Source organism: Vibrio sp. 10N.222.54.A3, assembly GCF_041474095.1.
Lineage (GTDB): Bacteria > Pseudomonadota > Gammaproteobacteria > Enterobacterales > Vibrionaceae > Vibrio > Vibrio crassostreae_C.
The window spans coordinates 1,656-58,395 of the sequence record NZ_JBFRTN010000062.1 but is presented as its reverse complement, the minus strand read 5'-3'; the positions used below and the strand labels follow the sequence as shown (position 1 = coordinate 58,395).

At 45.3% G+C, this 56,740-nt stretch carries 60 protein-coding genes and 1 riboswitch (1 of these 61 running past the window's edge); of the genes, 37 read left to right on the top strand and 23 right to left on the bottom strand.

From position 1 onward, the window contains the following. The 4 genes from AB4507_RS14260 to AB4507_RS14245 form a co-directional block, all read left to right on the top strand. Positions 1-963, top strand: partial view of an ornithine carbamoyltransferase gene (locus AB4507_RS14260; protein WP_017066667.1) — the 3' portion only. 42 nt of this gene lie to the left of the window's left edge; only the last 963 of its 1,005 coding nucleotides appear in the window; the start codon falls outside the window, past its left edge; it ends in the stop codon at positions 961-963. Between the two features lie 287 nt (positions 964-1,250). After that, a complete protein-coding gene (pyrB, locus tag AB4507_RS14255; protein ID WP_012604860.1) occupies positions 1,251-2,180 on the top strand; it encodes an aspartate carbamoyltransferase in 930 nt (309 codons plus the stop codon). Between the two features lie 12 nt (positions 2,181-2,192). Beyond that, positions 2,193-2,654, top strand: coding sequence for an aspartate carbamoyltransferase regulatory subunit (gene pyrI, locus AB4507_RS14250; RefSeq protein WP_372182855.1), 462 nt, complete (start codon positions 2,193-2,195; stop codon positions 2,652-2,654). A gap of 135 nt (positions 2,655-2,789) precedes the next feature. Beyond that, the gene (locus tag AB4507_RS14245; RefSeq protein ID WP_004735319.1) at positions 2,790-3,179 is read left to right on the top strand and encodes a RidA family protein; all 390 of its coding nucleotides are present in this window, start codon (positions 2,790-2,792) and stop codon (positions 3,177-3,179) included. 125 nt (positions 3,180-3,304) lie between these two features. On the opposite strand, the gene AB4507_RS14240 is transcribed toward AB4507_RS14245, so the two are convergent. From AB4507_RS14240 to mlaF, 8 genes are all read right to left on the bottom strand, one after another. Continuing rightward, entirely contained in the window at positions 3,305-4,030 is a 726-nt protein-coding gene (locus tag AB4507_RS14240) for a 1-acylglycerol-3-phosphate O-acyltransferase (protein ID WP_136989336.1), read from the bottom strand. 152 nt (positions 4,031-4,182) lie between these two features. Beyond that, positions 4,183-5,448 (bottom strand): UDP-N-acetylglucosamine 1-carboxyvinyltransferase, encoded by a 1,266-nt coding sequence (murA, locus tag AB4507_RS14235; RefSeq protein WP_372174654.1) that lies wholly within the window; start codon positions 5,446-5,448, stop codon positions 4,183-4,185. 8 nt (positions 5,449-5,456) lie between these two features. Further along, positions 5,457-5,711 (bottom strand): BolA family iron metabolism protein IbaG, encoded by a 255-nt coding sequence (ibaG, locus tag AB4507_RS14230; protein WP_372182854.1) that lies wholly within the window; start codon positions 5,709-5,711, stop codon positions 5,457-5,459. Positions 5,712-5,724: 13 nt separating this feature from the next. Beyond that, a complete protein-coding gene (locus AB4507_RS14225; RefSeq protein ID WP_017058923.1) occupies positions 5,725-6,033 on the bottom strand; it encodes a lipid asymmetry maintenance protein MlaB in 309 nt (102 codons plus the stop codon). Then, positions 6,033-6,662: a phospholipid-binding protein MlaC gene (locus AB4507_RS14220; RefSeq protein ID WP_120459707.1), complete on the bottom strand. Its 630-nt coding sequence runs from the start codon at positions 6,660-6,662 to the stop codon at positions 6,033-6,035. Before AB4507_RS14220 ends, AB4507_RS14225 begins: the two co-directional genes overlap by 1 nt. Positions 6,663-6,714: 52 nt before the next feature. Beyond that, a complete protein-coding gene (mlaD, locus tag AB4507_RS14215; RefSeq protein ID WP_017058921.1) occupies positions 6,715-7,206 on the bottom strand; it encodes an outer membrane lipid asymmetry maintenance protein MlaD in 492 nt (163 codons plus the stop codon). A 2-nt stretch (positions 7,207-7,208) separates the two neighbouring features. Further along, positions 7,209-7,988 (bottom strand): lipid asymmetry maintenance ABC transporter permease subunit MlaE, encoded by a 780-nt coding sequence (gene mlaE / locus AB4507_RS14210; RefSeq protein ID WP_017058920.1) that lies wholly within the window; start codon positions 7,986-7,988, stop codon positions 7,209-7,211. A gap of 1 nt (position 7,989) precedes the next feature. Then, on the bottom strand, positions 7,990-8,784 hold the full coding sequence (gene mlaF, locus AB4507_RS14205; RefSeq protein ID WP_171733232.1) for a phospholipid ABC transporter ATP-binding protein MlaF: 795 nt from the start codon (positions 8,782-8,784) through the stop codon (positions 7,990-7,992). A 264-nt stretch (positions 8,785-9,048) separates the two neighbouring features. On the opposite strand from mlaF, the gene AB4507_RS14200 reads away from it, so the two are divergent. The 12 genes from AB4507_RS14200 (at position 9,049) to mgtE (ending at position 18,321) form a co-directional block, all read left to right on the top strand. After that, positions 9,049-10,014, top strand: coding sequence for a calcium/sodium antiporter (locus AB4507_RS14200; protein ID WP_017063737.1), 966 nt, complete (start codon positions 9,049-9,051; stop codon positions 10,012-10,014). Positions 10,015-10,048: 34 nt separating this feature from the next. Beyond that, the gene (gene kdsD, locus AB4507_RS14195; protein ID WP_017058917.1) at positions 10,049-11,020 is read left to right on the top strand and encodes an arabinose-5-phosphate isomerase KdsD; all 972 of its coding nucleotides are present in this window, start codon (positions 10,049-10,051) and stop codon (positions 11,018-11,020) included. Further along, positions 11,020-11,577: a 3-deoxy-manno-octulosonate-8-phosphatase KdsC gene (gene kdsC, locus AB4507_RS14190; RefSeq protein WP_372182853.1), complete on the top strand. Its 558-nt coding sequence runs from the start codon at positions 11,020-11,022 to the stop codon at positions 11,575-11,577. The genes kdsD and kdsC overlap by 1 nt, the downstream gene beginning before the upstream one ends. Then, positions 11,574-12,137 (top strand): LPS export ABC transporter periplasmic protein LptC, encoded by a 564-nt coding sequence (gene lptC, locus AB4507_RS14185; RefSeq protein WP_004735306.1) that lies wholly within the window; start codon positions 11,574-11,576, stop codon positions 12,135-12,137. The genes kdsC and lptC overlap by 4 nt, the downstream gene beginning before the upstream one ends. Further along, positions 12,118-12,612, top strand: a complete 495-nt coding sequence (lptA, locus tag AB4507_RS14180) for a lipopolysaccharide transport periplasmic protein LptA (RefSeq protein ID WP_017058914.1) — start codon at positions 12,118-12,120, stop codon at positions 12,610-12,612. Before lptC ends, lptA begins: the two co-directional genes overlap by 20 nt. A 2-nt stretch (positions 12,613-12,614) precedes the next feature. Then, the gene (lptB, locus tag AB4507_RS14175; RefSeq protein WP_004735304.1) at positions 12,615-13,340 is read left to right on the top strand and encodes an LPS export ABC transporter ATP-binding protein; all 726 of its coding nucleotides are present in this window, start codon (positions 12,615-12,617) and stop codon (positions 13,338-13,340) included. Between the two features lie 54 nt (positions 13,341-13,394). Then, the gene (locus tag AB4507_RS14170; protein ID WP_017058913.1) at positions 13,395-14,855 is read left to right on the top strand and encodes an RNA polymerase factor sigma-54; all 1,461 of its coding nucleotides are present in this window, start codon (positions 13,395-13,397) and stop codon (positions 14,853-14,855) included. Positions 14,856-14,917: 62 nt separating this feature from the next. Further along, a complete protein-coding gene (gene hpf / locus AB4507_RS14165; RefSeq protein ID WP_009847742.1) occupies positions 14,918-15,205 on the top strand; it encodes a ribosome hibernation promoting factor in 288 nt (95 codons plus the stop codon). A gap of 1 nt (position 15,206) precedes the next feature. Next, entirely contained in the window at positions 15,207-15,668 is a 462-nt protein-coding gene (gene ptsN / locus AB4507_RS14160) for a PTS IIA-like nitrogen regulatory protein PtsN (RefSeq protein WP_004738707.1), read from the top strand. Position 15,669: 1 nt separating this feature from the next. Further along, the gene (gene rapZ, locus AB4507_RS14155) at positions 15,670-16,539 is read left to right on the top strand and encodes an RNase adapter RapZ (protein ID WP_008220437.1); all 870 of its coding nucleotides are present in this window, start codon (positions 15,670-15,672) and stop codon (positions 16,537-16,539) included. A gap of 2 nt (positions 16,540-16,541) precedes the next feature. Beyond that, a complete protein-coding gene (locus AB4507_RS14150; protein WP_017066670.1) occupies positions 16,542-16,817 on the top strand; it encodes an HPr family phosphocarrier protein in 276 nt (91 codons plus the stop codon). A 148-nt stretch (positions 16,818-16,965) separates the two neighbouring features. Continuing rightward, entirely contained in the window at positions 16,966-18,321 is a 1,356-nt protein-coding gene (mgtE, locus tag AB4507_RS14145) for a magnesium transporter (protein WP_017058911.1), read from the top strand. A 96-nt stretch (positions 18,322-18,417) separates the two neighbouring features. Here mgtE and pmbA read toward each other — a convergent pair whose 3' ends face one another. After that, positions 18,418-19,761 (bottom strand): metalloprotease PmbA, encoded by a 1,344-nt coding sequence (pmbA, locus tag AB4507_RS14140; RefSeq protein ID WP_017058910.1) that lies wholly within the window; start codon positions 19,759-19,761, stop codon positions 18,418-18,420. Positions 19,762-19,879: 118 nt separating this feature from the next. On the opposite strand from pmbA, the gene yjgA reads away from it, so the two are divergent. Further along, complete coding sequence (gene yjgA, locus AB4507_RS14135) at positions 19,880-20,404, top strand: ribosome biogenesis factor YjgA (RefSeq protein ID WP_017069408.1); 525 nt, start codon at positions 19,880-19,882, stop codon at positions 20,402-20,404. Positions 20,405-20,527: 123 nt separating this feature from the next. Here the strand turns inward: yjgA and thiQ are convergent, their stop codons facing one another. The 5 genes from thiQ to mpl form a co-directional block, all read right to left on the bottom strand. After that, positions 20,528-21,232 (bottom strand): thiamine ABC transporter ATP-binding protein, encoded by a 705-nt coding sequence (thiQ, locus tag AB4507_RS14130; protein WP_017071293.1) that lies wholly within the window; start codon positions 21,230-21,232, stop codon positions 20,528-20,530. Further along, positions 21,232-22,845: a thiamine/thiamine pyrophosphate ABC transporter permease ThiP gene (gene thiP, locus AB4507_RS14125; protein WP_017058907.1), complete on the bottom strand. Its 1,614-nt coding sequence runs from the start codon at positions 22,843-22,845 to the stop codon at positions 21,232-21,234. The genes thiQ and thiP overlap by 1 nt, the downstream gene beginning before the upstream one ends. 92 nt (positions 22,846-22,937) lie before the next feature. Then, positions 22,938-23,930 (bottom strand): thiamine ABC transporter substrate binding subunit, encoded by a 993-nt coding sequence (gene thiB, locus AB4507_RS14120; RefSeq protein WP_372182852.1) that lies wholly within the window; start codon positions 23,928-23,930, stop codon positions 22,938-22,940. A gap of 53 nt (positions 23,931-23,983) precedes the next feature. Further along, positions 23,984-24,103, bottom strand: a riboswitch (TPP riboswitch). A gap of 43 nt (positions 24,104-24,146) precedes the next feature. Next, complete coding sequence (locus AB4507_RS14115) at positions 24,147-24,770, bottom strand: flavin prenyltransferase UbiX (protein WP_099165086.1); 624 nt, start codon at positions 24,768-24,770, stop codon at positions 24,147-24,149. Positions 24,771-24,808: 38 nt separating this feature from the next. Continuing rightward, on the bottom strand, positions 24,809-26,167 hold the full coding sequence (gene mpl / locus AB4507_RS14110) for a UDP-N-acetylmuramate:L-alanyl-gamma-D-glutamyl-meso-diaminopimelate ligase (RefSeq protein WP_065584318.1): 1,359 nt from the start codon (positions 26,165-26,167) through the stop codon (positions 24,809-24,811). A gap of 270 nt (positions 26,168-26,437) precedes the next feature. Here mpl and fbp point away from each other — a divergent pair, with 270 nt between their 5' ends. Then, positions 26,438-27,448 (top strand): class 1 fructose-bisphosphatase, encoded by a 1,011-nt coding sequence (gene fbp, locus AB4507_RS14105; RefSeq protein WP_008220458.1) that lies wholly within the window; start codon positions 26,438-26,440, stop codon positions 27,446-27,448. A gap of 87 nt (positions 27,449-27,535) precedes the next feature. Here fbp and AB4507_RS14100 read toward each other — a convergent pair whose 3' ends face one another. Genes AB4507_RS14100 through AB4507_RS14090 form a run of 3 tightly spaced genes read right to left on the bottom strand, consistent with a single transcriptional unit; the run spans position 27,536 to position 33,378 of the window. Then, positions 27,536-27,892 (bottom strand): gamma-glutamylcyclotransferase, encoded by a 357-nt coding sequence (locus AB4507_RS14100; protein WP_017069403.1) that lies wholly within the window; start codon positions 27,890-27,892, stop codon positions 27,536-27,538. Positions 27,893-27,910: 18 nt separating this feature from the next. Next, a complete protein-coding gene (locus tag AB4507_RS14095; RefSeq protein ID WP_372182851.1) occupies positions 27,911-31,669 on the bottom strand; it encodes a translocation/assembly module TamB domain-containing protein in 3,759 nt (1,252 codons plus the stop codon). Beyond that, positions 31,666-33,378, bottom strand: coding sequence for an autotransporter assembly complex family protein (locus AB4507_RS14090; protein ID WP_017058900.1), 1,713 nt, complete (start codon positions 33,376-33,378; stop codon positions 31,666-31,668). Before AB4507_RS14090 ends, AB4507_RS14095 begins: the two co-directional genes overlap by 4 nt. A 195-nt stretch (positions 33,379-33,573) precedes the next feature. Here AB4507_RS14090 and msrA point away from each other — a divergent pair, with 195 nt between their 5' ends. Further along, entirely contained in the window at positions 33,574-34,203 is a 630-nt protein-coding gene (gene msrA, locus AB4507_RS14085) for a peptide-methionine (S)-S-oxide reductase MsrA (RefSeq protein WP_017058899.1), read from the top strand. Positions 34,204-34,313: 110 nt separating this feature from the next. Here msrA and AB4507_RS14080 read toward each other — a convergent pair whose 3' ends face one another. Beyond that, the gene (locus AB4507_RS14080; RefSeq protein ID WP_017058898.1) at positions 34,314-34,514 is read right to left on the bottom strand and encodes a DUF1107 family protein; all 201 of its coding nucleotides are present in this window, start codon (positions 34,512-34,514) and stop codon (positions 34,314-34,316) included. A gap of 253 nt (positions 34,515-34,767) precedes the next feature. On the opposite strand from AB4507_RS14080, the gene AB4507_RS14075 reads away from it, so the two are divergent. From AB4507_RS14075 to AB4507_RS14045, 7 genes are all read left to right on the top strand, one after another. Next, positions 34,768-35,319, top strand: coding sequence for a YtfJ family protein (locus AB4507_RS14075; protein ID WP_017063723.1), 552 nt, complete (start codon positions 34,768-34,770; stop codon positions 35,317-35,319). A 91-nt stretch (positions 35,320-35,410) separates the two neighbouring features. Beyond that, complete coding sequence (locus AB4507_RS14070; protein ID WP_017063722.1) at positions 35,411-35,701, top strand: DUF2607 family protein; 291 nt, start codon at positions 35,411-35,413, stop codon at positions 35,699-35,701. A 40-nt stretch (positions 35,702-35,741) separates the two neighbouring features. Next, complete coding sequence (locus tag AB4507_RS14065; protein WP_372182850.1) at positions 35,742-36,482, top strand: DUF2796 domain-containing protein; 741 nt, start codon at positions 35,742-35,744, stop codon at positions 36,480-36,482. Between the two features lie 141 nt (positions 36,483-36,623). Continuing rightward, entirely contained in the window at positions 36,624-37,340 is a 717-nt protein-coding gene (locus AB4507_RS14060; protein ID WP_017058894.1) for an ABC transporter ATP-binding protein, read from the top strand. Further along, positions 37,337-38,596 carry an ABC transporter permease gene (locus AB4507_RS14055; RefSeq protein ID WP_017058893.1) on the top strand — a complete coding sequence of 420 codons (1,260 nt, stop codon included), beginning with the start codon at positions 37,337-37,339 and terminating at the stop codon, positions 38,594-38,596. Before AB4507_RS14060 ends, AB4507_RS14055 begins: the two co-directional genes overlap by 4 nt. A gap of 14 nt (positions 38,597-38,610) precedes the next feature. Continuing rightward, positions 38,611-39,126: a DUF3299 domain-containing protein gene (locus tag AB4507_RS14050; protein ID WP_017058892.1), complete on the top strand. Its 516-nt coding sequence runs from the start codon at positions 38,611-38,613 to the stop codon at positions 39,124-39,126. 514 nt (positions 39,127-39,640) lie between these two features. After that, positions 39,641-40,549, top strand: coding sequence for a TIGR03899 family protein (locus tag AB4507_RS14045; RefSeq protein WP_017058890.1), 909 nt, complete (start codon positions 39,641-39,643; stop codon positions 40,547-40,549). A gap of 163 nt (positions 40,550-40,712) precedes the next feature. On the opposite strand, the gene cysC is transcribed toward AB4507_RS14045, so the two are convergent. From cysC to cysD, 4 genes are all read right to left on the bottom strand, one after another. Continuing rightward, on the bottom strand, positions 40,713-41,333 hold the full coding sequence (gene cysC, locus AB4507_RS14040; RefSeq protein ID WP_372182849.1) for an adenylyl-sulfate kinase: 621 nt from the start codon (positions 41,331-41,333) through the stop codon (positions 40,713-40,715). A gap of 24 nt (positions 41,334-41,357) precedes the next feature. Beyond that, positions 41,358-43,082, bottom strand: a complete 1,725-nt coding sequence (locus tag AB4507_RS14035) for an SLC13 family permease (protein WP_372182848.1) — start codon at positions 43,080-43,082, stop codon at positions 41,358-41,360. Positions 43,083-43,147: 65 nt separating this feature from the next. Continuing rightward, positions 43,148-44,578 carry a sulfate adenylyltransferase subunit CysN gene (gene cysN, locus AB4507_RS14030; RefSeq protein WP_017058887.1) on the bottom strand — a complete coding sequence of 477 codons (1,431 nt, stop codon included), beginning with the start codon at positions 44,576-44,578 and terminating at the stop codon, positions 43,148-43,150. Between the two features lie 18 nt (positions 44,579-44,596). Then, complete coding sequence (gene cysD / locus AB4507_RS14025; RefSeq protein WP_226088532.1) at positions 44,597-45,541, bottom strand: sulfate adenylyltransferase subunit CysD; 945 nt, start codon at positions 45,539-45,541, stop codon at positions 44,597-44,599. Between the two features lie 414 nt (positions 45,542-45,955). Between cysD and AB4507_RS14020 the strand changes: the two genes are divergently transcribed. From AB4507_RS14020 to AB4507_RS13975, 10 genes are all read left to right on the top strand, one after another. Then, positions 45,956-47,932, top strand: coding sequence for a bifunctional 2',3'-cyclic-nucleotide 2'-phosphodiesterase/3'-nucleotidase (locus AB4507_RS14020; protein WP_372182847.1), 1,977 nt, complete (start codon positions 45,956-45,958; stop codon positions 47,930-47,932). A gap of 284 nt (positions 47,933-48,216) precedes the next feature. Then, complete coding sequence (locus tag AB4507_RS14015; RefSeq protein WP_371714641.1) at positions 48,217-48,804, top strand: DedA family protein; 588 nt, start codon at positions 48,217-48,219, stop codon at positions 48,802-48,804. Next, positions 48,801-49,934, top strand: coding sequence for a D-alanine--D-alanine ligase (locus AB4507_RS14010; protein ID WP_372182846.1), 1,134 nt, complete (start codon positions 48,801-48,803; stop codon positions 49,932-49,934). Before AB4507_RS14015 ends, AB4507_RS14010 begins: the two co-directional genes overlap by 4 nt. Positions 49,935-49,953: 19 nt before the next feature. After that, a complete protein-coding gene (locus AB4507_RS14005; protein ID WP_372182845.1) occupies positions 49,954-50,496 on the top strand; it encodes a hypothetical protein in 543 nt (180 codons plus the stop codon). A gap of 2 nt (positions 50,497-50,498) precedes the next feature. Next, positions 50,499-51,248, top strand: coding sequence for an NRDE family protein (locus AB4507_RS14000; RefSeq protein ID WP_102394291.1), 750 nt, complete (start codon positions 50,499-50,501; stop codon positions 51,246-51,248). Positions 51,249-51,260: 12 nt separating this feature from the next. Beyond that, complete coding sequence (locus tag AB4507_RS13995) at positions 51,261-51,698, top strand: YHS domain-containing (seleno)protein (protein WP_372182844.1); 438 nt, start codon at positions 51,261-51,263, stop codon at positions 51,696-51,698. A gap of 12 nt (positions 51,699-51,710) precedes the next feature. Continuing rightward, positions 51,711-53,465 (top strand): lysophospholipid acyltransferase family protein, encoded by a 1,755-nt coding sequence (locus AB4507_RS13990; protein ID WP_372132850.1) that lies wholly within the window; start codon positions 51,711-51,713, stop codon positions 53,463-53,465. A 71-nt stretch (positions 53,466-53,536) separates the two neighbouring features. Then, positions 53,537-54,103: a Crp/Fnr family transcriptional regulator gene (locus AB4507_RS13985; RefSeq protein ID WP_065207476.1), complete on the top strand. Its 567-nt coding sequence runs from the start codon at positions 53,537-53,539 to the stop codon at positions 54,101-54,103. Positions 54,104-54,160: 57 nt separating this feature from the next. Further along, a complete protein-coding gene (locus AB4507_RS13980) occupies positions 54,161-54,613 on the top strand; it encodes a GNAT family N-acetyltransferase (protein ID WP_017058878.1) in 453 nt (150 codons plus the stop codon). Beyond that, entirely contained in the window at positions 54,613-55,461 is an 849-nt protein-coding gene (locus AB4507_RS13975; RefSeq protein ID WP_017058877.1) for a DMT family transporter, read from the top strand. The genes AB4507_RS13980 and AB4507_RS13975 overlap by 1 nt, the downstream gene beginning before the upstream one ends. A 59-nt stretch (positions 55,462-55,520) precedes the next feature. Here the strand turns inward: AB4507_RS13975 and AB4507_RS13970 are convergent, their stop codons facing one another. Continuing rightward, a complete protein-coding gene (locus AB4507_RS13970) occupies positions 55,521-56,105 on the bottom strand; it encodes a LysM-like peptidoglycan-binding domain-containing protein (RefSeq protein WP_017068022.1) in 585 nt (194 codons plus the stop codon). Between the two features lie 213 nt (positions 56,106-56,318). On the opposite strand from AB4507_RS13970, the gene AB4507_RS13965 reads away from it, so the two are divergent. Beyond that, positions 56,319-56,740, top strand: a 422-nt coding sequence (locus tag AB4507_RS13965; RefSeq protein WP_372182843.1) for an FKBP-type peptidyl-prolyl cis-trans isomerase N-terminal domain-containing protein, incomplete at its 3' end; no start/stop codon positions are given.

Below are 56,740 nucleotides of genomic sequence, written 5' to 3'. Positions count from 1 at the left end.
GACTTTACTCCTAAAGAGATTCAGTTTTTACTCGACCTGTCTGCTGACCTAAAAAAAGCTAAGTATGCAGGCACTGAGCAGAAGAAACTCAACGGCAAAAACATTGCTTTGATCTTCGAGAAAGCATCAACTCGAACACGATGTGCGTTTGAAGTGGCCGCCTTTGATCAAGGTGCTCAAGTCTCTTACCTTGGCCCTTCTGGTTCTCAGATTGGTCAAAAAGAATCAATGAAAGATACGGCGCGTGTATTGGGACGCATGTACGATGGCATTGAATATCGTGGCTTTGGCCAAAGTATCGTTGAAGACTTAGGCGCTTATGCGGGCGTGCCGGTTTGGAATGGTTTAACCGATGAGTTCCACCCTACTCAGATTTTGGCTGATTTCCTCACTATGCTTGAGCATGGTCGCGGAAAACATCTGCACCAAATCAGCTTTGCTTACCTAGGCGATGCACGCAATAACATGGGTAACTCTCTGTTAGTCGGAGCCGCGAAGATGGGCATGGATATTCGCCTTGTCGCGCCTAAAGCATTCTGGCCAGAAGAGCAGCTTGTTGAAGAGTGCCAAGCTATCGCGCAAAGCACAGGTGCCAACATCACGCTGACAGAAGACGTTGCTGAAGGTGTTCAAGGCTGTGATTTCCTTTATACCGATGTTTGGGTTTCAATGGGCGAGGCCCCTGAAGCTTGGGACGAACGTGTAGCGGTAATGAAACCATACCAAGTGAATATGGATGTCATTAAGCTCACTGGCAATCCTCAAGTGAAATTCATGCACTGCCTACCCGCTTTCCATAACAATGAAACCGTGATCGGCCAGCAAGTCGCAGATAAGTATGGAATGAACGGTTTAGAAGTTACTGATGAAGTCTTTGAATCGGATTACTCAATTGTGTTTGATGAAGCTGAGAATCGCATGCATACCATCAAAGCGGTGATGGTTGCGACACTGGGTCAATAGCGAATACTGAAAGTAAACAAAAGCTTGATGTAATCGCTTGCGCTCACAAATTGAAAGCGTATAATTCTCGGCAATTTGTCTGAGAGTAGTGAAAATGACGCCAACCAATATTGTGATAAAACATAATGATATTGTGAAAACACATAGTAATATTGTGAAAACACCAAATATTGCTCGTAAGCTAAGATGCTTACCAGGCCGTCTATTCTGCTTTTCAGCACTTTTTTAAAGCCTCCCATTATGGGGGGCTTTTTTATGGCCAATACATTATTGTGGGGAAGAAGATCATGGCGAACTCGCTCTATCAAAAGCACATCATCTCAATTCCAGAGCTTTCTCGTGAAGAGCTAGAATTAATTGTTCAAACGGCAGGTCAGCTAAAGGCTGAACCAAACCCAGAACTCATCAAGAACAAAGTTGTTGCCAGCTGCTTCTTCGAACCTTCTACGCGAACTCGTCTCTCTTTTGAAACTGCGATTCAACGCATCGGTGGTGATGTGATTGGTTTCGACAGTGGTGGTAACACTTCACTGGCGAAGAAAGGCGAAACGCTAGCGGACTCGGTACAGGTTATCTCTTCATACGTTGACGCTTACGTGATGCGTCACCCTCAAGAAGGCGCAGCGCGTCTGGCTTCAGAGTTCTCAAACGGTGTACCTGTTATTAACGCAGGTGACGGCGCAAACCAACACCCAACACAAACGTTATTAGACCTATTCTCTATCGCTGAGACACAAGGCCGCCTAGACAACTTAAACGTTGCATTCGTTGGTGACCTTAAGTACGGCCGCACGGTTCACTCGTTGACTCAAGCACTAGCGAAGTTCGACAACATCTGTTTCTACTTCGTTGCTCCAGAAGCTCTAGCGATGCCAGACTACATTTGCGAAGAGCTTGATGAAGCGGGCATCAAGTACCAACTATTGACGGACATGGAAGATGTCATTCCTGAGCTAGATGTCTTGTACATGACTCGAGTTCAAAAAGAGCGCTTCGATGAGTCAGAATACGCGCACATCAAATCCGCATACATCCTGACCGCTTCGATGCTGGAAAATGCACGCGATAACTTGAAGGTTCTGCACCCTCTTCCTCGCGTTGATGAAATTACTGTCGATGTCGATAAAACACCTTACGCTTACTACTTCCAGCAAGCAGAGAATGGTGTTTACGCTCGTGAAGCATTGCTAGCCCTTGTTCTTAACGAAACGCTGTAGAGGAGAGATATCATGTCTAAAGAGACTCAATTAAAAGTTGAAGCAATCAGAAACGGTACTGTTATCGACCATATCCCAGCCAACATCGGGATCAAGGTACTCAAACTGTTCGACATGCATAACTCAAATCAGCGAGTAACGATTGGCCTAAACCTTCCATCTTCTGCTCTAGGCGGCAAAGACTTACTCAAGATTGAGAATGTTTTTATCACTGAAGAACAGGCGAGCAAGTTAGCACTTTACGCACCTCACGCAACGGTAAACCAAATCGAAGATTACGAAGTGGTTAAGAAGCTACCGCTAGAACTTCCTGAGCAAATCAACGATGTGTTTGAGTGTCCAAACACCAACTGTATTACTCACAATGAGCCCGTAGAAAGCAGCTTTAAGATCTTTGAAAAGAAAGAAGATATTCGATTGAAGTGTAAGTACTGCGAAAAAGTCTTCTCTCGTGAGATCGTGACAGAAAGATAACGTCATACGGCAACGCCGATCGAACGCAAAAACTATTCAATACCTCGCCTGTGCGGGGTATTTTGCTCTTTACCTATCCTGAGTTTGAAGGCACACTAAAAATTGCTTTTTATCCAATAACTGACGGAATAACCAATGACTAAAGTACTTCACACAGAATCTGCTCCAGCTGCAATCGGCCCATACGTACAAGGTGTTGACCTTGGCAATATGGTTCTGACTTCTGGTCAAATCCCAGTAAACCCAGCAACTGGTGAAGTATCTGCTGATATCGCAGAGCAAGCTCGCCAATCTCTAGACAACGTTCAAGCGGTTGTTGAAGCTTCTGGCCTGACTGTAAAAGACATCGTAAAACTAACGGTATTCGTTAAAGACCTAAACGACTTCGGCACAGTAAACGAAGTTTACGGTAAATTCTTTGATGAGCACGGCGTTGCAAACTACCCTGCACGTTCATGTGTTGAAGTAGCTCGTCTGCCAAAAGATGTAGGTATCGAGATCGAAGCTATTGCGGTTCGCAAATAGGTTTTAATCTTTAGATTAAACACCTTCTAATAAACGACTTAGCGTAATACTGAGTGTTTATTAGATACAAAAAAAGGTTGCCCAGTTGGCAACCTTTTTTATTGTTCATCGTTTCGCTTAGATAATTACTTTTTATTAAGCTCAACCACTTCTTTGTCTAACTCTTCAAGCTTAGCAGCCATCTGCTCACGGGCCAGGTTAGCCAGTTCACGAATATTAGACTTGTCGTAGCCTTCAGTGCTGATTGGTGGCAGCATTTCAACAATCACGTGACCATTGTTCCAACGGTTTAGCTTCACGCCACCTGTTGAGCTACACACGATAGGGATGATAGGCAAGCCAGCACCAATCGCAGCATGGAATGCACCTGTTTTGAATGGCAGCAGACCACGGCCACGAGAACGAGTGCCTTCAGGGAACATCCAAACTGAAACATCGCTCTCTTTTAGACTCGTCACGACCTGATCAATCGTACCTACCGCTTTGCTACGGTTAGCACGGTCAATTAGGATGTTACCCGTCAACCAGTAAAGCTGACCAAATAGAGGCATCCACACTAGGCTTTTCTTACCAACAGTTACCACTTTTGGCGTTACCGCTGATGAAATCGTGAATAGATCCCAGCTGTTTTGGTGGTTCGCCACATAAACATGTTGGCCGCGAGAGTAGGCATCTTCTGGGATGCGAAGCTCTAACTTCATGCCGAAGATCTTCGACATGCGACCGAAATAACGGCCAAAGGTAAATACGTGTTTCGGGTTGCGTGGACTTAATAGGCAGTAACCACAACCAAATACAAACATAAGAATCGCAAATATCGCCACTGCGAAAATACGTAATATTGCTATCATTTTGTTCCTCACCGACCGCCAAGTTGATTCATCTATTCGCGCAAAAATGAGCAATAGATTTACTCGCGGTAAATACAACTATAAAAAAGCCGAAACCAAGGTTCCGACTTTTATGTTTTCATCTTACTGATTCATGAATCCACTAACCTAAGTTAGTTCGACTCACTAAATCGTATAATGTTTGCGCCTAAGGCTGACAATTTATCTTCAATCTTATCGTAGCCACGATCGATGTGATAAATACGGTCAACGATGGTTTCACCTTGAGCAATACAGCCAGCAATAACAAGGCTCGCAGATGCGCGAAGGTCCGTTGCCATTACTTGAGCGCCGCTCAGTTTTTCCGTTTCACCACAGATAGCCGTGTTACCTTCGATTTCCGCTTTTGCACCCATTCGCTGTAACTCAGGAATGTGCATAAAACGGTTTTCAAAGATAGTCTCAGTGATAACACCACTGCCCTTCGCCATCATGTTAAGCAGAGTAAACTGTGCTTGCATGTCGGTTGGGAAACCAGGGTGAGGTGCCGTTACGATTTTCACCGCTTTCAGTTCACGACCCGTCATATCAAGACTGATCCAGTCTTCGCCCGTTTCAACCTTCGCACCCGCTTCTTCAAGCTTCGCTAAGGCAGCTTCAAGAAGATGAGCGTTGGTGTTGCGACAAACCACTTTACCGCCAGAAACAGCAGCAGCAACCAGGAAAGTACCTGTTTCAATACGGTCAGCAACCACAGAGTGTTGGCCACCACCAAGACGTTCAACGCCTTCGATAGTAATCGTATCTGTACCTGCGCCAGAAATTTTAGCACCCAGTTTGTTTAGGAAGTCAGCCGTATCAACAATCTCAGGCTCACGCGCTGAGTTATCGAGTACTGTTGTTCCTTCCGCTAGCGTTGCTGCACACATGATAGTAATGGTGGCACCCACACTTACTTTATCCATCACGATGTGCGCGCCTTTCAGACGGCCATCAACACTTGCTTTCACATAACCATCTTCCAACTTAATGGTCGCACCTAGTTGCTCTAGACCGTGGATATGCAGATCAACAGGTCGAGCACCAATTGCACAACCGCCTGGAAGTGACACTTGGCCTTCACCAAAACGAGCGACTAGAGGACCTAAAGCCCAGATAGAAGCACGCATTGTTTTCACTAAATCGTAAGGCGCACAAAATTCATTAATTTCGCTGCCATCAACATGAACACTACCATTACGCGATACTTTTGCGCCTAAACGCTTAAGCAGTTCCATCGTAGTATCGATGTCACGTAGGTGAGGAACGTTACTTACTTCCACTGGCTCTTCAGCAAGAATTGAAGCAAATAAGATAGGTAGCGCTGCATTTTTTGCGCCTGAGATCGTCACTTCACCGCTTAGCGGCTTATCCGATCCAATAACTCGAAACTTTTCCATCATAAACCTTAAAGTGACATCAGTTTCTTATCACATTCCCACTCTTCCGGCGTGAAAGCCTTAATAGAAAGAGCATGGATGTCATTGCGTTGAATGTATTCCATTAGTGGGCCGTAGATTAGTTGCTGCTTCTTAACTCGATTCATGCCGTCAAAACATGGATCAACCGCAACAACTTCGTAATGACTGCCTTCCCCTTTCACGAAAATTTCCTGAAGGTTCAGTGCTTCTGCTAATAATTCTTGTACTTTTGTGCTGTCCACAAATAGCTCCTGCCTAATTTTTTATGTGTTCTGCCATCATTGGCTGGATATTGCTCAATTGGAACAACGTTCGTAATTGTTCTGGCACGAAACTGAGCATTATATGACAGTTTTGATTTTTTGCATGCTCTAATAAGTGAATTAGCATCACCATTCCTGCTGAATCGACTCGATTTATATGGCTAAGGTCAATTTCAACGCTCGATTCCGTCGTTTGCCACTTTTCCAATATACGCCAGATTGCAGGGACACTGTCTCGGTCTAAATCACCGAACAGTTGATACTCTTTAGAGCTTAGTGCTTGCCATTGAGAATGGCTCATTATTTGTTACTCTCAAAACGAATCGGTTGTGCGGCTAATTTCTCTAGTTCGTCTGCAACTTGTAAGATGCCTTCTTGACGAATCTTAGTATTCCACTCCGATTGCTTGCTCGACAACAAGCTAATACCTTCGGCAACCATATCAAATGCTTTCCACTCGCCAGATTTCTTGTCTTTGCGAAGCTTAAATTCAAGCTTAATGTTTGGTCGCGGCGTATCGATGATGTCGACCTTGATACTGGTAATGCGGCTATCCGCTTTGATTTTTGGTTCTGGACCAAATTCAATCGTCTGATCTGTGTATTGAGTCAGCACTTGGGCATAAGAAGAAACAAGGTATTTACGGAATGAATCGATAAACACGCCCACGTCTTTTCTATCCGCGCCTTTCAAGTTTGGTCCAAGTAACTTAAGAGCTGCATATTGTGCATTCACATAAGGCATCAACTCTTCTTCCACGATGACCTTCAATAACTCTGGATCTTGGTGGATGTTGTCTTGTTCACTCTTCAAACGCTCAAATGCCACTTCGGCAACTTGAGTCATCATCTGGTAAGGCTGAGTACGGTCAATCGATTCTGCAGCAAAGGCTTGGGTAGAAATAAGCAACGCCATTGCCGCCATAAACATTGATTTCAAGTAACCAATAGCTTTTAAATAACTAATAGTTTTCAACATTATCTTATTCCTTAGCTTCGCTGTCATTAGAACCACCAACGCTATACAGCACTTGGCCAATCAAATCTTCTAGTACCAATGCTGACTTAGTGTCTTCAATTGAATCACCATCGACCAACATCTCTTCATCATCAAAAATGAAGCCTGGAACCAGACTAATGTACTGCTCACCAATTAAGCCAGATGTTAAAATTTGAGCACTAGAGGTATCTGGAAATTGTGAGTACTTCCCGTCAATAGACAGTTCAACGACAGGAAGGTAGCTCTCGGTATCAAGCTCAATGCTTTTAACTCGTCCAACAACGACGCCACCCACTTTCACTGGAGAACGAACTTTTAGGCTGCCAATGTTGTCAAAGGTCGCTTTTAGATTGTAAGTATGGTTCGAACCTATGCCTTTTACGTCAGCGACTTGAAAGATCATGATTAAGATTGCGCAAATTCCGGCAATAACAAAGGTGCCGACCCATAATTCTAATTTTCGAGTTTGTTGCATGATTAATTCCCAAACATCAATGCGGTAAGAACAAAATCTAGCCCTAGTACCGCTAGAGAAGAGTGCACTACAGTGCGTGTGGTTGCCTGACTGATACCTTCTGAAGTCGGTACTGCGTCATAACCATTGAAAAGTGCGATCCAAGTTACGGTGATAGCGAAGACCATACATTTGATCATGCTGTTACCAATATCTCGGCCAAGTTCTACTGAAGACTGCATCGCAGACCAGAAACTGCCGTGATCAATGCCTTTCCAATCAACACCAACCAGTTGACCGCCCCAAATACCTACCGCCATAAAAATCATAGCAAGCAGTGGCATTGAGATAAGCCCGGCCCAAAGACGTGGTGCAATAATGCGTTTAAGAGGGTCAACGGCCATCATCTCAAGGCTTGAGATCTGCTCTGTTGCCTTCATTAACCCAATCTCTGCCGTGAGTGCTGAACCGGCTCGACCTGCAAATAATAACGCAGTCACCACAGGCCCCAACTCACGCAACAGTGAAAGCGCGACCATTTGACCAAGGTTTCCCTCAGCGCCGTAGTCAATTAACACGACATAGCCCTGCAGGCTGAGCACCATGCCGATAAACAGACCCGAAACTAAAATAATAGCCAATGACTGAACGCCAACGCTATAAAGTTGTTTTACTAATAAGGGGAAGTTTTTTAGTCGCGGGATGCCAAACAAAGCCCCAAATAACATCAGGCTTGCTCGACCAAATGACTCACAGCTCGCAAGTGTACGCTTACCGACACCCGCAATAGTTTTAACAATCATATTAAAACAAATCCTTTTCTAAGCTCTTCGCAGGGAATCTAAATGGTACTGGACCATCGGCTTCGCCTTGCAAAAATTGCTGCACTCTCGGATCGCTATTGTTGTACAACTCATCAGGTGTTCCAGCGGCAATAATCTTGCTATCTGCCATGAGGTAAACCCAATCAGCAATACTCATCACCTCTGGCACATCGTGAGAAACAACAATCGAGGTTAAGCCCAAGGCTTGATTGAGATTTCGTATCAATTCAACCAATACGCCCATGGTGATGGGATCTTGGCCAACAAACGGCTCATCGTACATGATAAGTTCTGGATCCAGTGCGATTGCGCGCGCCAGTGCGGCACGCCTAGCCATTCCGCCAGACAACTCACTCGGCATCAATTGCGCAGCACCACGTAATCCTACCGCTTCAAGCTTAAGTAATACGATGGTACGAATGAATTTTTCATTAAGTTCAGTGTGCTCTCGCAGCGGAAACGCCACATTATCAAAGACATTGAGATCCGTAAAAAGCGCACCCGATTGAAATAGCATGCTCATTTTCTTACGTGCTTGATACAGCTTTCGACGTGATAATGCAGGGACATTGTCGCCATCAAACCAAATTTCGCCTTCATCTGGCGGCAGTTGCCCACCAATCAAACGCAGTAAAGTCGTTTTGCCAATCCCAGACGGCCCCATGATTGCGGTTATCTTGCCTTGAGGCACCTCTAAACTGATGTCATCAAAGATAACGCGCTCACCACGTGAGAAGCTGAGGTTCTTAACTTTCACAAGCTCAGTGTTCAACATATTTTTGTTGTTTCCTTGCTTTAAAAAACGCCAATTATGGCTGCAATAATAATGAGTCTACTTTAGAATTAAAAGCACTGTTCAATTAATTCATATTAAACAGGAATCTATGCAGGGATTTGAAAGCATTAGGAAATTATCTATTGATCTCTCTTTCTTGCCTGCTAACTGGTAATTAATTTGCCGAGTGACTTCCCTTTTATCTAGCAACAGGTCAAAATTAGCGGTTAATTCTCCGTTTTTATTAATTTTTTAGGAATCATCATGCTTGAAGCGATTGCGTTTCTTATTATCGGTCTAGGTTTTTTGGTGTGGAGTGCAGATAAGCTGGTTTACGGTGCCGCTGCTCTTGCTCGCAACTTCGGTATTTCACCACTAGTTATCGGTATGACGATCTTAGCAATGGGGTCTTCGGCTCCTGAAATGATGGTTTCTGCGACAGCAGCCCTTGATGGCAAAACAGATACAGCTGTAGGCAACGTACTGGGCTCTAACATCGCCAACATCGCGCTGATTTTAGGTATTACAGCCCTTATCAAGCCGTTATCGATTAGCTCAGGCGTGATTCGTCGTGAACTACCATTAATGATCGGTGTCACTCTGCTAGCGGGCGCCCTATTGTGGGATAACCATTTAGGCTTCTATGAAGGCGTGTTGTTGTTTGTTCTTTTTGCCGCGTTTTTGTTTGCTATGTTGCAAATCAGCCGCAGCGAGAAAAAGAACGGCGATGCTTTCCTTGATGAGCAAGAATCAGAGATCCCTGAAGGCGTAAGTAACCCTAAGGCTGCAATGTGGGTCGTGATTGGTCTAATCGTCCTACCTTTAGCTGCTGATATGCTGGTAGATAACGCTGTGATCATCGCGAAGTTCTTCGGCATGAGCGACCTTGTCATTGGTTTAACCATCATTGCTGTTGGTACTAGCCTTCCTGAACTTGCAGCATCACTAGCCGGCGTTATGAAGGGTGAAGATGATATGGCTGTAGGTAATATCATTGGTTCAAACGTATTCAACATCCTTGCTGTTATGGGTATCCCGGGCATCCTAAACCCTTCGATCTTGAGCGAGTTCGCTATGGGTCGTGACTTCTGGGTAATGCTAGGCGTATCGCTACTACTTGTTGTGATGGCACTAGGAAAATCTCGTAGTGTGAATCGTATTGAAGGCGGCGTGTTAATTGTGACGTTCGTGGCCTACCAAAGTTACCTATTAATGAACATGTCGGCTTAATTGTTGATTTAACTTCCCGTACTTGGAGTATTTGATGTCTCAGCCATTTGATTACCGCAGCGTTGCAAAACAAGTTTTGGAAACCGAAGTTGCAGGTCTCACTCAATTAGACCAATATTTTAATGATGATTTTTGTAAAGCTTGCGACCTTATCCTGAACAACAAAGGCAAAGTCGTTGTGATGGGCATGGGTAAATCAGGCCACATTGGCAACAAAATCGCAGCAACATTGGCAAGTACCGGGACATCGGCTTTCTTTGTTCACCCAGGCGAAGCGGCGCATGGCGACTTAGGCATGATCGAACCTGGTGATATTGTGATTGCAATATCCAACTCCGGCGAATCGGGAGAAATCCTCAGCCTATTTCCTGTGTTAAAGCGTCTGAGCATCAAGATCATCAGCATGACAGGCAAGCCAGCATCAAACATGGCAACCCTGTCTGATATCCATTTACAAATTTCAGTACCGGAAGAAGCTTGTCCGCTGGGCTTAGCACCAACAACAAGCACCACGGCGACTTTGGTCATGGGTGATGCATTAGCCGTTGCACTTTTGCAGGCTCGAGGCTTCACCGCTCAAGACTTTGCCCTGTCTCATCCTGGTGGCGCTTTAGGTCGTCAGCTGCTGTTGAAGCTCGACGACATCATGCACACAGGCGATTCACTTCCTGTTGTAGCACCCGACGCACTAGTAAGAGACGCTCTACTAGAGATATCTCAGAAAGGCTTAGGCATGACAGCAATCGTTGGTGAAGATGGCCAAATGGCCGGTATTTTTACCGATGGTGATTTACGCCGTATCTTAGACAAACGCGTTGATATCCATAACACGCAGATCGGTGATGTGATGACGCTAAACCCGACGGTAGCCGAGCCAAACATGCTCGCGGTTGAGGGCTTAAACTTGATGCAAGCGAAGAGCATCAATGGCCTGATGTTATGCCAAGAAGGTAAATTAGTCGGAGCGTTAAACATGCATGACTTACTGAAAGCAGGAGTAATGTAATGACACAGACAGTCGAAACTCTATACGGCACTGTTAATTCAGATGTATTTGCGATTGCAAAAGAGATCAAACTGCTGATTTGCGATGTCGATGGTGTCTTCTCTGATGGTCGCATCTACATGGGCAACAACGGTGAAGAGCTGAAAACCTTCCACACTCGTGACGGTTACGGTATCAAATCACTGATGAACGCAGGCATTGAAATCGCGATCATCACGGGTCGCAAATCTCAAATTGTTGAGAATCGTATGACCGCTCTAGGCATTAAGCTGATTTATCAAGGTCAAGACGATAAAGTTAAGGCATACCAAGATATTTGCGATAAGCTTTCTGTAAACCCTGAAAATACAGGTTACATCGGAGACGATCTGATTGACTGGCCTGTAATGGAAAAAGTTGGCTTGAAGGTCTGTGTGGCAGATGGGCACCCGCTACTTGCAAAGCGTACAAACTACGTGACAACCATTAACGGTGGTCATGGCGCGGTACGTGAAGTCTGTGACCTTATTTTACAAGCAAGAAATGAACTCGACGTGCATAAAGGTTTAAGCATATGAGTTTTACTCGTATTATCTATTTAATACTCATATTTATTGCCTCTTGGTCGACCTATTACTTGTACGACAAAGAGCAAACATCAACGATACAAGTGGCTCCAAATTTGGAGCTGCCCGCGTTTAGTGGCAAAAGCCTGAACAACATTAGCTACGACGAAAGCGGTATTCGCAGCTATCAGGTTGAATCGACGTATTTAGAACACTACTCAGTAGTTGGCGATACGCACTTTCAAAACCCAGTTCTTTCGGTATTCCGTGAAGGGCACACGATTGAATGGCAAGTCACCGCTGATCGCGCGATTATGGATGAGAATCAAGTTGTCACGTTTTATGACAACGTCGTAGCAAAGAACCTGTTGCCAGAAGCCAGCTTCGATACAATGACCACAGATAAAATGGTTGTTGAGCTGCCTAGCCGAGATTTTTATTCAGAGACTCCGGTCCATATGATCGGTACATTTTTTGAAACTGAGGGACAAGCAATGAAAGGTAACTTCGGTACCAACAATGCAACCCTCTTTAATTCTGTTCAAGGTAGATATGAAACTCTTACACCTTAGTTTATTCGCTTTGACCCTTGCGGCACCTAATGTCTATGCTCTGTCTTCGGATAGTGAGCAACCTGTCTACATTGACTCAGACAGCCAGCAATTGGATATGAAAAGTAACCAAGTGACTTTCCTTGGTGATGTGAACCTTAAACAAGGCAGCATCAATATCAATGCCGATAAGGTTATTGTTACTCGTAACGCCGTAAACGGTGAGATTGAAGAAATTCAAGGCTTCGGTAAGCCAGCAACCTTCTCTCAGCTTACTGACGACGGTAAGACACTCTACGGTGAAGCTGACGACCTGCACTACCAGCTTGTTGCCGACCGACTGATCATGACTAAGAATGCGATGTTATCTCAAGATGGCAGCATCATTCGCGGTTCTAAGATCACTTACCAGATCGGTTCTCAGAAATTAGTCGCTGACAGTGGTGAAAACAAACGAGTGTCAACGGTTTTACAACCAACGGAAGTGAATAAGTAACGATGGCTGTTCTTAAAGCAAAAAACCTAGCGAAAACCTACAGTAAACGTAAGGTTGTTACCGATGTAAGCTTACAGGTAGAGTCAGGCCAGATCGTCGGTCTGCTTGGGCCTAACGGTGCAGGTAAAACCACATCTTTCTATATGATTGTTGGTTTGGTGGCGCGTGATGAAGGTACCATCAGCATTGATGACCGAGACATCAGTATCTTACCAATGCACAGCCGCTCTCGTCTTGGTATCGGTTACCTGCCTCAAGAAGCATCGATTTTCCGTAAGTTGTCCGTAGAGAACAACATCATGGCGGTTTTACAAACCCGTGATGAAATGACCAACGAACAACGCCAAGATAAGCTGGAAGACCTGCTAGAAGAGTTCCACATCCAACATATCCGCACCAGCAATGGTATGGCTCTGTCGGGTGGTGAGCGTCGTCGTGTAGAGATTGCTCGTGCACTAGCAGCAAACCCGCAGTTCATTCTATTGGATGAACCATTCGCCGGTGTTGACCCGATCTCAGTAATCGATATCAAAAAAATCATTGTTCACCTGCGTGATCGCGGCTTGGGCGTTTTGATTACCGACCACAACGTTCGTGAAACATTAGACGTGTGTGAAAAAGCTTACATCGTAAGCCAAGGACACCTGATCGCTGAGGGTACTCCTGAAGATGTTCTCAATAACGAACAAGTTAAACAAGTTTATCTAGGCGAACAATTCCGTCTATGATTATATAGAGAGTATCGAGAGTTCTAAGAATAATAACTAGGTAAGTCACACTGAATGAAACCCTCATTACAACTTAAGCTAGGCCAACAGTTAGCAATGACTCCTCAATTGCAGCAAGCGATTCGTTTGTTGCAATTGTCTACTTTAGATTTGCAGCAAGAGATTCAAGAAGCACTTGAATCTAACCCACTACTCGATGTCGAAGAAGGCAATGAAGATACGCCAACATCGGAAGAAAAACCTAGCAGTGACGAAAAAGAAACTGTTGAAGCCACAGAGCAAGACTTACCTGATAGCTCAGACTTAATCGAAAAATCAGAGATTGGCAACGAACTAGAAATCGACACAACTTGGGAAGACGTCTACAGCGCGAACACCGGTAACACGGGTATTGCGATTGATGACGACATGCCGGTTTATCAAGGCGAAACCACTCAAAGCCTGCACGATTACCTGCTTTGGCAACTCGACTTAACGCCATTCACTGACACCGACCGAAGCATCGCTTTTGCATTAATCGATGCCATCGACGACTACGGCTACCTCACTGTAACTTGTGAAGACATCCTTGAAAACTTCGACAATGAAGAGATCGAGCTTGATGAAATTGAAGCGGTACGTAAACGAATTCAGCAGTTTGATCCGCTAGGTGTCGGTTCAGTCAACCTGCAAGATTGCTTGTTACTGCAACTGGCAACCTTTCCCCAAGATACGCCTTGGCTTAACGAAGCTAAGTTAGTACTTACTAGCCATATCGACCAACTCGGCAATCGCGATTACAAACTGGTTATCAAAGAGACCAAGTTGAAAGAAGCAGAACTACGTGAAGTTTTGCAACTGATTCAACAGCTGGACCCTCGTCCTGGCAGTAAGATTACTCCGGATGAAACTGAGTATGTGGTTCCAGATGTATCTGTCTTCAAAGACCTTGGCAAATGGTTAGTGACCATTAACCCTGATAGCGTGCCTAAGTTGAAAGTGAATCAGCAGTACGCTGATCTGGGCAGTAAAGGCAACAGCGCCGACAATCAATACATCCGCTCAAATTTGCAAGAAGCAAAGTGGTTAATTAAAAGCCTAGAGAGCCGAAATGAGACGCTACTCAAAGTTGCGCGATGCATTGTTGAACATCAGCGTGATTTCTTCGAACATGGCGAAGAAGCGATGAAGCCAATGGTTCTTAATGATGTTGCGTTAGCTGTTGATATGCACGAATCCACGATCTCTCGTGTGACGACTCAAAAATTCATGCATACGCCACGTGGCATCTTCGAGCTCAAATACTTTTTCTCAAGCCATGTCAGCACTGACAATGGCGGTGAATGTTCATCTACAGCAATTCGCGCACTCATCAAGAAGCTTGTCGCAGCGGAAAATACCGCGAAGCCTCTAAGTGATAGTAAGATTGCTGCTTTACTGGCTGACCAAGGAATTCAGGTAGCTAGACGTACCATAGCGAAATACCGTGAGTCTCTGGGCATTGCCCCATCGAGTCAGCGTAAACGCCTGCTATAAGCTCATTTAGTCGCTAGTTACTTAGCAACTATGATCAGGCAACCAACTGAAAAGGAAAGTCTATGCAAATCAATATTCAAGGCCATCACGTTGATCTTACCGATTCAATGCAAGACTATGTTCACACCAAATTCGACAAACTTGAGCGCTTCTTTGATCATATCAATAGCGTTCAGGTTGTTTTAAAAGTTGAGAAAATCAATCAAATCGCAGAAGCTACCCTGCATATAAATCAGGGGGAAATCCATGCGACAGCAACAGATGAAAGCATGTATGCCGCGATTGATTCATTGGTTGATAAACTCGTCCGCCAACTCAACAAGCACAAAGAAAAGCTAAGTAGTCACTAACATGCAATTAAGCGAAGTACTTTCATTGGACTGCACCAAAAGTGCAGTCCAATGCACAAGCAAAAAAAGAGCCCTTGAGCTCATCAGCCAGATAGCAGCTGAGAGCTGCGGTCAAGATTCAACAGAGCTATTTGAGTGTATGTTGAGCCGTGAGAAGATGGGCAGTACCGGTATTGGTAATGGTATCGCGATTCCCCATGCTCGTATGAATGTCAGTGATAAAGCGATAGCTGTATTACTGCAATGCCAAGATCCTATCGAATTTGATGCGATTGATAATCGTCCTGTCGACCTACTATTTGCCCTGCTTGTTCCTAGCGAACAATGCAAAGAGCATCTAAAAACCCTTTCTTGTATGGCAGAACGACTAAACGACAAGCAGACTCTTAAACAGCTGCGTAATGCTCAGAGCGATCAAGAGCTTTACGACATCATGATTCAAGTGCCAACTTGCGAGCAATAACATGCGATTAATCGTGGTTAGTGGCCAATCAGGGGCCGGTAAAAGTGTTGCGTTACGAGTCCTAGAAGACTTGGGGTATTACTGTGTCGATAATCTACCAGTAAACCTGCTCAACAACTTTGTCGAATCGGTACGCGAAAGCAACCAAAACGTTGCGGTAAGTATTGATATACGTAACCTACCGAAAGAGCCTCAGTTAGTCACCGACACGCTCGAGCAACTCGAGTCAGCTACAAACATCGATGTTGATGTATTGTTCCTCGATGCCAGCAAGCAGACACTCCTTAAGCGCTACAGCGAAACCCGCAGAATCCACCCTTTATCAATTGGCCAAGAGAAACTTTCTCTAGAGCAGGCTATTGATTTAGAAAAGACACTTCTCAGTCCTCTAGCAGAGCAAGCCAGCATTGTGATCGACAGCAGTGACTGCAACCTCTACGAGTTGAGTGAAAAAGTGCGCTTTAAAGTCGAAGGCAAAGAGAAGCAAGAACTAATCATTGTCTTTCAATCTTTCGGCTTTAAATTTGGTCTGCCAAGCGATGCCGACTACGTGTTTGATGTTCGCTTCTTACCAAACCCTCACTGGGAACCTGACTTACGACCAATGACAGGCCTTGATGCTCCGATTCACTCCTTCCTAGAGCAGCATCAAGAAGTGATTGAACTCAAACAACAGATTCAAGGCTTTGTTGAGCAGTGGCTACCAATGTTAGAGAAAAACAATCGCAGTTACCTAACGGTAGCCATTGGTTGTACTGGTGGTAAGCACCGCTCGGTCTATCTAACCCAGAAGATTGGTGAGTACTTCGAACAACTTGGTCATCAAGTTCAAATCAGACATGCCTCCCTAGAGAAGCACCAACAGGGCTAACCATGGAATTAACTCGAACTGTACTGATCCAAAATCGCTTGGGTCTTCACGCTAGAGCAGCCGTAAAGTTGGTTGAGCTTGCACAAAGCTTTGATGCAACCATCACTATCCATAGCGAAGAAGATAAAACAGCAACAGCAGACAGCGTAATGGGGTTACTTATGCTGGAATCAGCGCAAGGGCAACATATTACGATTCAAGCTGCAGGTACCGATTCACAGCAAGCACTGGATGCCGTCTGTCATCTCATTGAAGACAAGTTTGATGAGGGTGAGTAGCGAAAACGCTTCACTCACAACGCCTAAGACTCAAACAACGAACCAACCAATATTAAATCTTAGTTCTATCTAAGTTTATGATTTAAATAAGCCCCAGAATTAAGTTACTATTCCAACCATTGTTAGAATAATGAGATAGGAGGAAAATATGGCAGAGCAATTAGAATTCGACCAAGCTCACCAAACCCTCCAAGAAGTCAGCGAAGCCCTAGAAAACGGCCGATTTGTTCACGTACGCCGACAACTTCAGGACATGGAGCCTGAAGATATTGCACACCTTTTAGAAGCCTCCCCTCGCAAAAGTCGTGACGTACTCTGGCAACTCACCGATCCTGAAGACTACGGTGAAATTCTTGATGAACTAAACGAAGACGTCAAAGATGCTCTTGTGTCGAAAATGGCACCTGAGACCTTGGCAGAAGCAACCGAAGGCATGGAAACCGATGACGTCGCGTACGTACTTCGAAGCCTACCCGACGATGTTTCTCGCGAAGTCCTTTCTCAAATGGACTCCGTCGATCGTGCATTAGTTGAAACTGCCCTGTCGTACCCTGAAGATTCAGCGGGTGCGATCATGAATACCGACGTAATCACGATTCGTGGTGATGTCGATGTCGACGTTGTATTGCGCTACATGCGTATGCGTGGCGAACTGCCTGATGCAACTGATGCTCTGTATGTTATTGATGAAGAAGAACGTCTTATCGGTAACCTATCACTTACCACGCTAGTAACGACTCAACCTGATGTCCCTGTTTCAGAAGTGATGGATGATGCCGACGAAGCGATCGCGGTAGAAACCAGTGCGTCAGATATCGCGAGCCTGTTTGAACGTCGTAACTGGGTTTCTGCGCCTGTCATCGATAGTAACCAGCACCTTGTTGGTCGTATCACCATCGATGACGTGGTTGATGTTATCCGTGAAGATGCCGAACACTCAATGATGAGTATGGCGGGTATGGACGATGACGAAGATACCTTCGCACCGGTCGTAAAATCTGCTCGTCGTCGTAGTGTGTGGCTTGGTGCTAACGTACTCGCAGCACTGGCGGCAGCATCTGTATCAAACATGTTTGAAGCAACGCTCGATCAAATGGCAGCGATTGCGGTTCTGATGACTATCGTGCCTTCGATGGGGGGTGTTGCGGGTAACCAAACCGTTGCTCTGGTGATTCGTGGTTTGGCACTCGGTCATATCGGTGACAGTAACAAACGCGAACTGCTACTCAAAGAGGCAGCCATCGGCTTCCTAAACGGCGTTCTATGGGCCGTTATCATTGGTGGTATCGTGGTGGCTTGGAAAGGTAACTGGATACTGGGAGGCATCATCTCAGCGGCGATGATGACCAACTTGATTGTCGCAGGTATTGCTGGTGTAACTATCCCAGTGATGTTGAAGAAGATGAATATCGATCCAGCCCTTGCTGGCGGTATGGCACTGACCACAGTAACCGATGTTATTGGCCTATCGGTGTTCCTAGGCTTAGCGACCATACTGATCTAGTTAGCATAAGCAGTTAGCCAATTTTTGGCGAAATACAGAAAACAAAAAGGGAGTCACGGCTCCCTTTTTTAATTCATCAGATTCGCTTTAATTGAATTACTCACCCGCGACTTTCATCGACTCAAGCAGGATAGAACCCGTTTGAATTTGCGAACGTGTTTCTACGTCGTTACCCACAGCAACAATCTGAGTAAACATGTCTTTTAGGTTACCTGCGATTGTTACTTCTGATACTGGGTATTGGATCTCTCCGTTTTCAACCCAGAAACCTGCAGCGCCACGTGAATAATCACCCGTTACGGTGTTTACGCCTTGGCCCATCACTTCAGTGACTAGGAAGCCAGTACCCAACTCTTTTAGCATCTGCTCAAAGTTTTGACCGGTCGATTTAACGAACCAGTTATGAATACCACCAGCATGACCGGTTGGCGTCATATCCATCTTACGTGCGGCATAGCTCGTTAGTAGGTAAGTTGCTAGCACACCGTCAGTGATGATTTCACGATCTTGAGTGAACACACCTTCGCTATCGAATGGGCTTGAAGCCAAACCACGCAAGATATGTGGTCGCTCAGAAATGTTAAACCAGTCAGGTAGGATTTTCTGACCGAGATGATCCAATAGGAATGACGACTTGCGGTAAAGGTTACCGCCACTGATCGCCATAACAAGGTGACCAATCAAGCCAGTTGCCACATCATTAGCGAACATAATTGGGTACTGGCCTGTTGGTAGCTTTTTCGCATCCAAACGGCTAATGGTCTTTTCTGCAGCTTCTTGACCTACACGCTCAGGCGTCCACAGCTCGTCACGGTGACGTGCAACGGTGTAGCTGTAGTCACGCTCCATCTCACCGTTAGCGCCTTGTCCAATTACACAGCAGCTCGTGCTATGACGACTAGAAGCATAGCTTGCTAGTAAGCCATGGCTGTTACCATAAACCTTAACGCCATAGTGGCTGTCGTAGCTTGCGCCATCACTTTGCTTGATCTTGTCGCTATAAGCTAGCGCTTGCTTCTCAGCAGCAATTGCAATCTCAGCGGCATAGTCAGGGTTTGGTTCATCAGGGTGAAAAAGATCCAAATCTGGAATTTCTTTTACCATGTATTCTTTTGCGGCAGGACCTGCAAATGGGTCTTCAGAAGTGTACTGAGCGATATCAAGCGCAGCCGCTACTGTTTGAGCAATTGCCTTTTCACTCAGATCAGATGTAGATGCGCTGCCTTTTTTCTGGCCGCGGTAAACAGTAATACCTAGAGCACCATCACTATTAAATTCAACGTTTTCCACTTCACACATACGTGTTGAAACACTTAAACCCGTTGACTTAGTAATAGCAACTTCAGCGGCGTCGGCACTCACAGAGGCCATGTCCAACGCTTTTGCTACTGCGGCTTCTAGCTCAACTCTTTGCTGGGCGACTTGCTGTTTTACATCCATATCTATTCTAATTTTGTAGGTCAATATTACGTAGGATAACAAGAATTTCGCTTTCTCCCCAAGATTCTTGCTAAAATAGGCAATATATTCGTTTGAGATAGTGACATAGGCAGAAAAGATGGCTCGCAAAAACCAAAAAGCCCCATGGGAACCAGAAGAAGAAATCATCTGGGTAAGTAAGACAGAAATGAAAACCGACATGGAAGCGCTACAAAAACTGGGGGAAGAACTTGTTTCCCTGAAGCCTTCTGTATTAGACAAGTTTCCTCTGTCTGAAGATTTGGCACAAGCGATTAAAGATGCACAACGCTTTAAAAATGAAGCGAAGCGCCGTCAACTTCAATACATTGGTAAAGTAATGCGCAATGTCGATCCTGAGCCAATTCAAGCGGCTTTGGATAAAGTACGTAACAAGCACTCGCAAGCAACCGCTGAACTGCACAAGCTTGAGCAACTGCGTGATCGCGTTGTTGCTGAAGGCGATGCTGCCATTTCAGAAGTCATGGACATGTACCCTGAAGCAGACCGTCAGCGTCTTCGTCAGCTAGCTCGCCAAGCTAACAAAGAGAAATCAGCGAACAAGCCAGCAAAGGCTTCTCGTGAAATCTTCCAAATCTTAAAAGAGCTAAAGCTAGAAGACTAATCTTTGTCGCTTTATTCTGTAAGACAATAAAAGACCTAGCGCATGCTAGGTCTTTTTGTTTTTGACGCACTCGATATCAAGAAGCACTCAATATCAATAAATACTCACAGGAGTGATGAGTCGTCACTCACCCGCTTTAACAAATGAGCTTAATTCTGTCTGTGGATGATCCGCCGTCAGTGCCTCTATCGAGTCTTCAACCAACACCTTACCTAGCGCCACAAACACAAACTTATTCGCGATACTGCGTGCGTCACCTAAATGGTGAGTCACCATCAAGACCGTAATATTTCGCTCTGCCGCTAATCGCTTCACTAAGCTAAGCATCTCTTCACGCAGCAAAGGGTCAAGCGCAGAGAAAGGTTCATCAAGCAGCCAAATATCATGAGGTTGGACAAAACAACGCGCTAACGCGACACGCTGGCGTTGACCACCGGATAAGTGCTCAGGCAATCTATCCAAATACTCAGCGACGCCAACTTGCGCTGCGGCTTGCTCCACAGCTTGCTTTTGGGTTGCAGTAAGCTTTAAACCTGGATGCAGACCTAAACCAATATTTTCTCGCACCGTAAGGTGAGCAAACAGGTTGTGCTCTTGAAACAACATCGCCAACGGACGCTGATGTGCTTCTTTACCAATAAGCGACTGCCCAGCCACTGATATCTCACCCGATGTAGGCTCGATGAAACCAGCAACTAGCGCCAACAGTGTAGACTTACCCGCACCACTCGGCCCCATAAGCGCAACAATATCGCCCTGCTCAGCTTGAAAATCAAAGCTAAACAACTCTCTGTGATAATGGTAATCCACATCTTTCATCACTAACATCATCGGTTCCTTAATTCTTTAGCATCGAGCTTAGATCTTCGAGTAAATAAGAATTCTATTAAGCTAAAACTGCCGACACTCAGTAACAGTAAGCTCACAGAAACTACCGCCGCCGCTTCCATTTGATAGCTGCCTAACAATTGGAATAGGTACAAAGGCAGAGTTCTAAAATCTTGGCTACCAAACAAAGCAATCGCGCTTAAGTCACCCATCGCCAACATAAAGCTAATCGAGAAGGCTTGCGCCATCGGCTTACGCAATGCTCGCCACTCCACTAACCTAAAACGCGTGAAACCTGTCATACCCAAGCTTGCACACACATACTGGTACTGCTGAGACAAATGCAGCATAGGTTGAGCTAGGGTTTTAATTACGTAAGGCAGCGCCATTAAGCTGTTGACGGCAATCACGATAAAGAAAGCTAAACTGAATACATCGGTGAATGAACGCAGTAATAAGAAGATACCCGTACTGATCACCAGCCCCGGAGTCACCAAGATAATAGTGCCAATCAGCTCGATTTTATCGGCTCGAAAATTCTTGTTCTGTAAACGCCATGCTCGGCTAGTCAGTAGTATGGCGATACCAATACCAACTGCGATAACACTTGCTAATGACGCGACTTTAACCGAGGTCATTAACGCCGCCCAAAACGGCTCGCTGCTGAGTACGGTTAATGCCTGCGAGTTAATTCCACTGACGATAACCATAGCTAATGGCGGCAATACCAGCATTGAGACTATGATGATCCAAAAGCTATCCCAAGCTTTTGACCACCAGCTGTCCTTAACCAAATATTTCTCTTCCGACAGCTGACTGGCCGTCACTGAAATAGGCTTCGATAGGCGTTGAATGCTCACCGCTAGCACACCACACAGCAGCATTTGCCATATCGCGAGCAAGGCACCAGCTTGAAGGTCAAAGTCGAATTTAATCGCCTGATAAATAGCGAGCTCGATAGTGGTTGATTTAGGTCCACCGCCTAGCGCCATCACGGTAGCAAAGCTGGTAAAACACAACATGAAGACTAAGCCACACACATGTGGTAATTGCTGTCTTAAGCGAGGCCATTCAACCCATCTGAATTTGTTCCAATGACTCATACCCAAGTGAGCACAAAGCTTGTGTTGCTCGGCAGGCACGGTATCTAACGCTTGCAGAAGTAAGCGACTGGCATAAGGCAAGTTGAAGAAAACGTGCGCCAGCAAAATACCATTCAATCCGTATATGGAAAATGGCAATTCAATATCGAAGTTCGCCAAAAACTTAGCTAACCAACCACTATTGCCATAGATCGCAAGTAAGCCAAATACACCCACTAACACTGGCAGGACTAAGGTCGACGCGAACAGCCTTAACAACAAAGCGCGTCCAAAAAATTGTCTACGACACAGCGCATGAGCAATAGGTATAGCAAAGCCAACACTCAGCACCGTTGAGAGTGTCGCCTGATAAAAACTGAATTTCGTTACATGCCAATAGTAGGGATCGGACCATACTTGGCTGATATCAAGAGAAGGGGCATTGCTAAGCAATGCCCCAACTGCTGAAACCACGAAGGCGGTAATGAGTATCGCTACCCAAATCCCAACCTTAGGTGTTTTCTTTATCATAGATTGATTTTTTACCGTAAATGGTTCGCTCAGTTAACATCGAACAAACCTTTAAATACAGAAAGTTAGAAAGCTAATTTTTTAAAAGCAAATTAAAAAGTAAGTGCACTCTGCCATTCACGAATCCATGGCTTACGCTTAGCTGCAATTTCTTCGGGCGTAAAGCTTAGCGCTTTCTGAGGAACCGTAAGTTGCTCGAACCCTTTTGGAAGCTCAATATCGGTCACTGGGTACATCCAGTTGCCTGTTGGCATCGCCGATTGGAATTCATCACTTAGGATAAACGCCATAAACTCATCAGCAAGCTTTTTGTTCTTGCTGCCTTTAACCTTAGCGGCCACTTCCACTTGAGTGTAATGCCCTTCTTCGAAGCTTGCTGCTGCATACTTAGAATCGCTTTCAGCAATAATGTGGTAAGCCGGAGACGTTGTATAAGACAACACTAAATCCGACTCGCCTTCTAGGAACATAGAGTAAGCTTCAGACCAGCCTTTGGTTACAGTCACTGTTTTCTGAGCAAGCTTCTTCCATGCTGCTGTCGCTTCATCACCGTATACTGATTTCATCCAAAGCATCATGCCTTGGCCTGGTGTTGATGTACGTGGATCTTGGTAGATGACCTTAAGATCATCACGCTGCTCAACCAGTTCTTTCAAGCTCTTCGGCGGGTTTTCCAGTTTCTCTTTATTGTAAACAAAAGCAAAGTAGCCAAAGTCATAGGGTACAAAAGTGCTGTCGTTCCAACCATTAGGAAGCGTTACCGATGACGTATCAACATTATGCTCAGCCAATAAGCCCGTCGCTTTCGCTTCAGCCATCAGGTTGTTGTCGAGACCTAGCAAGATATCGGCTTTGCTGTTGCCGCCCTCAAGACGTAAACGGTTCAGAATAGACACGCCATCTTCTAGAGCGACAAAATTCACATCACAACCACACTTCTCTTCGAATGCTTTTTCAACGGCAGGACGAGGGCCCCAATCCGCAGCAAAAGAGTCATAGGTGTATACAGTCAAAGTGTTGTCTGCAGCAAAGGCAGAAAAAGAAATAGCTGTAGTAACAGCAAGGGTAGTTAATGTGAATTTCACTGGACGCTCTCCATGGTCTGAGCGGCACAGGTTTGAGGGAGGAGAACGGTAGAGGTTGTTCCTAACTCAATTCCTACGCCAGCATTATCTGGTTCAGGTTTACGGGTCCCAAGCACCTGCTTGATCTCAGCTCGCATTCATTATTTGAATGGTTCGCTCCCCGATGAGTGTTCAGAATTGTAATTTGATTTTTAACAATAAGCTATCAAGTTTGGATCAATTACGTTGATCGTAACCCCAACGTGGCACTAAACCTTGTTCGATACCAAGGTGATCTAGAATACGCGCCACCATAAAGTCGACCAGATCTTCAATTGACTTGGGTTGATGATAAAAACCCGGAGCTGCAGGCATGATCGTTACGCCCATGGTCGAAAGTTTGTGCATGTTCTCGAGATGAAGCGTCGAAAATGGCGTCTCGCGAACCACCAACAACAATTGGCCTCGCTCTTTCATGACTACGTCTGCTGCTCGCTCAATCAGGTTATCTGATAGACCATGAGCAATCGAAGCCAAGCTTCCCGCTGAACATGGGCAAACGACCATCTGCTTCGGTGCAGCTGAACCAGAGGCAACCGGCGAGAACCAATCATCTTTGCCACACACCACCAGCTTTTCAGGGGCGCAGCCAAGATGTTTAACCAAAGCTTGTTTCGCCGCATCTGGCCCAGCAGGTAACTTAAGTTCATGCTCGGTCGCCAATACCACTCGCGCTGCCGATGAAATCAGCAAGTAGACCTGATAGTCGGCTGCCAAAAGGCATTCAAGTAAACGCAGGCCATAAGGCGCACCAGATGCGCCAGTGAAAGCAAGGGTTATCGCTTTATCGTGTTTTGTCATGTTCTCAATTACTTCAAATTATAAGGTCGTGGATGCCGTTAGCCTTTGAGTGCCAATCCATCCAACAGTTTTTGATGAATGCCACCAAAGCCACCATTACTCATTACCAAAATTTGGTCGCCAGCTTGTGCCTCTGAGACAATTTTAGCAACGAATGCATCCATGTCATCACTCACGTGTGCCGGTTGGTGACAAGCGTCTGCAACATCTTGAACTGACCAATCAATGTTATCCGGTTGGAATAAGTAGGTAGAATCCGCCTGCTTCAACGAATCAGCCAGTATTTCTTTGTGCACACCACGTTTCATGGTGGCAGAACGAGGCTCTAAAACGGCAATGATTTTCTTAGTGTCGACCTTATTACGTAATCCCCCGAGCGTAAGTTCAATCGCCGTTGGATGATGAGCAAAATCGTCATAAACAGACACACCTGCCACCTCGCCTTTAAACTCCAAACGGCGCTTAGTATTAATAAAGGTAGCTAGTGATTCACAAGCAAGGTCAGGTGTCACGCCCACATGACGTGCAGCTGCAATCGCCATCAAAGCATTATTTACGTTGTGGTCGCCCACTAAATCCCAATTTACGGTTCCAACACATTCATTTTGGAAGTAAACCTCAAATTGAGAGCCATCTTTGACCAGTTTCTTGGCATCCCAGTCGCCTTGCTCGCCACTCGATTCAGTTTCACTCCAGCAACCGCGAGCTAGAACATCTTCAATAGCGCTGTCTTGCTTAGGTGAGAAAATGCGACCATTGCTTGGCACAGTACGCACCAAATGATGAAATTGTCGCTTAATCGCTTCAAGATCGTCAAAGATGTCCGCATGATCGAACTCTAGGTTATTCATCACTAAGGTTCTTGGGTGGTAATGAACGAACTTAGATCGTTTATCGAAAAAAGCACTGTCGTATTCGTCGGCTTCTACCACGAAGAACATGCTTTCACCAAGGCGAGCAGAGATACCAAAGTTACCCAACACTCCGCCAACTAAGAAGCCCGGTGCATAGCCACAGTCTTCCAAGATCCAAGCCAACATACTGGAAGTTGTGGTTTTACCGTGAGTACCGGACACCGCAAGAACCCAGCGGTCATGCAATAAGAACTCTTGCAGCCATTGTGGACCAGAGGTGTATCTAAGGTTGTTATCCAAGACATACTCAACACATGGGTTACCACGGCTCATCGCATTACCGATAACCACCAGGTCAGGCCTAGGCTCTAGTTGGCTTGGGTCGAACCCTTCAATAATTTCAATCCCTTGCGACTCCAACAAGGTGCTCATTGGTGGGTAAACATTCGCGTCACTACCCGTAACCTTGTGACCTAATTGACGAGCCAATACCGCAGCACCACCCATGAAGGTGCCACAAATTCCTAAGATATGAATATGCATAAATTGCTTCCAAACGCTTGGCTAAATAAACAATGCCTAATTAAAACGGCTTGCACTCATTATCATTAAATGGCGATTAAAAGCGAGCGGCAATGCAAAACAAATTGAGTCGACATAGTAAGTGAGATCTGTGTCGCTTAGTTCATTACCATTAAAAAGATCTAACCTTTAGAATTTAGGTAAGCGTCTAGATGAATAAAGCCCACTCAAGAGGCCGAATCTACAGTGCTCAAATCCCCCCTAATATTGAGAGAAGTTTAAGGAAATAACATGTCTGAGATGCGCACCCTTGGTGAGTTCATTGTTGAGAAACAGAGTGACTTCCCCCATGCAAGCGGTGATCTATCATCCCTTTTGTCGTCTATTCGACTTGCTGCAAAAATTGTTAACCGTGAGATCAACAAGGCTGGCCTAGTCGACATCACTGGCGCTGTTGGTACAGACAACGTTCAAGGTGAAGAGCAGCAGAAGCTAGACCTTTATGCGAACGACAAATTTAAAGCGGCTCTAGAAGCTCGTGACCAAGTTTGTGGTGTTGCAAGTGAAGAAGAAGACGAAGCGGTTGCCTTCAATAAAGAGCTCAACAAAAACGCAAAATACGTCGTGTTGATGGACCCACTTGATGGTTCATCAAATATCGATGTAAATGTATCGGTTGGTACGATTTTCTCTATCTACCGCCGTGTCTCTCCAATCGGAACACCACCGACTCAAGAAGACTTCCTGCAACCAGGTCACAAACAGGTAGCTGCCGGCTACGTAATTTACGGTTCTTCAACCATGCTGGTTTACACAACTGGTGCTGGCGTAAATGGTTTCACCTACGATCCATCTCTGGGTACTTTCTGTCTATCTCATGAAAACATGATGATTCCAGACGAAGGCAAGATCTACTCGATCAACGAAGGTAACTACATCCGCTTCCCAACCGGTGTTAAGAAGTACATCAAATACTGTCAGGAAAGCGAGCCAAGCGATAACCGCCCTTACACGTCACGTTACATTGGTTCTCTTGTGTCTGATTTCCACCGTAACTTGCTAAAAGGCGGCATCTACTTATACCCAAGTACAGAGAGCCACCCTCAAGGTAAATTGCGTTTGCTTTATGAATGCAACCCTATTGCTTTCCTTATGGAGCAAGCTGGCGGTATTGCATCAGACGGTGCACAGCGTATCATGGATATCAAACCAACTGAGCTACACCAACGTGTGCCTTTCTTCGTTGGTTCAACAAAAATGGTACGTAAAGTAGAAGAGTTTCTTGAGCTGAACCCTGAGTAACCCTCTCATTTCATTCTCAAACTAACGCTATTAAAAAGCCAGCACCTCAGTGCTGGCTTTTTGTTGTCTCGTAAGGTGATTAACTAGTTAGGAATCATTGTTCCGCTGACACCAGTTACCCGAAAGTATTTCTTTATTAGCTGTTAGATCAAGCTGATACAAATATACCCATGCTAATCCAAATATAGTCTCTATTTGCTCGCGACGATACTCAACAGGAACATCTTCTAGCCGATCGAGCGACTCTAAAATTTCGTCGTTAATGATATAGACCTCACCAGCGACACTTTTCTTTCCCAAAATCATCGCCGGATAGGCACCTAAATCAAAAAGTGCGTATTCCTTAGGTGTATCAAACTGCCCTAATAAATCGCAGCCCTGCAAATAATGGTGATTGGACTGACCTTGCCTCAAGGTTCCATAGACAAAAACAAGATGCTGCATATGCCCTCCCATACGGCTCTACTCGAACTCAAATTGATAGAGAAGATCCACAGCACTGTCTAGGCCAGAAACAGCTTCAACATAGAGATCCTGCATCAATCTATAACGAACGGTAAACTCACCTAACGAGTTAAAGATACCCACACCATACTTCACCTGTAAGCCAGGCAGGATGTAACCACTTACCGTCACTTGAGAGTCATCGCCAGAGCCTGCAGTATCCAGTTGCAAGTCCTTTACACCAAAGGCTTCACCGATTTCACCAACAACCTTACCACTCTTCGCTAAACTCAAACCGATTAAAGTCGTTGTCATCGAACCGCTCGACTCACCGTCGATATCTTGGCCACGCAAAATATAAGACAGTGCGTTCGCTTGTGGCATCGCTGGGTCAGAATAAATCTCGATGGTAGGCTCTGTCGCAGGGCCAGTCACTCGAATACCAGCGGTCACGTCATCCTGAGTATTATCAGGATTACGAATCGCGTTGATGGCTACGTATGGCTGATCCGGTGGTCCATTCATTAGGATCTTACCCTCTTCGATCAAGAGGTCTTGCCCGAATGATTGATAAGTACCATCGACGATGTTCACTTCACCTGTAATAAATGGACCTTGGTCTTTTTGAGCCACGTTGAGCTTACCGACCAAATCACCTTCAAGACCGAAGGCAGACAGTTTAAAGTCATCACCAATGGAGATATTAATATTCGTCATCACATTGAATGGAATCGTATCTTCGTTTTCTGGCTCTAGATCTTTATTCAAAATAACCTGATCAGAAGAGACGCCAACCGCTGACGGTGGTAAATCTTCAACAACAATTCGTCCCCATGGTAATGCAATATCACCGGTGATTTTCGCCAGATCTGGTGTGACATCAATAGTCATATCAGGTACGACCTTCACCTTAACCATCGGTGGGATATCAACCATCAACTCATCAGCGAAAACTCTAACGTTCGAATGCCATGCTTTAAGATCTTGCCAATCTCCGGTTCCCTCAATATCAAGGTGACCATCAGGTGTTTCGACATTCGCATCCAGTTTTGCACTATAACCATCAAAGTCGAGGTCGATGCGGCCATCTTTCACATCAACAGGCGTAACATCGCCTTTGACTTGAATACCATCAACAGAGAATTGACCAAAGACTTGAGGGTGCATCAGAGAGCCTTTAACTTGAAGATCACTCTCAAGGTCGGCTTTCAATAAGCTGTATTCACCTAGAATTGGTTGTAAGAAATCAAGATGGAACGTGGTCAGCTTAATTGCCGCATCGACCATTTTGTCTTCGGCAAGAATATCCGGTAACGACACCGTGCCAGACAGGTCACCATTGTCGGAAACATCCAACTTAAAATCGGCATCCAGTTTGTTGTCTTTCAGTTGGGCATTCAATGCAACGCTTTCCCAACCCAGTGTGATTGGCTCACCCACTTGTTGAACAACCTGACCTTTCGGCATATCAACGCTTACCGTGACTTCAGGCTCATCTTGTTCAGACCACTTTGCATGAGCAGTCGCATTGACTAAGCCCTGTAATTGCGTCTCTTTAGGCACAAAGGCTTTAATCTGCTCGAAATCGAATTGATTGATGGCCACTTTGGCCTCACCCGATTTTCCGACACGAACGTCTTCATCCAAACACACACTCGAACCCGATTGGTTCCAACAATGCGCTTGAACATCAGCAAACTGCTTATCGACATCCGCCTTTATCGCGACAGGTTGGTCTAATACCCAAGGACCTTGCTGAGTAGTGATTTTGACTCTGTCTAACGATCCATCCCAAATAAGAGAAGGCTTTTGAATCAACTCTCCGGAAATAGCTAAGCTTGTAGACACGATGTCGGATATCACATCAAGTGTCATTGTGTGTTTCTTCTCACCACCACTCACCGTGAGAGCAATGCTTTCTACGCTTTGATCTTGATAGGTTAAGTTCTTAGCTTTTAATTCAAGATCAGCTTGAGCTTCAGGCAATGGCAGAGGAATCACAGAGCCATTAAGCGACAAGGATTCTAGTGTTGCTTCGCTATTCCAATCTACCTTATCCACATTTAGAGCGAGATCGACTTCAGGCTCTTTCGTTAGACCGCTTAGCTGGATGTTACCAATCACTTTACCTTTCAAGTCAGGGACGCTTTTTACAAGCTCAGGGAAGTAAATCTCAACACCCATGTCCCATTTCTTATCAAGCTCACCCTGAGCCTTAATCGAGTTAACACCGTGAGCCAAACTCAAACCACTGGTTTTCAGTTTTGGTTCACCGCTCGCGCTGCGATCCGACGCTGACAACTGACCTTCGATATCCAGAGGGTATTCTCGCAAGATCCCTTCAATATCCAATTTAGGCAGTTCAATCGCCCAGCCGCCCGCTTCCGTCAACCCACCCGAGGTGACGATGCTTCCGCTAATGTTGCCCTCGGCTTCAGGCCACTGCAGACCCGGCTGAATATCTTTGAGTGTCACGTCAGCTTGCCAGTTAACGAGACTCTTCCAGTTCGCTTTAACGACACCGTTAAGCTCACCGCCTAGCGTGTTGAGCTTTAGACGCTCGAGCTCAATTTGTTCCGTCGTGCCTTTACCCTGTAGATCAATGGCTAATTCAGGGATTTCCTTACCATCGGCTTCACCTTTAAGAAGAACATTGAAACCATCTAGTGAGCCATCAGCTTTGAATTGCTCAATTGTCGCTTGGTAATCGCTTTTTCCGGTAAGGGGCCACTGTGCTTGTCCGCCCTCTAAAAGAAGGTCAAATGGCAGAGTCGGTTCTAAGGGTTGAATATCCCCAGACAACTTTGCCTCAATCAGCTCAGAAAATTGGGAGTCTAGGTTTAGCTTAGCCACGCTGCCTTGTGCTTTCAGAGACAACTTCTGCCCAACAAGGTCGGTTTCTTTCACCAACGCATCCAAAGAAAGTTCTAGCGGGTAACCGCCCTTGAGCTCAACCTTCGTGGTTAGATTGGCGCTTGCTTGTGGCATATCGAGTTCGAGAGTTGAAACATCAACCGTGTGTTTGCCCGCGCGAGCTTCTAGCCCAAGGTGGTTAACAACGATTGGTGTTTCTTGTTCTAAGGTGAAACGGTTGAGGTCAAAACGCTCCAACACAACCTGCAGAGGAATCCAGACTTCCGGCAATTCGATAGCCGTTTTAACGGCAGCTTTTGGCTCAACCTTTTCTGCTTGCGGTTCTTCTGTCGACTCAGCGAGTTTAACCTTAAGATCATTGAATAAGGTTGGCGATACAGTTAGCTTTTCGCCCTGCATACTCAAAGCCGTAGAGAACAAGCTCCATTCAATTTCATGCCCTAAGATATTCAACTTGATATCAGACAAAGCGATACGGTTGATTACGATTGGCAACGGTGTTTTTACCGATGTTACGGGCGGAGTAGGTTTTGTTTCTTCTGTAGAGGCCGGAGGCAGTTCAGTAAATGCGAAGTCCAATCCTTGAATCGCTAAACGATCGACACACAACTTAGGGTCGAGCAGACAGCGAGGATTAATCGCCAAGTTCAGCTTTTGAACTTTGGTGTCTATATGCAGGCTGTCATCTTTAAACTGAACATTATTAAGCGTAAAGCTCGGGAACAGAGCCCCTTTAGTGCTTTCCACTTTAAGCTGTGGCAACGCTTTTTCAGCGCCCCACAACACAGTGTTCAACCCTGGATTGGTGAACAAAACAAAACCTAGCAAGGCTATCAACAACAGCAAAATAGACGTCAATGAGATCGACGTCCACTTGATGCACTTGCCCATCACTTTGATCATAATTCTGGCCCTAAACTAAAGTGTAACTGGAACTCATCACCTTTTGCTGCATCTAGACCCCAAGCAAAATCTAAGCTCACTGGACCAACAGGTGACGCCCAACGAACACCGACGCCGGTGCCGTGTTTCCATTCGGGTTTGTCATTAAATGCATCACCAATGTCGTAGAATGCTGCGCCCCACCAGTTTCCAACCAAGCGGTATTGGTATTCAAACGAGCTGGTTGCAATGAATTTGGCACCCGTTAGTGCGCCACTTTCATCTCGAGGAGAGATCGACTCATAACCATAACCACGAATGCTATTGTCACCACCAGCAAAGAATCTTAGGGAGGGAGATAGCTTATCAAACTCGTCGGCAAAGTTGCCGCCAAATTGAAGTCGAGTTAAGCCTCGGTGATTGTCGCCAATGCTTCGAATCCAAGCGGTTTGACCTTGAAAACGAACAACCTTAGTTTCAGATAACAAGGTATCATCACCCGCTTCAACCATAATGGTTTGTTTATCGCCCCACATCGGCATCGAACCGCCTCGCGTTCGAGTGCGTGAGAAAGAGATACCCGGCAGCACAAATTGCGCTAAATCATCCTGCAAACCTTGCTCATAGTTTTCGACCAAGTATCGAATGAAGACCGTGCGTTGCCAACCGTTATCCAGTCGCCAATATCTTTCTAGCGCTAAGTTTGACTCCAAACTCTTGGTATCACGATTATCCAAGTTTTTCATACCGTACTTAACTTGATAGTAGTCGTTCAGCACGTCATCCAGAGGGATTTTATAGGTAGCGGTAATCGTCTGTTCAGGTTTAGAAATCGACAGGCTGCTATTGAAGCTATGGCCTTGTTCATTAACCCAAGGTTTTTTCCACTTCAGAGTGCCTTTTACGCCAAGGTCGGTGGATACACCGATACCCGTTTCGATTTGGTTACGAGCTTGCGGAGCAAGGCTAACCTTCATCGGGATCTCTCGGCCTTCGCCTAACTGGCTTAAATCTGGTTCAACAAATACCGAGGAGAACCAATCCGTATTGGACAGGTTTTGGTTGTACTCACCGACTTTGGTGATTGAGTAAGGTTCGCCATCCTCAAATGGTTTAAGTGACTGCACCTTATCTTCTTCTATCTGGCTACCAGTAACCTGAGTAGTACCAAAGTGATAGCGGATACCACTGTTATAATGAAGACGAACATAAGCGCGGTTCAATTCAGGAGCGACTTCTAGCTTACTAAGATCATAAGCACCATCGAAGTAGCCTTTCGCTAAGCCAAGGTTGCGGATCGACGATTTCAAAGAGTCATAATTACCATGATTCAGAGTCGAACCTTTAGACAAGCTACTCTTCGCTATCAAGGCTAAAAAGTCTGGGTCATCCTTGGCTTCACCAGTTAGAACGATATCTGAAGTATAAATAACAACAGGCTCTCCCGGCTCAACCGTAACGGTCATTTCGGTATCATCTTCGGAGTGAGTAAATGTGATTTTAAGGTGGTAGTAGCCTAACGCATTCAGGGCTTCTTTAATCATAGATTCCAAGCGGGATTGGAATCTTAGTGAAACCGAATACTCTTCTTCAGGGATCGCACTCAGATAAGCATCAACATTATCCTCAAGCGCTCCATCTAGCCCTTTGATTTCAAGGGAAACGTCAGCGAAAGCGAGCGTCGATGACAATAGAGTGCCAATCAGAACTGGTAAAGTTTTTCTTATCATGTTTAATTGGTGAAGAAGTTATCAATACGTTAATAAGTGAAAAGAAATAATACCGCTAAATAGGCATTGAGTCTGTAATAAATCCTGGAATAACACGGTCTAATTTAAAGACTTATTCAATATTGACCAACAGTTAATATGAACCCACGTTAAATAAAAGCCAGCGCGGTAAACGTATGCGAAAAGGAATATAACATGCTAAACAAACAACAACTGGTTTCTGCAGCAACCGCACTACCGGGAAATGCTGACCCAATTCGAATCACTGAGCGCCATTTCGTCAATCAAACCGACCTGCTCGATGCACCCACGGGCTCTCAACAAGAAGTCCTGTTTGGTATGGGGTGCTTCTGGGGAGCTGAGCGTTTGTTTTGGCAATTGGATGGCGTTATTTCAACATCCGTTGGTTACGCTGGCGGATACACAGTTAATCCCACTTATGAACAAGTATGTACTGGGCAAACCGGCCATACCGAGGTCGTTCGTGTCATATTTGATAGTGAACAAACCTCTCTAGCTCGAATACTTGAAACCTTTTGGGAGCGTCATGACCCAACTCAAGGGATGCGCCAAGGCAACGATTTAGGGACTCAGTACCGTTCTGCGATTTACACCTTCAGTGAAGAACAACAATCTATCGCTGAGCACTCTAAACGTGAATATCAACGAGCAATGACTGAATCTTTAGGCAACGAGATCACGACGGAAGTTCTGCCTGCTGGAAAATATTTTTTCGCAGAAACCTACCACCAGCAATACCTAGCTAAAAATCCGAATGGGTATTGCGGGTTGGGTGGAACAGGTGTGTGCTTCCCTCCACAATAAAGTGCCGTTCGACATACCATCGTGAACGACACGCATTAAAAAAGGGCTTCCATCAGGAAGCCCTTTTCATTGTTAATCTATTCGGTGCAAGACAAATCGATAAAGCTCAGTTACACCGGCAACGCTGCAATGGTGCCGTTAACTTCTTTAAAAATAGTGAGCTTTTGTTTGTCTGAAACTTCAGGAAGTAGCACCTTGCCTTGGTCGAAGCGAAACTCTCCAACACCTTCAATAGCAAATTGGCCTTTGAACAGGACTTTAACGAAACGCGCCACCTGACGTGGACGGTAAGTAGAAAATTTTCTTAACATAATACAACCTCAATTCCATTTGAGTACTACAGTCACATACCTGAACAGCGTCGCTGTTCAAAGCACATTTAATCGCTAATTCCTTTAGCAAACAGCAAGATAATCTATTGTTCATCTTGATATTGATGCATTATACCTTTTGGTAACAAGCCTGCAACTTCTTTCTACGTCGTACGATAAAAAAGTTAAAGAGGCATTTTTCAAATTTCATATTATACTTCCTGTGCAAACCAATAAGCGGAACAAAAATATAATGAAAAACAAAACTCTACTGGCTTTTCTAGCCGCAGCCTCTCCACTCTTCGCCAATGCTCACAACCTATCAGTAGGCGCTACCCTACCTGCCGTCGATGTGAGTAACTATGGTGAGATTGTTCTAAACGACGGAAATACTGGATATCAAGCTTGGGCAACCAATGATCTTCTAGGTAAAGTTCGCGTCGTTCAAGCTATCGCTGGCCGCAGCAGCTCTAAAGAGCTCAACGCACCACTGATGGCAGCCATTACCGCATCGAAATTCTCAGAAGACAGCTACCAAACCACCACTATCATCAACCAAGATGATGCGATTTGGGGTACTGGGTCTTTTGTTAAGTCCTCTGCCGAAAGCAGCAAAGAAGAATTTCCATGGTCTTCTATGGTCCTAGATGAAGACGGCGCCGTTGCGTCAACATGGGCTCTAAAAGAAGAAAGCTCAGCGATTATCGTTCAAGACAAGCAAGGTAAAATCTTGTTTGTAAAAGAAGGTGCATTAAACGAATCAGAAGTCACTCAAGTCATTGAGTTGATTAAAGCGAGCCTTTAATAAGATATTCGCGTCTTTTTCGAGACCTAACCAAAGGATATTGTTATATTATAACAGTATCCTTTTTTTAATTCTGTGGTTAATCATCCTGATGTGGCAAAACACACCCAACAATGTGAAACGCAAAACAGGCTTCTTGCTTGGGCTTATGCTCATGTTAAGCGTGTTAGCCGCAACACACATTGTGGATATCGCACCAGAGCACCACACTTCACACCATTGTGAGCTGTTTTCGCTTAATCAGTTCATCACAGCGCACTCACTACCACAGATTCCAGAGTTCCATTCGGAATTTACTGTCGCTATTACAGAGTCAGTAACTTCACTACAGCGGCTATATTTCGCTTATTTGGCACGCTCACCTCCTGTAAATATCGCTTAATTACCACTACTTTTTAATTAACCTTTATTCAGGAAAAAACATGAAACCTACTTTTTTAGCCGTTGTTATCGGCATGACTGTCTCTACAAATGTTCTAGCTAACGAAGAATTCCGCTCTCATGATGCACACGTACATGGCCAAGTTGAAGTAAACATCGCGCAAGATGGGCAAGAATTGCTTGTTGAAGTGACAGCTCCCGGCGCTGATGTGGTTGGGTTTGAACATGCTCCAGAAACTGCAGAACAGAAGAAAGTGTTTGAACAGGCTATCGCACAATTAAACAAGCCAGAAGAGCTGTTTAGTTTTAACAATGCGAGTTGTACTCTGAAGTTCAAGTCAGTAGCAAACACCTTAGAAGGCGGTCATAACGACCATGAAGGCCATGACCATGCGGAACACGGTTATGGCGACCACAAAGACCATGATCACGCTGAACACGATCATGACGACCACAAAGACCATGACCACGCTGAACACGATCATGATGACCACAAAGACCATGACCACGCTGAGCACGCTGAGCACGCTGAGCACGATCATGATGACCACGAAGGTCACGACCACCACGATCATGAAGGCCACGATCACTCAGAAGGTGGCCACGGTGAGTTCACTGTTGAGTACCACTATGAATGTTCAGATGTTGCTAAGCTAGACACAGTTAGCACTCAGTGGTTCTCTAAGTTCAGCAACACTGAAAAAATGACGGTGAACCTACTAACAGACACAGCTCAAGTACAAGAAGTGCTTAACGCAGAGCGTATTAGTTTCCGATTCTAATCACTCCTAGATCGGATTAAACGTAAAATAAACAGCCAGGTAAGTCATCGCTTACTTGGCTGTTCAAATCGGTGTGTTCCTGGGAATTTATGTTTCAAATTACTGTCCAGTAGATACACCGCTGTAATTATTGGAGCTAGCATGTCTTCTGACAGTTCATCACTTGTGGTCAAACTCGAAAATATCAGCTTTCGTTGGAAGCCTGAATTACCACCAACGTTAGAGATCCCCTCTCTTCACATCCAAGCCCAAGAGCACCTTTTTATTAAAGGGCCAAGTGGTTGTGGAAAATCAACTTTGTTAGGGCTACTGACCGGAATCAACCAAGCTGAGCAAGGAGAAGTCTCTATCCTTGATCAAGACCTCACTCAGCTTACACCTCGTCAAAGAGATAAATTCAGAGCCGATCATATTGGTTATATTTTCCAACAATTTAACCTGCTTCCTTATCTATCAGTTATCGATAACGTGACGCTTCCTTGCCAGTTTTCACAGATTCGTAAACAGCAAGTCGCTGAAAGCCAGAAAAGCTTACAAGAGACGGCTCGAGAGTTGTTACTCCGATTAAAGCTACCTCAAGCTTTAATGGACAAGCCCGTTACCGAGTTGAGCATCGGTCAACAACAACGTGTTGCTGCCGCTCGTGCTTTGATCGGCCAACCCAAAATCATTATTGCCGACGAGCCAACCTCGGCTTTGGATCATGACAACCGAGAAGCTTTTATCGAACTGTTGTTAGAACAAGCCAACCAGGCAGGTTCTACTCTTATCTTTGTTAGCCATGATCCAACACTAGAAAAGTTGTTCACTCGAACCATAGATTTAAAAACCGTTAACCAAGCTAAGGTTGTCGTATGAAAGTAATTACTCACTTAGCCTTAAAAAGCGTACTCAACCGTAAAGCCACAGCCATTCTAACTATTCTCACTGTGGCTGTATCCGTCATTCTATTACTCGGTGTGGAACGTGTAAGAACCGAAGCTAAGAGCAGCTTCGCCAATACGATTTCAGGTACTGACCTTATCGTCGGTGGCCGCTCTGGTCAGGTAAACCTGCTGCTTTATTCCGTATTTAGAATCGGTAATGCGACCAACAACATCGACTGGAAAAGCTATGAAGAATTTAGCCAGCACAACGCTGTAAAGTGGGCGATCCCAATCTCATTGGGTGATTCACATAAAGGCTTCCGCGTAATGGGCACGAACCATAGCTACTTCGAGAATTATCGCTATGGAAGTAAGCAACCACTTACTTTTCAGCAAGGCAAAGAGTTTAATCAGCTATTTGACGTAGTGATTGGTGCCGACGTCGCGAAGAAGCTAGATTACAAAATAGGTGATCAAATCATTCTTGCGCACGGTATCAGTGATGTTGCGTTTAGCCGTCACGATAATCTGCCCTTCAAGATTGTGGGAATACTCGCGCCAACAGGAACACCAGTAGACAAAACCGTACACGTATCGCTAGAGGCAATCGAAGCAATTCATGTTGGCTGGGAATCAGGTGCCAACCTCGGGCACACACCGAATGCTGAAGCGCTAAAGCAACGTGACTTCCAACCGAAGCAGATTACCGCGATGATGGTTGGCCTTAAATCGAAGATCCAAACCTTCGCACTGCAACGAGAAATCAATAACTACCGCCAAGAACCTTTAAGCGCCATTATGCCGGGCATTGCGCTTCACGAATTGTGGGGAATGATGGCTGTAGCAGAACAAGCATTACTGATTGTTTCAGGGTTTGTTGTTGTCGCCGGATTATTGGGTATGCTCAGTAGCCTACTCACTAGCTTGCAAGAAAGGCGTCGAGAGATGGCTATCCTACGTGCGATGGGCGCAAGACCTCGTCATGTGTTTGGTTTACTGATCAGTGAAGCCAGTGCACTAACCTTCCTTGGCATTACATTAGGTGTTGCAGTGCTGTTTGCGCTGATCGCAGTAGTTGCTCCTATTGTGCAACAAAGTTATGGTATCAACATATCGATATCCGCAATCACACCGCATGAGTGGAAACTGCTTATGCTGGTACAAGTTGCCGGAATCATTATCGGCTTTATTCCCGCTTTCAGGGCTTACCGCCAGTCATTGTCTGATGGCATGACGATTCGAATCTAAAATAGGAACCTACGATGCAACGCAAATTCCTACTGATACTTGGGCTACTTCTGTTCCCATTTATCAGTACAGCTCACGCTGAAACCACTCAGAATGACGAATCGGTATTAACACTTGAATGGATTGATTTGATTCCAGAATCAGAACGTGCTCAGCTAGATTCATTTGGTATGCCGATGGTTGACCACAATAGTATGGACAAACCTCAACAATCGACACTTGGTGCTGTTCGCCCAGAATTGAATGGCAGCACAGTGAAGATTCCTGGCTTTGTGATTCCATTGGAAGGTGATGAGAATATGATCACTGAGTTTCTGCTGGTACCGTACTTTGGCGCATGTATCCACGTGCCACCGCCGCCACCGAACCAAATCATCTACGTGAAGTTCCCGAAAGGTGCACCAATACAGCAGTTATGGGATGTGATCTATTTGGTCGGAACGCTGAAAACTGAGTCAATCAGCCATGACTTAGCGCAAACCGGTTATCTTATTGAAGGTACTGCGATTGAAGAGTATGACGACATGTAGTCATTAGAAGGGTGGCTCAAGGATGAGCTGCCGTCACTGAACGAGTGTGATCATTCAATAACAGTTTAATAACGATAATTTTCTTCTGAATTACGCGATGTAATTAGATAAGTAAGCTAGAACAGCGACATAAGTCGCGAGTAATAACCCTATACTAAGCTGTTTCTTCAGCTTGTTATCATTGGCTTGATTCATAACTCCTCCTTGAGAATTACAACAAATTTAACATTTTATTATCACTAGCAAAAGTAAAATTTTGTTGAAACCTTCAACTCTGCACGCAAAATCTAGCCACCAATAAGATAAAGAGTTACATTTTAGACAGTTATACCAATCACAATAAGTAAGTGTTCAGAAATAGCGTAGAAAAAAGGCTTGAGAACCAGGCGGAGCTTTTTGATAAGTGGTTATTCTACAATCAAAAGTTCTAACGCCGTTATCGAGCGTTTTAACAAGCTAGAGCGAGCAATTATTTACTACGATTGGTCTTGAGTCGTCTCCTAACGGTACTCTTATGTCAGAAACCAAACAGCCAGTGATCATTGAGCATGCTAGCGATACACAGCAAAAGCATGAGAAAAAGCCTCATATTGCCGACAGTGCCAGCAGAATGCTGCACATCGCACAAAGCTTCGGCCTCGATTTCTTAATTAGTCATAGTGCCAAGCCAAAGGATAAAGCTGAGAGTACGCTTATCGAACGGGCACTATTGCGAGAGAAAAAACGTAGAGAGCTTCGCCAAAAGAACCTAGAACAGATTCTAAAGTTGGCGCACTCTTCATGTAAGGATGAAGCGGCTGGAGACCCGGATCAGGACTGGCTATACCGTTTCTTCGACATGGCACAAGAGATCCACAATACATCGATGCAGAGGCTATGGGCTCAAGTACTGAAACGAGAAGTCACCAACCCAGGCTCGACGTCGATGAAGGCACTGCAAATCTTAAAAGACATGACGCCAAAGGAAGCACTGACCTTACAAAGAGCAGCTTCATTAGGCTGCAGTTTTGGTAGCGATAACAGCAGAAAGCTCTTACTCGGCTTTAAATCTCATGCTGGGCTATTCAACTTTGGCAAAAGGGACACCACCAACACCATCAACCTTGGTGGGCACAACCTGCCCTACTCCAGCTTGCTCCACTTGATAGAGCTCGGGATTATTCTGGGCACAGAATTAGAATCCGGAGAGATTGATTTCGATCCAGCCCTGCACCTAACCTATCAAGGTAAGAGCATGTCACTGGCACCATTATCAAAAGGCGTGAAGCTGGTTTACTACCGATTCAGCCCTACAGGCAATGAGCTTTGTACCTTGCTCGGTAACAAGCCAAACACGCAGTATTACGATCAACTGATTGCACTATTGAGCCAGAAATTCACAGTACAGACAGAAGTGAAAAGCAGCGTAAATTACACCGTCTAGACACTCGACGGAGCTAAAATAGACGGTGTAAGAAGTGAAGTATTAAGAGGAATAAAGAGAATCTAGAGGATAGGTTTCTTGTCTCGGTAAACTAAGGCTGCACTATTTATCGGTCGTGAATAAACAGATAAACAGCTGAGTAGCCTTAGTCATACCAACGATCTCAGTTGGCTAAGATATTTCGCTTCCCCAACGCATCAATACACAGTTCGACCAATTCATCGAGTGTCTTCTCACCTGCAGGTAGATCAATCTCAGGGTTCAGAGGCGCTTCGTACACTGAACTAATACCTGTGAAGTTCGGGATTTCTCCGGCACGTGCTTTCTTATACAGACCTTTAGGATCACGCTGTTCGCAAACCTCTAATGGCGTATTGACGAACACCTCAAGAAACTCACCTTCCGGCAATAAATCTCTCACGAGTTGCCTTTCAGCTTGATGCGGAGAAATAAAGGCTGACAACACGATCAAGCCTGCATCTGCCATCAATTTAGCAAGCTCACCAATACGACGGATGTTCTCTCGACGATCTTGCTCAGAGAAGCCAAGGTCACTACATAATCCATGACGCACATTGTCGCCATCCAATAAATAAGTATGGTAACCAAGCTGTGCCAAGCGATTTTCTAATGCTCCAGCGACTGTCGATTTACCAGAACCAGACAACCCCGTGAACCAGAGCACGGCTGGCTTTTGTGATTTCAGATCCGCGCGAAATGTTTTATCAATCGAGTGTTGATGCCACACAACATTCTCATCTTTGGATTTGAGTACTGCGGTCATAATTAGTCCTTTAAATAAACAGCATTAAAATGGGAAAAAATAAGGAATTAGGGTCAGCACCAAGCCCGAATATACAATCGAGATTGGAATGCCGATACGCAGATAATCCGTTAAACGGTAATTACCTACGCTATAAACAAGTAAGTTGGTTTGGTAGCCGTATGGAGAGATAAAACTGGCACTGGCACCAAACAGTACCGCCATGATGAACGGCATAGGGTCAACGCCATAACCTACTGCCATACTGTAGCCAATCGGAAATGAGAGTGCTGCAGCCGCATTATTGGTCACCAGCTCTGTCAAAACCAAAGTCATAAAGTAGGTAGCAACTAACGCACCGAATACGCCCCAGCCATTAAACGCCTCCATAAACATCAGCCCCATCCGCTCAGATAAACCCGATGAAATCATCAGTTGAGCAATAGAAAGTGCAGAGCCCACGATCACCACAATATCAACTGGGAAACGGCGGCGGAGCTCACCCAGTTGCACCACGCCAAATGCCACCAGCAACAGTAGAAAACCAGCTAAGCCTTTGATAATAGGTACTGCATCGATAAGGGCTAAACCAATCACGCTAGCAAAGCCGAGCAACACGAACGTCGATTTGTCGGCATCAAGCTTGGCACTCGAATCTAAGTCATTCATCAACACAAACTCTTTGTTGTGTTGTTGGCGCTGTTCTTCAAAGCGTTTACCTGGAACCAAAATCAAGGTATCACCAGCGGTCAATGTGATATTCCCTAGCCCACCTTCTAGGCGTTCATGGCCACGACGAATAGCAACCACAACCGCATCGAAACGATCTCTAAATTGGCTGGTTTTCAGGGTTTTGTTACAGAAGCTTGCCGACGAACTCACCACCACTTCAACAAAGCTCTGGCCATTCAAATGATGCTGACCAAACAGGGTTAAACCTTGGATTTCTTGCAGTGTTGCAACACTCTCTACATCACCACAAAACAGCAATCGGTCGCGAGCTTGAAGAATAAAATCAGGGTCAATCGACGCGGTGGTTTTACCGTCTCGAATCACTTCGGCTAAGAACAGCTTTCTAAGAGCTCTAAGATTATTTTCACTGACGCTACGGCCAACTAATGGAGAACCTGGCTCAACTCGCGCCTCGAGAAAGTAAGGCAGATCATCTTGAGAACCATCATCGTAGCTGGGTAGAAAATAGCTAAGAGGAATAAGGATCAATACCCCACCGACCAAAACCGCTAAACCGATCAAGGTAGGTGTGAAAAAGTTTAAGCTCGGTAAACCTGCATCTTCAACAAAACTATTGATGATCAAATTGGTAGAGGTGCCGATCAATGTCAGGGTGCCACCTAAGATGGCAGCGTATGACAAAGGGATAAGTAACTTAGACGGCGCGTGCTGTTGATTACGTTTGATCGCCCCGATCAAAGAAACAACCACCGCGGTGTTATTAGTAAAAGAAGAAAGTAACGCTGTAGAAATACCCAACTTCGCAACCACGGTACCTAGCCTACCTTCAGAGATATTGCGGCTAACCCAGCTGATTAAGCGAGTTTTCTCCAACGCACTTGATGCGAGGATCAGAAGAATTAAAGTCAGTAACGAGGAGTTAGTGAAGTTATTAGCCAAGCTCGACAAGTCGATCATGCCAGCCATAAAAGCAATAAACGCCGCGCCAGCAAAGATAAAGCTTGGCTTAATACGGGTAACGAGCAGGCAAGTAATGATGCCGAGCAAAATCGCTAATACAAATCCTTGTTGCCACATATACCCGTCCTTTATGGCGGAAACGATCGGTTTCCGCCTGATTCAATAAGCTGTTACTTGGTCGTTTATGACTTCAGTAGTTGGCTTAGATCTTTGGCATCCCAATGAGGGAAATGTTTGCGAACCAATGCGTTGAACTCAAGTTCAAATGCAGAGAAGTTACCGACTTGCTGTTCAACAGAGTCCAAACGGTCTCGAATCAAACCCGCGCCAACCGTCACGTTGGTTAGTCGGTCGATAACGATGAAGCCACCGGTATCCGCACTTTCACGGTATTTATCCAGCGCGACAGTCTCGTTCAGTGACCATTCACACAAGCCAATGCCATTCAATGGCAACTCATCGACAGCGTGAGTCGATAGGTTGTTGATGTCGTATTGGTGACGAACCGTTTCAACCTGACCAACGGTTTTCTTGCCTGCGATCTTGATGTCGTAAGCTTTGCCCGGTTGCAATGGTTGCTCTGTCATCCACACGATGTCAGCCAATACGTGGTTAGTGGATTCAATCTGCGCGTTTTCTAGCACAATCAAATCACCACGACTGATATCAATCTCATCTTCAAGGGTCAGTGTTACTGCCAAGCCCGCTTGCGCAGACTCCAAATCACCATCAAAAGTTACAATGCGTGCAACCTTAGAGGTTTTACCCGACGGCAGCGCCTTGATTTCATCACCGACACTGACACGGCCAGAGGCAACGGTGCCAGCAAAACCGCGGAAGTCTAAGTTAGGACGATTGACGTACTGAACTGGGAATCGGAATTCACCTGCCGAACGCTTTTGGTCAATGTCGACGTTCTCTAACACTTCTAGCAGAGATGGGCCTTCGAACCATGCAAGCTCTTTACTTGGTGCAGCAACGTTGATGCCTTCAAGCGCCGATACTGGCAAGATCTGAATATTGGTTTCGCCTTCTAGGTTTTCTGCAAACTCTAGGTATTCATCGCGAATTTCTTCAAAACGATCTTGCGCGTAATCCACGAGATCCATCTTGTTTACAGCAACGATGAAATGCTTCAAACCAAGCAGGTTAGAGATAAACGAGTGACGACGTGTTTGATCCAGAACGCCCTTACGAGCATCAATCAAGATCACCGCCAGATCACACGTTGAAGCGCCTGTTGCCATGTTGCGCGTATACTGCTCATGCCCAGGAGTATCAGCAATAATGAACTTACGTTTTTGAGTCGAGAAGTAGCGGTAAGCCACATCGATCGTGATCCCTTGCTCACGCTCAGCCTGCAGACCATCAACAAGCAGTGCCAAATCAGGTTTCTCACCTGTCGTTCCCACTCGTTGGCTATCCGAGTGAACCGCCGCTAGCTGATCTTCATAAATCTGTTTTGTATCATGGAGTAAGCGACCGATTAGCGTACTTTTACCGTCATCTACCGAGCCACAAGTTAAAAATCTAAGCATAGATTTATGCTGATGCTGACTTAGATAACCTTCAATCCCTAGTTCAGCCAATTCGGCTTCTACTGCACTATTCATTTTTCTTTCCTTAGATTCTTAGAAATAACCTTGGCGCTTTTTCAGCTCCATAGAGCCCGACTGATCATGGTCAATCGCTCGACCTTGACGCTCACTAGACGTCGCCACCAGCATCTCTTCAATAATGCCCGTTAGCGTATTCGCCTCAGATTCAACCGCTCCGGTTAATGGGTAACAGCCTAAAGTACGAAAACGAACGCTTTTCTCTTCAATCACTTCACCTTCTTGCAGCTCCATACGGTCATCATCAACCATGATCAGCATGCCATCACGCTCAACTACAGGGCGTTTGTCTGAAAGGTAAAGTGGAACAATATCGATGCTCTCTAGATAGATGTATTGCCAGATATCGAGCTCAGTCCAATTAGATAGCGGGAATACACGAATGCTTTCGCCCTTATTAACCTGACCGTTGTAGGTGTGCCAAAGCTCTGGACGCTGGTTTTTTGGATCCCACGTATGGTTCTTATCACGGAAAGAATAAACACGTTCTTTCGCACGAGATTTTTCTTCATCACGACGCGCACCACCAAAAGCCGCATCGAACCCATACTTGTTTAACGCCTGCTTAAGGCCCTGTGTTTTCATGATGTCAGTGTGCTTCGAAGAACCATGTACAAATGGGCTACAACCCATCTCAATACCTTCTGGGTTCTTATGTACTAAAAGGTCGAAGCCGTACTTTTTAGCCGTACGATCACGAAACTCAATCATCTCGCGGAATTTCCAATCCGTATCTACATGCAATAGCGGGAATGGAATCTTGCCTGGATAAAACGCTTTGCGAGCTAAATGAAGCATCACAGAAGAATCTTTTCCGATGGAGTACATCATCACTGGGTTATCAAACTCAGCCGCCACTTCACGGATAATATGAATACTTTCCGCTTCGAGCTGTTTTAGGTGGGTTAAACGTTCTTGGTCCATTTCAGTGCTTCCTTTAAGGCTCGCGTTACGAGCAATTCATTACTTGGTCTTGCCAAGCATGGGATTTAACTCATCCACTTGAGTGAATGGGAGTATTGGCACTAGAAGAAAACAGAAGCTTCGTGTTGAGCTATCCTTGCTATTCGTCTGCCTGATACGTCCTTGATATAGGCATTATGACGAGCCTCTCATATTACTGGAAATTCTAAAATTTCATTTTTTATTCGAAAAGCTGATAAGGGATTGAATTTATCGATAAGCAGGTGAAATGAATGGACTAATATTATCGATATCAGTTGCACATCGATTAATCAGGTTTGGGAGGCGTCTTGCAGAACACCATAAAGTAGTCGATCTAAGTCACGAATTAACATTCGTTGTAATCATTGTTTCATTCCATTTTGTTACATTACGCAACGAATTTTCTACTATCCACTTTGGAGCTACAAAATGAAAGTTGCAATGAAACCTTTGTCATTGGCTGTGCTTGCGGGTCTTGGTTTGACTCTAGCAGGCTGTACAACAACACCAGATACCGATGAAGTGATTAAACTACGTGTCGTAGAGACAACGGACATCCATACCAACCTAATGGATTACGATTACTACAAAGACAAGCCATCGAAAAAAATCGGCTTAGCACGTACTGCAACTCTAGTAAAAGAAGCTCAAAACGAAGTAACCAACAGCGTATTAGTTGATAACGGTGACTTGCTGCAAGGTAGCCCAATGGGTGACTACATGGCAGACAAAGGCATCGAAGTAGGCGAAGTTCACCCTGCATACAAAGCTATGAACCAACTAAGCTACGACGCTGCAAACCTAGGTAACCACGAATTCAACTACGGTCTTGAGTTCCTAGAAGAATCTATCAACGACGCTGATTTCCCGTACATCAGTGCTAACGTTTACGACGCAGAAACCAAAGAACACTACTTCACGCCTTATATCATCAAGACGCACACGTTCGAAGATACTGCTGGTGTAGAGCACGAAGTAAAAGTGGGTTACATCGGTTTTGTTCCACCACAAATCATGACGTGGGATAAAAAGAACCTTGAAGGCAAAGTGATCGCTCGTGACATCATTGAGACGGCTAACGAGTTAGTGCCTCAAATGAAAGCGGAAGGCGCTGAAGTTATCGTTGCTATCCCTCACTCAGGCGTATCAACTGACCCATACAAAAATGGCGAAGAGAACTCAACGTTCTACCTATCTGAAGTAGATGGCATTGATGCGATCGCATTCGGCCACTCTCACGCAGTGTTCCCAGGTAAAGGTTTTGATGACATTCAAGGCATCGACAACGAAACGGGCACAATGAACGGCGTTGCGGCAGTAATGCCAGGTCGTTGGGGTAGCCACGTTGGTGTTATGGACCTAACACTGGCACAAAAAGACGGTAAGTGGGAAGTCGTTAAAGGCCAATCAGAAGCACGCCCTATCTACGACAAGATCGAGAAGAAATCTCTTGCTGCGGCTGATGAAGGCATCGTAACAGCACTAGAAAAAGACCACGCTGGTACTCGTGAGTTTGTTAACCAACCGATTGGTAAAGCAGACGATGTGATGTACAGCTTCTTGTCTCTAGTACAAGACGATCCAACAGTTCAAATCGTTAACCTTGCACAGAAAGATTACGTTGAACAGTTCATCCAAGGTGACCCTGACCTAGATGGTACGCCAGTACTTTCCGCGGCTGCACCATTCAAAGCTGGTGGCCGTAAGAATGACCCAGCGAACTTCACTGAAGTTGAATCTGGTCAACTGACATTCCGTAACGCAGCTGACTTATACCTTTACCCGAACACACTAGTTGCGATGAAGGTAACAGGTCACGAAGTAAAAGAGTGGCTTGAGTGTTCTGCTGGTCAATTCAACCAAGTTGATGTTAACTCAACAGCACCACAACAGTTGATCGAGTGGGATAACTTCCGCACTTACAACTTCGATGTTATCGACGGTGTTGATTACCAAATCGACGTAACTCAACCTGCGAAATACGATGCAAACTGTAAAGTCGTTAACCCTGACTCACAGCGTATTGTTGGCCTAACTTACCAAGGTAAGCCAATCGACATGAAGCAAGACTTCCTGATCGCAACCAACAACTACCGTGCATATAGCGCTAAGTTCCCAGGCACAGGTGAAGACTTCATCGCATTTGATGCACCAGATGAGAACCGTACTGTTCTTGCAAACTACATCTCTCGCGTAAGCAAAGAACAAGGCCAAGTGAGCCCAACAGCTGACAACAACTGGTCATTTGCACCAATCAAAACGGATAACAAGCTAGATATCCGCTTTGAAACATCTCCAAGCGACAAAGCAGCAGAGTTCATTAAAGAGAAAGGTCAATACCCGATGAAACGTGTTGCGACTGACGATGTTGGTTTTGCTGTTTACCAAATTGACCTAACTAAATAGATTGCTCAAGTAATCCATAGTTAACGTTCTGAAAGGCTGAGTTTAACGATTCAGCCTTTTTCTTTTCTTATAAATGTTCAGTCCAAAGCCTTAGGTTTCTAACCCTTTAACACCCTCTAGTTCTGCACCGAAACCACATACCTCAAACCACTCATTTCATTCAATCAACACAAAAAAGCGGTAATTATCTGTAAGTTTTTCTCTGCTCCTCCTGTCTATTTAATTTACTACACTCAATGAATGGTCATTAAGCCATTCATCTATAGGATAGATAAGGACATTTGATGAGCACCGTCGAGAGTATCCAAGCATGGTTAAATACAGGAGAGGAATCGCTGCTATGGCTGATGCTTGGCATTATCGCGCTTTCTTATCTGCTTGAAGATCTGGCGATTGTTACGGCGGCAGGTATAGCTACTCAAGGTCTAATACCTCCTCAATATGCGTTGCTTGCCATTTTCATCGGTATTGCCACAGGTGATCTCGGCCTCTATTGCCTAGGTAAATCAGGACGTTATTTCCGAGGTGTTCGATATAAAGCCCTCACGAATAAATACTTTCGTTCGCTTCGTACCAAATTACGTCAGAACGCATTCAGCAGCCTTTTTGTTATCCGCTTTATCCCAGGGCTTCGCACCGTCGGGTTTACCTTAAGTGGCTTTTTCGCCATCCCACTGTCTACTTTCTTGTTTGCTGTCATCAGCGCCACCGCGATCTGGACTGGCATTGTCTTCTCTGCCATCTACTATTTAGGAACATCAGCGTGGCTGCAAGCCTCTGAATATCAATGGATCGTTATCCCGTGTGCCATCGCTTTACTGTTTATCGGTAATCGATTAATGAATAAAACCTACTCTAGAGGATTATCATGAGTTCACCGCAAGATATTCGCATCATTCCCGCACATCAAACCAATGCAGGCATGCCTTTGCTTGAAAAAGATACCGTGCGCAGTGTCTCTCCTTATGAGTTTCTTCCGACTTGGTTTTTCTACACGCCAGTGGTGATTCAAAGCCTGATGCAAGGGTTACGGCACTTTGACTGGGCGCTGCCGCTCATCGCCAACCCGAGCATCAAGTTAAGCGGCATGGTAGGCGAATCAAAACACGAAATACTGAGCCTTGCCGGATCATCGAGTCAGCGCTGGATCTCTCCGTTTATCACCCTCACCAAAACGGATCTTAGCAGTAAGAAGCAAGCTGAAGATGCGCGCAGCGCACTCATACAATCGGATCTTGATTTCCCGATTGTGGCTAAACCTGATCTTGGTTGTCGAGGTGTTGGCGTTAAGCTGATCAACACACAAGATCAACTTGAGCAATATGTTGAATCTTTCCCAAATAACGCTCGCTTTCTACTGCAAGAAAAGGCGCCTTATCAGGCAGAAGCTGGCGTTTTCTATGTTCGTTACCCAAACAAAAAGCAAGGCGAGATCATCTCGATCACACTCAAATATGCGCCAATGGTGATGGGTGATGGCGAGTCAACACTCAAACAGTTAATTGAAAATAGCCCGCGTGCTGGGCAGCTCAGTCACCTCTATCTGCCAAGACATCAAGATAAATTGGATCAAGTGCTCGCAGAGGGCGAAGAGTTCCAACTCGCGTTCGCAGGTAGCCATAGCCGTGGCTGTATCTTCCGAGACGGTAATCAATACATCACTCAGGCTCTAACAGAACGCTTAGACGAGATATTCGACGACTTCGATGGCTTTCACTTTGGTCGACTCGACGTCAAGTTTAAAGACATGTACAGCCTAATGAACGGTGAGGATTTCACGATTCTTGAGGTCAATGGCGCAAGCAGTGAGGCTGGACATATCTGGGATCGCAACACCCCATTACGAGAGATATTTTCTACGCTACTCCTGCAATATCGCATTCTTTTTGATATTGGCGCTCAGCAAAAACAACGAGGCCACCAATCCCCTTCTTTCAAGAGCTTATTTGCGGCGTGGCAAGAAGAGCGACGTCTTGTTCAACAATATCCGACTACCGACTAACTTTGCACGAGGATCATGAATGAACCCCATAGCCCAACCGAGCGCCCTTACTTCTTTCTCTCCTAGTATCAAGGGAGCGGTAGAGATATTGAATCAGGGTCTAGAGTTTTTGTTAGCGATTTCTGACAGCGATTACCTGATACGAGCAAAGCCACACGTTACAAGCTCTATCGGTGAACATACTCGTCACACACTGGATCTTTTTCACGCCTTGATTTTAAAAGAGGATGAGACCGTTGATTACAACACTCGTCGTCGTGGTCATCCTGTCGAATACGACCGCTCTATTGCAGTCAAAGAGATCCACTATGTGATCAACTGGCTTGAACGATTAGACCGTCGAGATCTCGAAGCGCCTATCATGATCCAAACCGAGGTTTCGATGGATGCTCAAGTGTTCGCAAGCCTGCCTTCAACGCTCGAAAGAGAGGTCACCTTTGCCGCACTGCATGCCAATCATCATTACGCGATGATCAAGGTGATCACCACCTTCCTAGACGTCGAGACCTGCAACACCTTTGGTTATGCCCCAACCACCAACAGCTATCTGAGGGAGCAATAATCATGTGTTCAGTATCTTGGCTGCTTGAAGAGAATGGTTATCAGGTCTTTTTTAATCGTGATGAACAAAAGACGCGAGCACTGGCAATGCCACCCAGACAATATCGAGTCAACGGTGTCGATATCATTATGCCACTCGACCCAACTGGCGGCGGTAGCTGGATAAGTATTAATGAGTTCGGGCTTTCGCTATGCCTACTCAATAACTATCAAGGCACAGTGCCCGTTGGTCCTTTAGTAAGCCGCGGTTTGCTACTTAAAAACCTATCATCGAGTCGTAATATCAGTCAGCTATCTGAAGCGTTTCACAAGCTATACCTACACTCTTTTGCCCCATTTACCTTGCTAGCTTTCGCGCCCAATCTAACCCAACACAATGGTCTGGTTATCGCCTACATGTGGGATGGTATTCAACAGAAAATAGTCGACACTGATTCTCCACTCTTCTCATCCGGTGTTGATTTAGAGCGAGTGCAAGCCTACCGACAAGCAAAATATGATCAGCTCATGGCGGCAGGTAAGAATCAACAGAACTTACTGATGTTCCACTCTCACCATCACAATGAGCAACCTCATTTAGCGACCTGTATGCATCGCGAAGACGCACATACCGTGAGCTTTACACACTTACGTAACCTGCATGGTCAAGCCTCTATGTTTTATGCACCCGGCTCACCATGCGAACCCATTAAACCATGTCAGATAAATCAGCAGCGCTTTACCTTTGATTTATCACCCGCAATCAATCTATAGATGGAGTCCATCATGAGAAAACTATTAACCATGGTTCTGCTACTTGTTAGCCCGTACGTATTTGCCGCCGATGAAATCTACACTGGTTTCTTTAGCAGTAAGGCGCTCGATGGCTACGATACCGTCGCATATTTCACTTCCGGTAAGCCCATTGAAGGCAGTAAAAAATTCAGCACTGAGTACAAAGGGGCGGATTGGTATTTCTCTTCTGAAAAGAATCTGACTTTATTTGTTAATAATCCTGAAAAATATGCCCCTCAATATGGTGGCTATTGCGCTTGGGCAGTATCAGCGAAGAGCGACTTTGCACCGAGTGACCCACATCAATGGACGATTGTTGATAACAAGCTTTACCTCAACTACGACCAAGAGATTAAGCAGCGCTGGGAACAAGACCAAGCACAGCATATTCAACAAGCCGATAAAGTTTGGCCGCAACTGATTAAGTAAGGTAATTTCATTATGATTGATAGTCCTTTTCGTTTACCACGTTACACGCCTTTTGGTTTAGGTGAGTCTGTTGTCGAGTGGGCAACTGGGCTATCTAAGCTAGACCGACTCTACCAAGATCGTAAAAACGAGTTATCTAGCTTCGAATTCATGAATTACACTCTGTCGGCGCTCAATATCGACTACTCGGTTGCATCGGGAAGCACGGAAAACATCCCGGAAGAAGGGCCTGTCGTGATTGTGGCGAACCACCCGCTTGGCGCCATCGAAGGCGTGATCCTTGCCGATCTCGTAGGATCAGTAAGAAAGGATGTGAAGGTGCTGGCCAATGAGTTACTTAAGCGCCTGCCTGAACTGGATGATCTTTTCATCGGTGTCGATGTCTTTAATAGTAAAGAATCAAAACGCACCAATGCCAAAGCCATTCGAGACGCCAATCGTCATTTGGCTGATGGCGGACTGTTGATTGTATTCCCTGCGGGTGAAGTATCGAGCTACCGTAAAGGGGCAAAAACACTGACAGATATCGAGTGGAGCAAGTCGGTCGCCAAATTCGTCAAACGTCATCAAGCCACCACAGTGCCTATCTTTATCAATGGTAAAAACAGCGAGCTTTTCTACCAAGCAGGAAGAGTTCATCCGCTATTAAGAACCGCTCTACTCGGCCGTGAACTTCTTAATAAACAGGCGACGACTATCTCTATCTCGATTGGCTCTTCGATTCCATATTCAGAGATAAAATCGTTTGAAAAAGAGATGGATATCGTCAACTACCTACGACTCAATACCTACCTAATGAGTCAACAAGATAGTCCGAACACGCCAATCCACGCGCCCTCTTTCGATACCCAAGTGATAGCGCCTATTCCACCAGAAGTCTTATCAATAGAGATAGACTCACTCCCTGAAGAGATGAAACTGCTCGAGCAAGGGAACTTTGAGGTCTACTGCACGCCTAGCCAATCCATTCCTAACTTAATGCGCGAGATTGGTCGAGTAAGAGAAGAAAGCTTTAGAGAAGTCGGAGAAGGCAGCGGGCTGGCCTGTGATTTAGATGAGTATGACCTTTACTACCATCAACTGTTTGTGTGGAATAAAACCAAGGCAGAACTGGTTGGCGCGTATCGACTCGGTATGGTCGACAAACTCATCGCTGAGCACGGGCTTGATCAGCTCTACTCTCGTAGCCTGTTTAACTACAACCAAGAATTCATTGATACTCTAGAAAACAGCATTGAGCTTGGGCGATCGGTAGTAAGTAAACCTTACCAAAAGAGCCTGAACTCACTGTTACTATTGTGGAAAGGCATTGCGACCTTTGTGTCTCGTCACCCTCAATATACCCATCTGTTCGGCCCAGTCAGTATCAGCAATGATTACAGCCACAATGCGCGTCTGTTGATCGCGACCACGTTATCAATCCACCATTATGATGAGGAAAAGGCGAATTTGGTTTCACCTTCGTCACCACTCAATACCAGCAGTCATGTGTTCTGGCAAAATCACCTGCTCTCTTCACTGGCGAGTGTGCCTCTGCTCTCTAAAGTGTTAGCACGCATGGAGCAAGGTAAAGGCCTGCCGGTACTGCTGCGCCAATATCTAGGGATGAACGGTAAACTGGTGTGTTTTAATGTCGACCCATCTTTTAATGATGCCTTGGATGGCTTGATTGTGGTTAATCTTAAGAAAGTACCGTTGAAAACCCTAGGAAAATACATGGGAAGAGACCTCGCTCAAGATTATCTAGAACAACACAGTCGACGCTGATTTAGCCTGCTCTGTACCTCTCCCCAAATAAGTGCGATGATTTCGGCACTTATTTGGGTTAGGTTATTTTCATGCACACCTCTTTTATCAAACAACTACAAAGCTTTGACTTCTCTGAGAGTCAGGTTGAATCTCTATTAGCTGTCGCGAAGCCGCTTGAGCTGCCAACCCGACACATCCTGATCAATCAAGGTGAGATGGCGAGTTCAATCTACTTTGTACTTGAAGGCTTATGCCACGCTTGTTATCTCACTAATGACGGTAAGCAATACAGCAAAGAATTCTACTGGGAACAAGACTGGATCATCGGCTTTGAGAGTTTGATAAAGAACCAAGCCTCTCCTTACCTATTAGAAACGCTGACACCCATCACCATGTTAGAGCTGCCAATGAATGCGGTTATCGAGTGGCGTGCATCAAATAATCCTTTGTATTTAAAGCTGTTAGAAACACAACTGATGCATAAGGAAAACAAAGAACGCTTCATGCTGCTCTATACACCAGAGCAACGCTATCAGCTGTTCTGCGAGCACTATCCCGACCTTGAGCAGCGCTTGAACGACAATCAAATTGCAGCCTACCTAGGAATAACCGCAATCAGCCTGAGCAGAATTAAAGGTCGAATTAACAATAGTTAATGCCAACAATCATCGCGCATAGTACATTCAGAGCATCGATAATCTCTGGATGTAAACATGATCACTTGGCACTCAATTCCTTTTTCTGAACTCTCAACACAACAGCTTTATCAACTACTTAAATTAAGAGTCGATGTATTTGTGGTCGAGCAGACTTGTCCTTATCCAGAGCTGGACGGTAAAGATACACTCGCGGGTGTTGAGCACCTGCTTGGCTATGCTGATGAAGAGTTGGTAGCGTGTGCACGTTTATTACCACCAGGTACCTCTTACGACAACACCAGCATCGGTCGAGTCGCAACCAAGCAATCGGCAAGAGGTGGTGGCTTGGGGCATCAATTAATCAAAGAAGCATTAACACGCTGCGAGGCTCTTTGGCCAAATACGGCCATTGATATTGGCGCGCAGCAACACCTAGAAAACTTCTATGCGAGCCACGGCTTCAACACCATCTCGGATATGTATCTCGAAGATGACATTCCTCATATAGACATGAGATTAGAAAAATAATGACGAATATCACTGCCGGTATTCTATTGTTGGTTGCAGGTAACTTGTTTGCCTCGCTTTCCGACGTAGCGGTAAAGCTGTTAAATGGCGAAGTACCGCCCTTACAGTATATTTTTTTCCGACAGTTGATATCTCTGCTCATCATCACCCCTTTGTGGCTACAGCAGAAAAAAGAACAACGGCGCTTACAGCAGGCTAAGGTAACCTTCATTCGAGGTCAGTTAATTCTGATCGGCAGTGGGTGCATGGTGGTCGCGATCACTCACTTGTCTTTGGCAACCGCCAACGCAGTATTTTATGTCGCGCCTTTACTGATGTTGCCGCTCTCAATGTTGCTATTGAAAGAGCAACCGGCACTCGGCAAGGTTATCGGCACAACCATAGGTTTTATTGGTGCATTGATTGTCTTGAGGCCATCACAATTTCATTGGGCGGCACTGTTTGCTTTGGGGACAGCACTCACCCTAGCACTATTTAATGTACTCGTAAGAAAGCTTCCTAGTGAGCAAACGGTGGTCACTACGCTGTGGTGGACAACCTTATTCTCTATTCCAGCCTCATTAGTACTGTGCTTCTTATACTGGCAGCCAGTGTCTGTGGAGCATTTGGGATACATAGCCCTGAGTGCGACGCTAATCTTAAGTTACAACGGCCTTGCAGTTGCTGCCTATCAAAAAGCACACTCTAGCCAAATTGCCTTGGCTGAGTATTCAGGATTGGTGTTTGTCGCGCTAATAGGTGCAATATGGTTCGATGAGATTCCGGATACATTAACCTTTATCGGAATCATGCTTATCATCTTGCCACTCGCCCCTTTCAAGCGACCAAAAAAAAGAGCTAATGCTTAGCTCTTTTCTATCGTTTATCTGTGTCTGGTGAAGCGCTTTAACTCAGGCTCACTATTCATCTACTTACTGCGACCAAAGCCACCATCGGATAAGCGGAAGAACATCACCGAAGTGTCGCCTTTCTCTAGCTGAAGAATGTCCAACTGCCCAGTTTCAGCAAGTTTGAAACGAACCAGCTGGCCTTTACGAATCTGACTGAGCGGCTTATCTGCACCTTCAATTCGCACTAACGCATTCAAGTCAGACAATGGCAAATCGTTGTTTCGAAAAACCTGCGCTAACGTATCCCCTTGCTTAACAAGGTACTCCTGCCAATTTTTGTTACTCGGTTCTAATGAGCTGTTCTTGGCATTTTGCTGTTCGCTTAAGCCGACGGTGTTTATTTCAAGCTCAACGCGCGATGTTGTTGGAGCTGTGTCTACTTTAGGTTCTGGTAGCGGCACAAAAAGTAATATCAGTACGATCGGAGAAATCACCATCAACAGTCTTTGGTGTAACTTCGGCAATGAACCCCAAGTTTGCGCTGTCGAGGTTTTCATTTTCTTCACATCGATCGAACTCAATTTCTCTTTGACCTGATTCAGTCGATCCTTGAATTCTGCTAAGTGGTCAACTTTCTGTTTTTTCTTTTGACGACGATTCATACCACTGCGTCCTATACATTGAATAACTACAGTATAAAAACCAAAGTACCAACAGTATAGATCTTTCCGTCACAACAAGGCCCAAAGCGAGAAAATTGACATGGCTGTGATTTGGGCACGGTAAAGCGCAAGTGATCAGGGACTAGCCGTTTCTTCACGCTGCTAATACTGGTATTCTTACCCTTTTCGTACTGACAAAAAGAGTGACTTTTCATGTCTGAAGTAAAATTTGAAACTGTAGAGCAAAAAGCTAGCTACGGTATCGGTCTACAAATGGGCCAACAACTTGCTGGTTCTGGTCTTGAAGGCCTAAACGTTGACGCAATCGCTGCTGGTATCGCAACAGCTCTAGTTGGCGACATGCCAGCTATCGAAGTTGACGAAATCAACAACGCACTACAAGAGCTACACACTCGTGGTGAAGCTGCACGTCAAGAACTAGCTAAAGCTGCTGCTGCTGACGGCGAAGCTTTCCTAGCTGACAACGCTCTTCGTTCAGAAGTAACGGTTCTTGAGTCTGGTCTTCAGTACGAAGTACTAACTGAAGGTACTGGCGAAATCCCAACTGCAGACAAGCAAGTACGTGTTCACTACCACGGCGAACTAACTGACGGTACTGTTTTCGACAGCTCTGT

Excerpts from the sequence above, each read along its gene's own strand:
- pyrB (WP_012604860.1), top strand. The coding sequence starts at position 1,251 with ATGGCGAACTCGCTCTATCAAAAGCACATCATCTCAATTCCAGAGCTT.
- pyrI (WP_372182855.1), top strand. The coding sequence starts at position 2,193 with ATGTCTAAAGAGACTCAATTAAAAGTTGAAGCAATCAGAAACGGTACT.
- AB4507_RS14245 (WP_004735319.1), top strand. The coding sequence starts at position 2,790 with ATGACTAAAGTACTTCACACAGAATCTGCTCCAGCTGCAATCGGCCCA.
- AB4507_RS14240 (WP_136989336.1), bottom strand. The coding sequence starts at position 4,030 with ATGATAGCAATATTACGTATTTTCGCAGTGGCGATATTTGCGATTCTT.
- murA (WP_372174654.1), bottom strand. The coding sequence starts at position 5,448 with ATGGAAAAGTTTCGAGTTATTGGATCGGATAAGCCGCTAAGCGGTGAA.
- AB4507_RS14225 (WP_017058923.1), bottom strand. The coding sequence starts at position 6,033 with ATGAGCCATTCTCAATGGCAAGCACTAAGCTCTAAAGAGTATCAACTG.
- AB4507_RS14220 (WP_120459707.1), bottom strand. The coding sequence starts at position 6,662 with ATGTTTATGGCGGCAATGGCGTTGCTTATTTCTACCCAAGCCTTTGCT.
- mlaD (WP_017058921.1), bottom strand. The coding sequence starts at position 7,206 with ATGCAACAAACTCGAAAATTAGAATTATGGGTCGGCACCTTTGTTATT.
- mlaE (WP_017058920.1), bottom strand. The coding sequence starts at position 7,988 with ATGATTGTTAAAACTATTGCGGGTGTCGGTAAGCGTACACTTGCGAGC.
- mlaF (WP_171733232.1), bottom strand. The coding sequence starts at position 8,784 with ATGTTGAACACTGAGCTTGTGAAAGTTAAGAACCTCAGCTTCTCACGT.
- AB4507_RS14200 (WP_017063737.1), top strand. The coding sequence starts at position 9,049 with ATGCTTGAAGCGATTGCGTTTCTTATTATCGGTCTAGGTTTTTTGGTG.
- kdsD (WP_017058917.1), top strand. The coding sequence starts at position 10,049 with ATGTCTCAGCCATTTGATTACCGCAGCGTTGCAAAACAAGTTTTGGAA.
- kdsC (WP_372182853.1), top strand. The coding sequence starts at position 11,020 with ATGACACAGACAGTCGAAACTCTATACGGCACTGTTAATTCAGATGTA.
- lptC (WP_004735306.1), top strand. The coding sequence starts at position 11,574 with ATGAGTTTTACTCGTATTATCTATTTAATACTCATATTTATTGCCTCT.
- lptA (WP_017058914.1), top strand. The coding sequence starts at position 12,118 with ATGAAACTCTTACACCTTAGTTTATTCGCTTTGACCCTTGCGGCACCT.
- lptB (WP_004735304.1), top strand. The coding sequence starts at position 12,615 with ATGGCTGTTCTTAAAGCAAAAAACCTAGCGAAAACCTACAGTAAACGT.
- AB4507_RS14170 (WP_017058913.1), top strand. The coding sequence starts at position 13,395 with ATGAAACCCTCATTACAACTTAAGCTAGGCCAACAGTTAGCAATGACT.
- hpf (WP_009847742.1), top strand. The coding sequence starts at position 14,918 with ATGCAAATCAATATTCAAGGCCATCACGTTGATCTTACCGATTCAATG.
- ptsN (WP_004738707.1), top strand. The coding sequence starts at position 15,207 with ATGCAATTAAGCGAAGTACTTTCATTGGACTGCACCAAAAGTGCAGTC.
- rapZ (WP_008220437.1), top strand. The coding sequence starts at position 15,670 with ATGCGATTAATCGTGGTTAGTGGCCAATCAGGGGCCGGTAAAAGTGTT.
- AB4507_RS14150 (WP_017066670.1), top strand. The coding sequence starts at position 16,542 with ATGGAATTAACTCGAACTGTACTGATCCAAAATCGCTTGGGTCTTCAC.
- mgtE (WP_017058911.1), top strand. The coding sequence starts at position 16,966 with ATGGCAGAGCAATTAGAATTCGACCAAGCTCACCAAACCCTCCAAGAA.
- pmbA (WP_017058910.1), bottom strand. The coding sequence starts at position 19,761 with ATGGATGTAAAACAGCAAGTCGCCCAGCAAAGAGTTGAGCTAGAAGCC.
- yjgA (WP_017069408.1), top strand. The coding sequence starts at position 19,880 with ATGGCTCGCAAAAACCAAAAAGCCCCATGGGAACCAGAAGAAGAAATC.
- thiQ (WP_017071293.1), bottom strand. The coding sequence starts at position 21,232 with ATGTTAGTGATGAAAGATGTGGATTACCATTATCACAGAGAGTTGTTT.
- thiP (WP_017058907.1), bottom strand. The coding sequence starts at position 22,845 with ATGATAAAGAAAACACCTAAGGTTGGGATTTGGGTAGCGATACTCATT.
- AB4507_RS14115 (WP_099165086.1), bottom strand. The coding sequence starts at position 24,770 with ATGACAAAACACGATAAAGCGATAACCCTTGCTTTCACTGGCGCATCT.
- mpl (WP_065584318.1), bottom strand. The coding sequence starts at position 26,167 with ATGCATATTCATATCTTAGGAATTTGTGGCACCTTCATGGGTGGTGCT.
- fbp (WP_008220458.1), top strand. The coding sequence starts at position 26,438 with ATGTCTGAGATGCGCACCCTTGGTGAGTTCATTGTTGAGAAACAGAGT.
- AB4507_RS14100 (WP_017069403.1), bottom strand. The coding sequence starts at position 27,892 with ATGCAGCATCTTGTTTTTGTCTATGGAACCTTGAGGCAAGGTCAGTCC.
- AB4507_RS14095 (WP_372182851.1), bottom strand. The coding sequence starts at position 31,669 with ATGATCAAAGTGATGGGCAAGTGCATCAAGTGGACGTCGATCTCATTG.
- AB4507_RS14090 (WP_017058900.1), bottom strand. The coding sequence starts at position 33,378 with ATGATAAGAAAAACTTTACCAGTTCTGATTGGCACTCTATTGTCATCG.
- msrA (WP_017058899.1), top strand. The coding sequence starts at position 33,574 with ATGCTAAACAAACAACAACTGGTTTCTGCAGCAACCGCACTACCGGGA.
- AB4507_RS14080 (WP_017058898.1), bottom strand. The coding sequence starts at position 34,514 with ATGTTAAGAAAATTTTCTACTTACCGTCCACGTCAGGTGGCGCGTTTC.
- AB4507_RS14075 (WP_017063723.1), top strand. The coding sequence starts at position 34,768 with ATGAAAAACAAAACTCTACTGGCTTTTCTAGCCGCAGCCTCTCCACTC.
- AB4507_RS14070 (WP_017063722.1), top strand. The coding sequence starts at position 35,411 with ATGTGGCAAAACACACCCAACAATGTGAAACGCAAAACAGGCTTCTTG.
- AB4507_RS14065 (WP_372182850.1), top strand. The coding sequence starts at position 35,742 with ATGAAACCTACTTTTTTAGCCGTTGTTATCGGCATGACTGTCTCTACA.
- AB4507_RS14060 (WP_017058894.1), top strand. The coding sequence starts at position 36,624 with ATGTCTTCTGACAGTTCATCACTTGTGGTCAAACTCGAAAATATCAGC.
- AB4507_RS14055 (WP_017058893.1), top strand. The coding sequence starts at position 37,337 with ATGAAAGTAATTACTCACTTAGCCTTAAAAAGCGTACTCAACCGTAAA.
- AB4507_RS14050 (WP_017058892.1), top strand. The coding sequence starts at position 38,611 with ATGCAACGCAAATTCCTACTGATACTTGGGCTACTTCTGTTCCCATTT.
- AB4507_RS14045 (WP_017058890.1), top strand. The coding sequence starts at position 39,641 with ATGTCAGAAACCAAACAGCCAGTGATCATTGAGCATGCTAGCGATACA.
- cysC (WP_372182849.1), bottom strand. The coding sequence starts at position 41,333 with ATGACCGCAGTACTCAAATCCAAAGATGAGAATGTTGTGTGGCATCAA.
- AB4507_RS14035 (WP_372182848.1), bottom strand. The coding sequence starts at position 43,082 with ATGTGGCAACAAGGATTTGTATTAGCGATTTTGCTCGGCATCATTACT.
- cysN (WP_017058887.1), bottom strand. The coding sequence starts at position 44,578 with ATGAATAGTGCAGTAGAAGCCGAATTGGCTGAACTAGGGATTGAAGGT.
- AB4507_RS14020 (WP_372182847.1), top strand. The coding sequence starts at position 45,956 with ATGAAAGTTGCAATGAAACCTTTGTCATTGGCTGTGCTTGCGGGTCTT.
- AB4507_RS14015 (WP_371714641.1), top strand. The coding sequence starts at position 48,217 with ATGAGCACCGTCGAGAGTATCCAAGCATGGTTAAATACAGGAGAGGAA.
- AB4507_RS14010 (WP_372182846.1), top strand. The coding sequence starts at position 48,801 with ATGAGTTCACCGCAAGATATTCGCATCATTCCCGCACATCAAACCAAT.
- AB4507_RS14005 (WP_372182845.1), top strand. The coding sequence starts at position 49,954 with ATGAACCCCATAGCCCAACCGAGCGCCCTTACTTCTTTCTCTCCTAGT.
- AB4507_RS14000 (WP_102394291.1), top strand. The coding sequence starts at position 50,499 with ATGTGTTCAGTATCTTGGCTGCTTGAAGAGAATGGTTATCAGGTCTTT.
- AB4507_RS13995 (WP_372182844.1), top strand. The coding sequence starts at position 51,261 with ATGAGAAAACTATTAACCATGGTTCTGCTACTTGTTAGCCCGTACGTA.
- AB4507_RS13990 (WP_372132850.1), top strand. The coding sequence starts at position 51,711 with ATGATTGATAGTCCTTTTCGTTTACCACGTTACACGCCTTTTGGTTTA.
- AB4507_RS13985 (WP_065207476.1), top strand. The coding sequence starts at position 53,537 with ATGCACACCTCTTTTATCAAACAACTACAAAGCTTTGACTTCTCTGAG.
- AB4507_RS13980 (WP_017058878.1), top strand. The coding sequence starts at position 54,161 with ATGATCACTTGGCACTCAATTCCTTTTTCTGAACTCTCAACACAACAG.
- AB4507_RS13975 (WP_017058877.1), top strand. The coding sequence starts at position 54,613 with ATGACGAATATCACTGCCGGTATTCTATTGTTGGTTGCAGGTAACTTG.
- AB4507_RS13970 (WP_017068022.1), bottom strand. The coding sequence starts at position 56,105 with ATGAATCGTCGTCAAAAGAAAAAACAGAAAGTTGACCACTTAGCAGAA.